This window comes from Neisseria sp. HMSC068C12 (assembly GCF_001814095.1).
Classification (GTDB): domain Bacteria; phylum Pseudomonadota; class Gammaproteobacteria; order Burkholderiales; family Neisseriaceae; genus Neisseria; species Neisseria perflava.
Window position 1 is genome coordinate 34,059 of the sequence record NZ_KV814812.1, and the last position, 56,759, is coordinate 90,817.

At 49.4% G+C, this 56,759-nt stretch carries 54 protein-coding genes (1 of these 54 only partly in view); 33 read left to right on the forward strand and 21 right to left on the reverse strand.

Annotated features, from left to right (window positions below; translation table 11 throughout):
* Window positions 1–171: 171 nt before the first annotated feature.
* Window positions 172–663 carry a hypothetical protein gene (locus HMPREF2952_RS04635; RefSeq protein ID WP_049336771.1) on the reverse strand — a complete coding sequence of 164 codons (492 nt, stop codon included), beginning with the start codon at window positions 661–663 and terminating at the stop codon, window positions 172–174.
* A gap of 180 nt (window positions 664–843) precedes the next feature.
* On the opposite strand from HMPREF2952_RS04635, the gene dapF reads away from it, so the two are divergent.
* From dapF to HMPREF2952_RS04655, 4 genes are all read left to right on the forward strand, one after another.
* Window positions 844–1,695 (forward strand): diaminopimelate epimerase, encoded by an 852-nt coding sequence (dapF, locus tag HMPREF2952_RS04640; protein ID WP_049336770.1) that lies wholly within the window; start codon window positions 844–846, stop codon window positions 1,693–1,695.
* On the forward strand, window positions 1,692–2,294 hold the full coding sequence (locus HMPREF2952_RS04645) for a hypothetical protein (protein ID WP_049336767.1): 603 nt from the start codon (window positions 1,692–1,694) through the stop codon (window positions 2,292–2,294). The genes dapF and HMPREF2952_RS04645 overlap by 4 nt, the downstream gene beginning before the upstream one ends.
* A gap of 106 nt (window positions 2,295–2,400) precedes the next feature.
* The gene (gene cysK / locus HMPREF2952_RS04650; RefSeq protein WP_107723629.1) at window positions 2,401–3,333 is read left to right on the forward strand and encodes a cysteine synthase A; all 933 of its coding nucleotides are present in this window, start codon (window positions 2,401–2,403) and stop codon (window positions 3,331–3,333) included.
* A 145-nt stretch (window positions 3,334–3,478) separates the two neighbouring features.
* Complete coding sequence (locus HMPREF2952_RS04655; protein ID WP_039861947.1) at window positions 3,479–3,988, forward strand: membrane lipoprotein lipid attachment site-containing protein; 510 nt, start codon at window positions 3,479–3,481, stop codon at window positions 3,986–3,988.
* 83 nt (window positions 3,989–4,071) lie between these two features.
* On the opposite strand, the gene HMPREF2952_RS04660 is transcribed toward HMPREF2952_RS04655, so the two are convergent.
* The gene (locus tag HMPREF2952_RS04660) at window positions 4,072–4,455 is read right to left on the reverse strand and encodes a YkvA family protein (protein ID WP_049329785.1); all 384 of its coding nucleotides are present in this window, start codon (window positions 4,453–4,455) and stop codon (window positions 4,072–4,074) included.
* Between the two features lie 460 nt (window positions 4,456–4,915).
* Here HMPREF2952_RS04660 and sdhC point away from each other — a divergent pair, with 460 nt between their 5' ends.
* The 16 genes from sdhC (at window position 4,916) to HMPREF2952_RS04740 (ending at window position 20,803) form a co-directional block, all read left to right on the forward strand.
* Complete coding sequence (gene sdhC, locus HMPREF2952_RS04665; protein ID WP_049336763.1) at window positions 4,916–5,293, forward strand: succinate dehydrogenase, cytochrome b556 subunit; 378 nt, start codon at window positions 4,916–4,918, stop codon at window positions 5,291–5,293.
* Window positions 5,287–5,628, forward strand: a complete 342-nt coding sequence (gene sdhD / locus HMPREF2952_RS04670) for a succinate dehydrogenase, hydrophobic membrane anchor protein (RefSeq protein WP_003678837.1) — start codon at window positions 5,287–5,289, stop codon at window positions 5,626–5,628. The genes sdhC and sdhD overlap by 7 nt, the downstream gene beginning before the upstream one ends.
* Before the next feature lie 2 nt (window positions 5,629–5,630).
* Window positions 5,631–7,394: a succinate dehydrogenase flavoprotein subunit gene (gene sdhA / locus HMPREF2952_RS04675; RefSeq protein WP_049336762.1), complete on the forward strand. Its 1,764-nt coding sequence runs from the start codon at window positions 5,631–5,633 to the stop codon at window positions 7,392–7,394.
* Between the two features lie 119 nt (window positions 7,395–7,513).
* Entirely contained in the window at window positions 7,514–8,221 is a 708-nt protein-coding gene (locus HMPREF2952_RS04680; protein WP_003678833.1) for a succinate dehydrogenase iron-sulfur subunit, read from the forward strand.
* A gap of 3 nt (window positions 8,222–8,224) precedes the next feature.
* A complete protein-coding gene (locus HMPREF2952_RS04685; protein ID WP_003678830.1) occupies window positions 8,225–8,473 on the forward strand; it encodes an FAD assembly factor SdhE in 249 nt (82 codons plus the stop codon).
* 123 nt (window positions 8,474–8,596) lie between these two features.
* Window positions 8,597–9,880, forward strand: a complete 1,284-nt coding sequence (gltA, locus tag HMPREF2952_RS04690; RefSeq protein ID WP_004519267.1) for a citrate synthase — start codon at window positions 8,597–8,599, stop codon at window positions 9,878–9,880.
* Between the two features lie 209 nt (window positions 9,881–10,089).
* Entirely contained in the window at window positions 10,090–12,918 is a 2,829-nt protein-coding gene (locus HMPREF2952_RS04695) for a 2-oxoglutarate dehydrogenase E1 component (protein ID WP_004519268.1), read from the forward strand.
* Window positions 12,919–13,017: 99 nt separating this feature from the next.
* Complete coding sequence (gene odhB / locus HMPREF2952_RS04700) at window positions 13,018–14,199, forward strand: 2-oxoglutarate dehydrogenase complex dihydrolipoyllysine-residue succinyltransferase (RefSeq protein WP_004519270.1); 1,182 nt, start codon at window positions 13,018–13,020, stop codon at window positions 14,197–14,199.
* A gap of 258 nt (window positions 14,200–14,457) precedes the next feature.
* Window positions 14,458–15,891, forward strand: coding sequence for a dihydrolipoyl dehydrogenase (lpdA, locus tag HMPREF2952_RS04705; protein ID WP_002217382.1), 1,434 nt, complete (start codon window positions 14,458–14,460; stop codon window positions 15,889–15,891).
* Window positions 15,892–16,015: 124 nt separating this feature from the next.
* Complete coding sequence (locus HMPREF2952_RS04710) at window positions 16,016–16,303, forward strand: hypothetical protein (protein ID WP_004519272.1); 288 nt, start codon at window positions 16,016–16,018, stop codon at window positions 16,301–16,303.
* Between the two features lie 17 nt (window positions 16,304–16,320).
* The gene (gene sucC / locus HMPREF2952_RS04715) at window positions 16,321–17,541 is read left to right on the forward strand and encodes an ADP-forming succinate--CoA ligase subunit beta (RefSeq protein ID WP_301667771.1); all 1,221 of its coding nucleotides are present in this window, start codon (window positions 16,321–16,323) and stop codon (window positions 17,539–17,541) included.
* Window positions 17,542–17,551: 10 nt separating this feature from the next.
* Window positions 17,552–18,442 carry a succinate--CoA ligase subunit alpha gene (gene sucD / locus HMPREF2952_RS04720; protein WP_002221113.1) on the forward strand — a complete coding sequence of 297 codons (891 nt, stop codon included), beginning with the start codon at window positions 17,552–17,554 and terminating at the stop codon, window positions 18,440–18,442.
* A 189-nt stretch (window positions 18,443–18,631) separates the two neighbouring features.
* Window positions 18,632–19,000, forward strand: coding sequence for an ElaB/YgaM/YqjD family protein (locus HMPREF2952_RS04725; protein ID WP_070608049.1), 369 nt, complete (start codon window positions 18,632–18,634; stop codon window positions 18,998–19,000).
* Window positions 19,001–19,110: 110 nt separating this feature from the next.
* Window positions 19,111–19,518 (forward strand): phage holin family protein, encoded by a 408-nt coding sequence (locus HMPREF2952_RS04730; protein ID WP_070632098.1) that lies wholly within the window; start codon window positions 19,111–19,113, stop codon window positions 19,516–19,518.
* On the forward strand, window positions 19,499–19,765 hold the full coding sequence (locus HMPREF2952_RS04735) for a hypothetical protein (protein ID WP_070645454.1): 267 nt from the start codon (window positions 19,499–19,501) through the stop codon (window positions 19,763–19,765). The genes HMPREF2952_RS04730 and HMPREF2952_RS04735 overlap by 20 nt, the downstream gene beginning before the upstream one ends.
* 225 nt (window positions 19,766–19,990) lie before the next feature.
* Entirely contained in the window at window positions 19,991–20,803 is an 813-nt protein-coding gene (locus HMPREF2952_RS04740; RefSeq protein WP_004519279.1) for a phosphatidylserine decarboxylase, read from the forward strand.
* Between the two features lie 85 nt (window positions 20,804–20,888).
* Here HMPREF2952_RS04740 and znuD read toward each other — a convergent pair whose 3' ends face one another.
* The 3 genes from znuD to HMPREF2952_RS04755 form a co-directional block, all read right to left on the reverse strand.
* Entirely contained in the window at window positions 20,889–23,177 is a 2,289-nt protein-coding gene (znuD, locus tag HMPREF2952_RS04745) for a TonB-dependent zinc receptor ZnuD (protein WP_004519280.1), read from the reverse strand.
* A gap of 218 nt (window positions 23,178–23,395) precedes the next feature.
* Window positions 23,396–23,878 (reverse strand): cupin domain-containing protein, encoded by a 483-nt coding sequence (locus HMPREF2952_RS04750; protein ID WP_070695332.1) that lies wholly within the window; start codon window positions 23,876–23,878, stop codon window positions 23,396–23,398.
* 100 nt (window positions 23,879–23,978) lie between these two features.
* The gene (locus tag HMPREF2952_RS04755; protein ID WP_070695333.1) at window positions 23,979–25,388 is read right to left on the reverse strand and encodes a leucyl aminopeptidase; all 1,410 of its coding nucleotides are present in this window, start codon (window positions 25,386–25,388) and stop codon (window positions 23,979–23,981) included.
* A 158-nt stretch (window positions 25,389–25,546) separates the two neighbouring features.
* On the opposite strand from HMPREF2952_RS04755, the gene lptF reads away from it, so the two are divergent.
* The 4 genes from lptF to hflX all read left to right on the forward strand — a co-directional run bounded on the left by lptF (window position 25,547) and on the right by hflX (window position 30,274).
* Entirely contained in the window at window positions 25,547–26,662 is a 1,116-nt protein-coding gene (lptF, locus tag HMPREF2952_RS04760; RefSeq protein ID WP_004519285.1) for an LPS export ABC transporter permease LptF, read from the forward strand.
* On the forward strand, window positions 26,659–27,729 hold the full coding sequence (lptG, locus tag HMPREF2952_RS04765; protein WP_003745632.1) for an LPS export ABC transporter permease LptG: 1,071 nt from the start codon (window positions 26,659–26,661) through the stop codon (window positions 27,727–27,729). Before lptF ends, lptG begins: the two co-directional genes overlap by 4 nt.
* 119 nt (window positions 27,730–27,848) lie before the next feature.
* Window positions 27,849–29,069, forward strand: a complete 1,221-nt coding sequence (locus HMPREF2952_RS04770; protein WP_224783369.1) for a glycosyltransferase — start codon at window positions 27,849–27,851, stop codon at window positions 29,067–29,069.
* Window positions 29,070–29,113: 44 nt separating this feature from the next.
* Window positions 29,114–30,274: a GTPase HflX gene (hflX, locus tag HMPREF2952_RS04775; protein WP_070625930.1), complete on the forward strand. Its 1,161-nt coding sequence runs from the start codon at window positions 29,114–29,116 to the stop codon at window positions 30,272–30,274.
* 68 nt (window positions 30,275–30,342) lie between these two features.
* Here hflX and HMPREF2952_RS11495 read toward each other — a convergent pair whose 3' ends face one another.
* Window positions 30,343–30,468, reverse strand: a complete 126-nt coding sequence (locus HMPREF2952_RS11495) for a hypothetical protein (RefSeq protein ID WP_003678791.1) — start codon at window positions 30,466–30,468, stop codon at window positions 30,343–30,345.
* 361 nt (window positions 30,469–30,829) lie between these two features.
* Between HMPREF2952_RS11495 and HMPREF2952_RS04780 the strand changes: the two genes are divergently transcribed.
* Both HMPREF2952_RS04780 and HMPREF2952_RS04785 read left to right on the forward strand, forming a co-directional pair.
* The gene (locus tag HMPREF2952_RS04780) at window positions 30,830–33,316 is read left to right on the forward strand and encodes a heavy metal translocating P-type ATPase (protein ID WP_049335597.1); all 2,487 of its coding nucleotides are present in this window, start codon (window positions 30,830–30,832) and stop codon (window positions 33,314–33,316) included.
* 37 nt (window positions 33,317–33,353) lie between these two features.
* Window positions 33,354–33,794, forward strand: a complete 441-nt coding sequence (locus tag HMPREF2952_RS04785) for a DNA polymerase III subunit chi (RefSeq protein WP_004519293.1) — start codon at window positions 33,354–33,356, stop codon at window positions 33,792–33,794.
* Window positions 33,795–33,870: 76 nt separating this feature from the next.
* Here the strand turns inward: HMPREF2952_RS04785 and HMPREF2952_RS11215 are convergent, their stop codons facing one another.
* The 7 genes from HMPREF2952_RS11215 to rph all read right to left on the reverse strand — a co-directional run bounded on the left by HMPREF2952_RS11215 (window position 33,871) and on the right by rph (window position 38,904).
* The gene (locus HMPREF2952_RS11215; RefSeq protein ID WP_141744533.1) at window positions 33,871–34,305 is read right to left on the reverse strand and encodes a hypothetical protein; all 435 of its coding nucleotides are present in this window, start codon (window positions 34,303–34,305) and stop codon (window positions 33,871–33,873) included.
* 187 nt (window positions 34,306–34,492) lie between these two features.
* Entirely contained in the window at window positions 34,493–34,903 is a 411-nt protein-coding gene (locus tag HMPREF2952_RS04790; protein WP_004519295.1) for a hypothetical protein, read from the reverse strand.
* Between the two features lie 94 nt (window positions 34,904–34,997).
* A complete protein-coding gene (locus HMPREF2952_RS04795) occupies window positions 34,998–35,321 on the reverse strand; it encodes a hypothetical protein (protein WP_004519296.1) in 324 nt (107 codons plus the stop codon).
* Between the two features lie 68 nt (window positions 35,322–35,389).
* Complete coding sequence (locus HMPREF2952_RS04800) at window positions 35,390–35,716, reverse strand: purine permease (RefSeq protein ID WP_224783368.1); 327 nt, start codon at window positions 35,714–35,716, stop codon at window positions 35,390–35,392.
* 79 nt (window positions 35,717–35,795) lie between these two features.
* On the reverse strand, window positions 35,796–36,446 hold the full coding sequence (locus HMPREF2952_RS04805) for a hypothetical protein (protein ID WP_004519298.1): 651 nt from the start codon (window positions 36,444–36,446) through the stop codon (window positions 35,796–35,798).
* 337 nt (window positions 36,447–36,783) lie between these two features.
* Window positions 36,784–38,004, reverse strand: a complete 1,221-nt coding sequence (locus HMPREF2952_RS04810; protein WP_004519299.1) for an aspartate kinase — start codon at window positions 38,002–38,004, stop codon at window positions 36,784–36,786.
* A 171-nt stretch (window positions 38,005–38,175) separates the two neighbouring features.
* Entirely contained in the window at window positions 38,176–38,904 is a 729-nt protein-coding gene (gene rph / locus HMPREF2952_RS04815; protein ID WP_039861956.1) for a ribonuclease PH, read from the reverse strand.
* Window positions 38,905–39,042: 138 nt separating this feature from the next.
* Here rph and HMPREF2952_RS04820 point away from each other — a divergent pair, with 138 nt between their 5' ends.
* Window positions 39,043–39,930, forward strand: coding sequence for a YicC/YloC family endoribonuclease (locus HMPREF2952_RS04820; protein WP_283116877.1), 888 nt, complete (start codon window positions 39,043–39,045; stop codon window positions 39,928–39,930).
* Between the two features lie 205 nt (window positions 39,931–40,135).
* Entirely contained in the window at window positions 40,136–41,086 is a 951-nt protein-coding gene (locus tag HMPREF2952_RS04825; protein WP_004519302.1) for a bile acid:sodium symporter family protein, read from the forward strand.
* Window positions 41,087–41,157: 71 nt separating this feature from the next.
* Here the strand turns inward: HMPREF2952_RS04825 and HMPREF2952_RS04830 are convergent, their stop codons facing one another.
* Window positions 41,158–41,703, reverse strand: coding sequence for a TIGR00645 family protein (locus HMPREF2952_RS04830; protein WP_004519303.1), 546 nt, complete (start codon window positions 41,701–41,703; stop codon window positions 41,158–41,160).
* Window positions 41,704–41,899: 196 nt separating this feature from the next.
* On the opposite strand from HMPREF2952_RS04830, the gene HMPREF2952_RS04835 reads away from it, so the two are divergent.
* Window positions 41,900–42,670, forward strand: a complete 771-nt coding sequence (locus HMPREF2952_RS04835; RefSeq protein ID WP_039862025.1) for a sulfite exporter TauE/SafE family protein — start codon at window positions 41,900–41,902, stop codon at window positions 42,668–42,670.
* 49 nt (window positions 42,671–42,719) lie between these two features.
* Here HMPREF2952_RS04835 and HMPREF2952_RS04840 read toward each other — a convergent pair whose 3' ends face one another.
* From HMPREF2952_RS04840 to HMPREF2952_RS04855, 4 genes are all read right to left on the reverse strand, one after another.
* Complete coding sequence (locus HMPREF2952_RS04840; RefSeq protein WP_070588308.1) at window positions 42,720–44,315, reverse strand: peptide chain release factor 3; 1,596 nt, start codon at window positions 44,313–44,315, stop codon at window positions 42,720–42,722.
* Between the two features lie 213 nt (window positions 44,316–44,528).
* Window positions 44,529–45,671 carry an NADH-dependent flavin oxidoreductase gene (locus HMPREF2952_RS04845; protein WP_049335376.1) on the reverse strand — a complete coding sequence of 381 codons (1,143 nt, stop codon included), beginning with the start codon at window positions 45,669–45,671 and terminating at the stop codon, window positions 44,529–44,531.
* 118 nt (window positions 45,672–45,789) lie between these two features.
* Window positions 45,790–46,854, reverse strand: a complete 1,065-nt coding sequence (locus HMPREF2952_RS04850) for a 2,3-butanediol dehydrogenase (RefSeq protein ID WP_003745670.1) — start codon at window positions 46,852–46,854, stop codon at window positions 45,790–45,792.
* A gap of 232 nt (window positions 46,855–47,086) precedes the next feature.
* Window positions 47,087–48,145, reverse strand: a complete 1,059-nt coding sequence (locus tag HMPREF2952_RS04855) for a histone deacetylase family protein (protein ID WP_049335378.1) — start codon at window positions 48,143–48,145, stop codon at window positions 47,087–47,089.
* A gap of 177 nt (window positions 48,146–48,322) precedes the next feature.
* On the opposite strand from HMPREF2952_RS04855, the gene yajC reads away from it, so the two are divergent.
* From yajC to HMPREF2952_RS04875, 4 genes are all read left to right on the forward strand, one after another.
* Window positions 48,323–48,589, forward strand: coding sequence for a preprotein translocase subunit YajC (gene yajC, locus HMPREF2952_RS04860; RefSeq protein WP_003675720.1), 267 nt, complete (start codon window positions 48,323–48,325; stop codon window positions 48,587–48,589).
* A gap of 75 nt (window positions 48,590–48,664) precedes the next feature.
* Complete coding sequence (secD, locus tag HMPREF2952_RS04865; protein ID WP_004519309.1) at window positions 48,665–50,518, forward strand: protein translocase subunit SecD; 1,854 nt, start codon at window positions 48,665–48,667, stop codon at window positions 50,516–50,518.
* Window positions 50,519–50,521: 3 nt separating this feature from the next.
* Window positions 50,522–51,457 (forward strand): protein translocase subunit SecF, encoded by a 936-nt coding sequence (secF, locus tag HMPREF2952_RS04870; protein WP_003686183.1) that lies wholly within the window; start codon window positions 50,522–50,524, stop codon window positions 51,455–51,457.
* A gap of 323 nt (window positions 51,458–51,780) precedes the next feature.
* Complete coding sequence (locus HMPREF2952_RS04875; RefSeq protein WP_049330901.1) at window positions 51,781–52,662, forward strand: carbohydrate kinase family protein; 882 nt, start codon at window positions 51,781–51,783, stop codon at window positions 52,660–52,662.
* 79 nt (window positions 52,663–52,741) lie between these two features.
* Here the strand turns inward: HMPREF2952_RS04875 and HMPREF2952_RS04880 are convergent, their stop codons facing one another.
* The 3 genes from HMPREF2952_RS04880 to infB all read right to left on the reverse strand — a co-directional run.
* Entirely contained in the window at window positions 52,742–53,299 is a 558-nt protein-coding gene (locus HMPREF2952_RS04880) for a nitroreductase family protein (protein WP_049330902.1), read from the reverse strand.
* A 110-nt stretch (window positions 53,300–53,409) separates the two neighbouring features.
* Window positions 53,410–56,148, reverse strand: a complete 2,739-nt coding sequence (locus HMPREF2952_RS04885) for a calcium-binding protein (protein WP_070695334.1) — start codon at window positions 56,146–56,148, stop codon at window positions 53,410–53,412.
* 350 nt (window positions 56,149–56,498) lie between these two features.
* Window positions 56,499–56,759 carry the 3' end of a translation initiation factor IF-2 gene (infB, locus tag HMPREF2952_RS04890; protein ID WP_070695335.1) on the reverse strand. It continues 2,631 nt past the right edge of the window, so the window shows 261 of its 2,892 coding nt (coding positions 2,632–2,892); its start codon lies beyond the right edge, outside the window — the gene reads right to left on this strand; it ends in the stop codon at window positions 56,499–56,501.

Sequence of the window (56,759 nt, forward strand, 5' to 3'; positions counted from 1 at the left end):
GTCCGTCGCTCTACCGACTGAGCTATCGGGGAATGGGGCGTATTATAATGGCTGGAAAAAATGTGTCAATCAATATTTTTAAGGAAATGGTGCAAAATATTTCAAATGTTTGAATGTTAAAAATATTTTGTAATCAAGTTTCACATGCTCCTCAGCCGTTTCAGACGGCCTTTAGTATTTGGCGTTAACCAATTTGCCGTTTTGGAATACTTGTTGCTGCATCACCGTGCCGTTGTAGGCGTAAGTGGTTAACGAGCCATTGCTTGGCGTGGCGCGGAACTGCATCAGTTGGTTACGGCTGAGAACGTAGGGGTCCGTGCGTTTTTGACTGTTGTCGCTGTAAAAGTCTTGGACGACGTATTCGTTGTTACGTTTGCTGATCAGTTGGCGATGGAAGCCACCTTTGACTGCGCTGTTGCTGGGTGTGCCGTGTGCATCAAAATAGGTCACGATTTGTTCTTCTGAGATACGGATGCCGTCTGAATCCGTGCCTTTGGTGGTTTTGGTTTTGTCCAAGCCGACAGGGATGTTGATGGATGTACCCAGGCCGACATGGCGGCCGATGCTGGTGCCGACGCCTAAGCCGACGGAAACACCGGGCGTGCCGACTGTACATGCGCTGAGTGAAGCGGCCAAAAGGGCAGGTAAGAGAATTTTTTTCATAATGTGTATCCTTGTAATAAGAAATATTTGTAATGTGGGAAGTATAGTATTTTTGCGGGGTGGCTGGTGTTAGTATTGGTAAAAGGGCGCAAGGCCGTCTGAGAAACAAGATAGAAACGAATATATCATTCTGGTGTAGAATGTGCCGAAATAATGATTTAATAAGAATGTGAATAAATAATGAAAACTTTGAAATTTACGAAGATGCACGGCTTGGGCAATGATTTTATGGTGGTTAATGCCATCGATCAGGACTTTGATCCGTTGACTGCGCCGCTTGCCCAATGGGCAGACCGCTATCGCGGCGTGGGTTTTGATCAGTTTTTGGTAGTGGAGAAGCCTTCTTCTGATGCGGTCGATTTTCGGTACCGCATTTTCAATGCCGATGGTCGGGAAGTAGAGCAGTGCGGCAATGGAGCGCGTTGTTTTGCGCGTTTTGTCGCGGATAAGGGTTTGACGGATAAAACGGAAATTTTGGTCGAAACGGCCAAAGGGATTATTGTACCGAAGCTGTTGGATAACGGTTTGGTTACCGTCAATATGGGTAAACCGCGTTTCATGCCGTCTGAAATTCCGTTTGTGCCTGCACATGGTGAAAATGAAGATGCGCTGACACATATTGTCTTGGTCGGTTTGGAGTCTGTACCGGTAAGCTGTGTGAATATGGGTAATCCGCATGCGGTGATTTTGGTTGATGATGTTGAGACTGCGCCGGTGGAATATTGGGGCGGCGCTATTGAATCGCACGAGCAGTTTCCTGAACGGGTCAATGTCGGCTTTTTGCAGGTTGAAGATGAATTGTCAGTCCGCCTGCGAGTGTTTGAACGCGGGGTGGGGGAAACTCAGGCTTGCGGCACTGGAGCGTGTGCGGCCGTGGTGGCAGGCGTGCGCAATGGCTTGCTGAAAGCGGGTGCGCCTGTGCGTGTTACTCTGCCTGGAGGTGAATTGTTTATCAGTTGGGAAGAAGGTGGCGATGTGCAAATGACCGGCCCTGCGGAAACTGTTTTTGAAGGCGAGTTGCAGTATTCATGATGGTTTCTTTGGATTTTTGGTTTGCCGTCGCGTATGCTGCGGTATCGTTGGCATTTATTTTTCGCGCGCAGCGGTTTCAATGGCTTTGGGCTACGGTGTTGTTGTGGCTGGGGATTTCGGCACTGGGCGCACGCTTGTTGCCCGGAATATGGGGCTTTACGCATACAGGCCCTTTGTTCATCCCTCATTTTTATCTGACAATCGCCAGTATTTTCTTCTTTATTGATGACTGCAGTAAAACGGAAGACAAAAAGTTTTGGTCGGCAGGCGAATATGCCGGTTTGACCTTATTTGCGGTTTCCAATGTCGTCATGACTTTGGCTTTTGTTTTCTTGGTAGGCGTGGTTTATTTCATCTTGCCGCTGGCGGGCGCGGTTTTTGCGTGGGCGGCCTTGCTGAAAATTTATGCTTTGAAACCCATTTATTGGTTTGCATTGCAGGGCGTCCTGATGCTGGTGTTTTATCTGCACAGAGTGGTTGTTTGCAAGCAGTCTGCCTCTCTTTTCAGTATGCGGCAGATGTGGGCAGGTTGGATGGTTGCCGTCGTGATGCAGGCTGTAGTTGCCGTTACATTGATTTTTGAGCGCAGTGGATATTGACCGCGCTTGAACCAAAAGTTATAAAGAAAGAAATTTTCGATATTGGTTTTTCAGACGGCCTGAGTTTAATATGCAGGCTGTATTACATCTAAATCAGGAGCAGGAAATGAAAATTGCAAATAATATTACCGAGCTGATCGGCAACACACCTCTGGTGAAACTGAACCGCCTGACCGAAGGTTTAAAAGCGCAAATCGCCGTTAAACTTGAATTCTTTAATCCAGGCAGCAGCGTGAAAGACCGTATTGCCGAATCTATGATTGAAGCGGCCGAGCAAGCCGGTAAAATCAATAAAGATACCGTTATCGTCGAGGCAACCAGTGGCAATACCGGTATCGGTTTGGCCATGGTGTGTGCGGCCCGCGGTTATAAATTGGCGATTACTATGCCTGAAAGCATGAGTAAAGAACGCAAAATGCTGCTGCGTGCATTCGGTGCAGAGCTAATTTTGACACCTGCTGCCGAAGGTATGGCGGGCGCTATTGCTAAAGCCCAGTCTTTGGTGGACGAACATCCAGATACTTACTTTATGCCGCGCCAATTTGATAACGAGGCTAATCCTGAAGTTCACCGCAAAACCACTGCCGAAGAAATTTGGCGCGATACAGACGGTAAAGTAGATATTTTCGTGGCCGGTGTAGGTACAGGCGGTACGATTACCGGTGTGGGCGAAGTATTGAAAAAATACAAACCCGAAGTTCAAATCGTGGCTGTCGAGCCTGAAGCTTCCCCAGTATTGAGCGGTGGCGAGAAAGGTCCGCATCCGATTCAAGGTTTGGGTGCAGGCTTTATCCCCAGCGTTTTGAATACGACTGTTTACGACAGCATTTCCAAAGTACCTAACGAGGCAGCGTTTGAAACTGCGCGCGCTATGGCTGAAAAAGAAGGCATTTTGGTAGGTATTTCTTCAGGTGCCGCAGTATGGAGCGCATTGCAACTGGCTAAAAAACCTGAAAACGAAGGTAAGTTGATCGTTGTCTTGTTGCCATCATATGGCGAACGCTATCTTTCTACGCCTCTGTTTGCCGATTTGGCATAATATAGGATTGTTGTTAAAAGGCCGTTTTCAGACGGCCTTTTTTGCGTATGGGCTTGAGATATCGTATGAAATCTGTTGTAATTCAGTTAATGAGCTTTGAATACCATTATTCAAAAGTTGGTTTCTTCAACGAATCATGCTTATAATGCGCATTATGAAAAAATACATTCTTCCTATCTTTGCTGTGGCGGCACTTGCCGGTTGTGAATCGATTTATGTTCCAACATTGAAAGAAGTGCCAGTTCGACCAACCAACGTTAAGAAACCTAAGGCTGATTCACAAGTTTCAGCTACCGGTTATCATTTAGCTCCTTCGCATTGGGCAGATGTTTCCAAGATTCATGATGAAGCACGTCGCTTGAGTACCCAAGTGAGCCAAGGTAGTCTGACCAAAGTTCAGGCTGCACAATATTTGAACCGCTTCCGTATCCAACAAGTGGGACGCAACTCTGTCGATGACAGTATGTACGAAGTTTATCTGCGTTCTGCCGTTGACAGCCAACGTGGTGAAATTACTACCGAGCAATCCAAACAGTACATCCAAGGTGCTTTGCGCGGTTGGCAACAGCGTTGGAAAAACATGGATACCAAACCAAGCAATCCTGCGTTTACCAACTTCCTGATGGAAGTTATGGGTATGCAGCCTTTGAAATAAAAAGTCATAAACTGAGAAGGCCGTCTGAATATTCAGACGACCTTCTTTTTGTATTTATATATGTGTAGTCGGACTTTATCCAATTAAGAACCAAACAGCTTGTCAGCCGCTTGACGGGCTTTTTCTTGAATATCTTCGGTCAGATAGTTTTTCATCTGAGAATAAACCAGCGCAATGACGGCAATGTCATCGCTGAAGCCAAATGGAATCAGAAGGTCGGGAATGCTGTCAATAGGACTGAGGAAGTAAACCAGTGCGCCGACAATAATCATTTTTGCACGTTTGGGTGTATGTTCGGATTCCCAGAGATAATAAAGCGCATAAAGCTGGCGGACGACAGGTTTACCCAAGCGACCGGCAAAGCGTCCGAGTTTTTTCATGAAGCCGGATGTGTCTAAGTTTCGACGGCGGAAGGAGGGGATGTAGTCTTCCGGATCGGGTGTGTTTTGATGAGGGGAGTGTGTCATGATGCAGCTTCCTTTTTAGGTATGGAAACATGGTTGGTGTTACGTCGTATTTTAGTCTATTTTGGGCGGATGAAATGTCTTTGAATGTATAACTATGTAAGAGTAGTGATGATAATGCAATGGTAATAAGTTAAGAATGGCTTATGCCTTTGTAAAGATTAGGTATCAAGAGTGAGAATTTATCTCACAATAGATACAATTCTCAAACAATAATGATGTTATCGTAAGTGCTTTGATGGGGAGATGGCTTAATTGCAGGAAAGTAACAAAAAAGGCTAGCCACACAAAAAAAATCTAAGAATGATTGTTTGATTTTATTAGTCTTTTGGTAAAAATCATTAGAGCATTCATAAATTGCACTGTTCAAAATGAGATAAAACAGGTAAATTATGGTTTATGTAGCTTATTGTAGTGCTGAGCTATAGGTTTTGAGCTGATAATAAATCTAGAGGAACTGACCATGTCCGCCAAATCACGCCCGGTATTTTTGGAAATTCCGAATATCCGATTGCCCATACCGGGGATTGTATCTATTCTTCACCGTATCAGCGGCGTCGGCTTGTTTGTGATGCTGCCTGTTCTCTTGTATTTCTTCTCCGGAACGCTGGATCGCGAAGCGTCGTTTGAAGCATATCGTACTGCTATTTCCAATCCGTTTGTGAAGCTGATCCTTATCGGTCTGTTGTGGGCATATCTGCACCACTTTTTCGCCGGTATCCGCTTTCTGTTTTTGGATGTGCATAAAGGCCTGGAATTAAATACTGCCCGTACTACTGCTAAAGTTGTATTTGCTTCTGCTTTGATTCTGACCGTCGTTTTGGGAGCTTTGTTATGGTAGAACGTAAATTGACAGGTGCGCATTACGGTTTGCGCGATTGGGCAATGCAACGTGCAACTGCGGTCATCATGTTGGTGTACACCGTGGTTCTTTTGGTTGTTTTGTTTACGTTGCCTAAAGAATATTCGGCATGGCAGGCATTTTTTGATCAAACTTGGGTAAAAGTATTTACCCAAGTGAGCTTCTTGGCTGTATTCCTGCATGCATGGGTAGGTATCCGCGATTTGTGGATGGACTACATTAAGCCTTTCGGTCTGCGTTTGTTTTTACAAGTTGCCACCATCGTTTGGTTGGTAGGCTGCTTGGTGTATTCTGTTAAAGTAATTTGGGGGTAAATATGGGTTATCCTGTTCGCAAGTTTGATGCCGTGATTGTTGGCGGTGGTGGTGCAGGTTTACGCGCAGCCCTCCAATTGTCTAAATCCGGCCTGAATTGTGCTGTTTTGTCTAAAGTCTTCCCAACCCGTTCTCATACTGTAGCGGCTCAAGGTGGTATTTCTGCTTCATTGGGTAATGTGCAAGAAGACCGTTGGGATTGGCATATGTACGATACCGTGAAAGGTTCTGACTGGTTGGGCGACCAAGATGCGATTGAGTTTATGTGTCGCGCCGCGCCTGAAGCCGTAATTGAGTTGGAACACATGGGTATGCCTTTTGACCGTGTGGAAAGTGGCAAAATCTACCAACGTCCTTTCGGTGGTCATACTGCCGAACATGGTAAACGTGCGGTAGAACGTGCATGTGCGGTTGCCGACCGTACCGGTCATGCGATGTTGCATACTTTGTACCAACAAAACGTCCGTGCCAATACACAATTCTTTGTGGAATGGACGGCACAAGATTTGATTCGTGATGAAAACGGCGACGTCGTCGGTGTAACCGCCATGGAAATGGAAACCGGCGAAGTTTATATTTTCCACGCTAAAGCCGTGATGTTTGCTACCGGTGGTGGCGGCCGTATTTATGCGTCTTCAACCAATGCTTATATGAATACCGGTGATGGTTTGGGTATTTGTGCCCGTGCAGGTATTCCGTTGGAAGACATGGAATTCTGGCAATTCCACCCGACCGGTGTAGCCGGTGCCGGTGTATTGATTACTGAGGGTGTGCGCGGTGAGGGTGGTATTCTGTTGAATGCCGATGGCGAACGCTTTATGGAACGTTATGCTCCAACCGTAAAAGACTTGGCTTCCCGTGACGTGGTTTCCCGTGCGATGGCGATGGAAATCTACGAAGGTCGCGGCTGTGGTAAAAACAAAGACCACGTTTTGCTGAAAATCGACCATATCGGCGCAGAAAAAATTATGGAAAAACTGCCGGGCATCCGCGAGATTTCCATCCAGTTTGCCGGTATCGACCCGATTAAAGACCCAATTCCTGTTGTGCCGACTACCCACTACATGATGGGCGGTATTCCGACTAACTACCATGGCGAAGTTGTCGTTCCGCAAGGTGAAGATTACGAAGTGCCTGTAAAAGGTCTGTATGCGGCAGGTGAGTGTGCTTGTGCTTCCGTGCACGGTGCGAACCGCTTGGGTACCAACTCCCTGTTGGACTTGGTGGTATTCGGTAAAGCTGCCGGCGACAGCATGATTAAATTCATCAAAGAGCAAAGCGACTGGAAACCTCTGCCTGCTAATGCCGGTGAGTTGACCCGCCAACGTATCGAGCGTTTGGACAACCAAACCGATGGTGAAAACGTTGATGCATTGCGTCGCGAACTGCAACGCTCCGTACAACTGCATGCCGGTGTGTTCCGTACCGATGAGATTCTGAGCAAAGGCGTTCGAGAAATCATGGAGATTGCCGAGCGCGTGAAACGTACTGAAATCAAAGACAAGAGCAAAGTATGGAATACCGCGCGTATCGAAGCTTTGGAGTTGGATAATCTGATTGAAGTAGCGAAAGCGACTTTGGTGTCTGCCGAAGCACGTAAAGAATCGCGTGGCGCACACGCTTCAGACGACCATCCTGAGCGCGATGACGAAAACTGGATGAAACATACCCTGTATCATTCAGATACCAATACTTTGTCTTACAAACCGGTACATACCAAGCCTTTGAGCGTGGAATACATCAAACCGGCTAAACGCGTTTATTGATGAGTTTTCAGACGGCCTTTACCTTAAAGGCCGTCTGAAACCTAACCATACCCACATTGAACTGCTTGAATTCATAATACAAAATCATTGAGCAGTTTATGAGAAAAGGAACACTTCTCATGGAAAAAATGAGTTTTGAAATTTACCGTTACAACCCGGACGTTGATGCCAAACCTTATATGCAACGTTACGAGTTGGAATTGGAACCAACCGACGTTAAGCTTTTGGACGCTTTAGTGCGCCTGAAAGCACAAGACGATACATTGTCTTTCCGCCGTTCTTGCCGCGAAGGTATTTGCGGTTCTGACGGTATGAACATCAACGGTAAAAACGGCTTGGCATGTCTGACCGATCTGCGCAGCCTGAAACAGCCGGTTAAAATCCGCCCTCTGCCAGGTCTGCCTGTTATCCGCGACCTGATTGTGGATATGACCCAGTTCTTCAAACAATATCACTCAATCAAACCTTACGTTGTCAACGACAACCCTATCGATGCGGACAAAGAGCGTCTGCAAACTCAGGAAGAGCGTAAAGAGTTGGACGGTTTGTACGAGTGTATTTTGTGCGCCTGCTGTTCGACTGCCTGCCCGTCATTCTGGTGGAATCCTGATAAATTCGTTGGTCCGTCTGGCTTGCTGAATGCTTACCGTTTCATTGCGGATAGCCGTGATACCATCACTAATGAGCGTTTGGATAATCTGAACGACCCATACCGTTTGTTCCGTTGCCACACCATTATGAACTGCGTAGACGTATGTCCTAAACACTTGAATCCGACCCGAGCCATCGGTAAGATTAAAGAGATTATGTTGAAACGAGCCGTTTAAGAAATGATGGTTTTTGACGATATTGCCAAACGGAAAATCCGTTTTCAAACCCGCCGGGGATTGTTAGAACTAGACTTAATCTTCGGCAGGTTTATGGAAAAAGAATTCGAGCACCTGAGTGATCAGGAGTTGTCCGAATTTTCCGAAATCCTCGAATTTCAAGACCAAGAGTTGCTTGCCTTGATTAACGGACATTCGGCAACGGACAAGAAACACCTGATTCCCATGCTTGAAAAAATCAGACAGGCATGATGTGTTATAGAGCTTGTTTGCGATGCCAATCCGAACAAGCTTTTTCCATACTGAGGCCGTCTGAAAAAAGGACCGTGCCGCTTGGGCGGCAACGAAAGCCCCAACTTACAAAGGAGTTTAAGAATGTCTAAATCAGTCAAGCTCACCACCCCAAATCAAGAGACCTTGGAACTGCCAGTATTGGAAGCAAGTATCGGCCATGATGTGGTTGACATCCGTGCGTTGACAAAAAATACAGGTCTGTTTTCATTCGACCCAGGATTCGTGTCCACTGCAAGTTGCGAATCCAAAATCACTTATATTGACGGCGATAAAGGTCTGTTATATTACCGTGGTTATCCTATCGAGCAGTTGGCCGAAAAATCCGATTACTTGGAAGTTTGTTACCTGTTGATCTACGGCGAGCTGCCTACGCCCGAACAGAAAAAAGAATTTGATGCTACAGTCAGCCACCATACTATGGTGCATGAACAGTTGACTTGGTTCTTCCGCGGTTTCCGTCGCGATGCGCACCCGATGGCGATGATGGTGGGTGTGGTTGGCGCTTTGTCTGCTTTCTATCAAGACAGCTTGGATATTACCAATCCTGAACACCGCAAAATCGCGATTTACCGCTTAATCTCCAAAATTCCGACCATTGCGGCAATGTGTTACCGTTATTCCAACGGTTTGCCGTTCAATTATCCAAAAAATAACCTTTCCTATGCTGAAAACTTCTTGCACATGATGTTTGCCACACCGTGTGAAGAATACAAACCTAATCCAGTCTTGGCCCGCGCGCTCGACCGCATCTTTATTTTGCATGCCGACCACGAGCAAAATGCTTCTACTTCGACCGTACGTTTGGCAGGCTCTTCAGGGGCGAACCCATTTGCCTGTATCGCTGCTGGTATCGCCTGTCTGTGGGGTGCTTCACACGGCGGTGCAAACGAAGCTGTGTTGAAGATGCTGGATGAAATCGGCGATGTGTCTAATGTTGCCGCATACATGGAAGGTGTGAAACAACGCAAATACCGTCTGATGGGCTTCGGTCACCGCGTATACCGCAATATGGACCCACGAGCCAACATCATGCGCGAAACCTGTTATGAAGTCTTAAAAGAATTGGGCTTGGAAGACAGTCCTAAATTCAAGCTGGCGATGGAATTGGAACAAATTGCACTGAAAGACCCATTCTTTGTTGAACGCAAGCTGTATCCAAACGTCGACTTCTACTCTGGTATCGTCTTGTCTGCATTGGGCATTCCAACTGAAATGTTTACCGTTATCTTCGCATTGTCGCGCAGTGTAGGTTGGATTTCTCATTGGCATGAAATGATTAGCGATCCGGCACTGAAAATCGGTCGCCCACGTCAACTTTATACCGGTGCAGAACGTCGCGATTACGTTCCGGTAGATAAACGCTAATAAACAATACATTAATATATTGTTGAAAAGTCGTTTGAAAAAATCGAATTGCCGTTTTCAATGAGGTTGGTCGTAATTAATTAAGTTGATAGCAGGTAATTTGATTTGAAATAGGGTAGAATAAAGTGTCATTTCAGACGGCCTGAATTCCGTTCGGAGAACACGGGATTCTACCCTTTGTTTATATTTTAAAGAAAAGAGCTCACGCCATGATGGACGAAAAACTCAATTTCTCTTATCTGTTTGGTTCTAATGCGCCATACATCGAGGAGTTGTATGAAAAGTTTCTGGATAATCCGGAATCTGTCGATGAAAAATGGAAACAGTACTTTACCGATTTGAGTAAACAGCCGGGCGCAGTCGCTGTCGATGTTGCCCATACACCGATTCGTGAATCATTTGCCACTTTGGCTAAAAAGAAAATTGCCGCAGCCGTCGCAGGCGGTGTGGATGAGGCAATGATGAAAAAGCAAGTCAGCGTTTTGCGACTGATTTCTGCCTATCGTATCCAAGGCGTGGGTGCAGCCCAACTTGATCCGCTCAAACGTATTCCTCCTCAAAATATTGAAGCTCTCGATCCTAAATTCCACGGTCTGTCAGATGCCGATATGGCACTTCAGTTCAATATGGGCGAGGGCGATTTTTCCGGTCAGAGCAAACTGCCTCTGTCCCAAATCATCAGTAACCTCAAACAAACCTACTGCGGCCATATCGCGGTAGAGTACATCTACATTCCAAATACCGAAGAGCGTCGTTGGGTTCGTAATTATTTTGAAAGCGTACTGTCTACACCAAGCTACAACGTTGAACAAAAACGCCGTATCTTGAAAGAAATGACTGCTGCCGAAACTCTGGAACGCTACCTGCATACCAAATATGTCGGTCAAAAACGTTTCGGTGTCGAAGGTGGCGAAAGTGCCATTGCCGGTTTGAACTATTTGATTCAAAACGCCGGTAAAGACGGCGTGGAAGAAGTCATCATCGGTATGGCACACCGTGGCCGTCTGAATGTTTTGGTTAACATTTTGGGCAAAAAACCGGCTGATCTGTTTGCCGAATTTGAAGGCCGTGCCGAAATCAAATTGCCTAGCGGCGACGTGAAATACCACATGGGCTTCAGCTCCGACATTGCTACGCCACACGGCCCGATGCACGTTTCTTTGGCATTCAACCCGTCACACTTGGAAATCGTTAATCCAGTAGTAGAAGGTTCTGCACGCGCCAAACAAAAACGTTTGGGCGAAAACGGCCGCGATAAAGTCTTGCCGGTATTGATTCATGGTGACTCCGCATTTATCGGTTTGGGTGTTAACCAAGCAACATTCAACCTGTCTAAAACACGCGGTTATACCACCGGCGGTACTGTTCACATCGTGATCAACAACCAAATCGGCTTTACGACTTCCGATACCCGCGATACCCGTTCAACCGTACACTGTACCGATATCGCGAAAATGGTTTCCGCTCCGGTTATCCATGTGAATGGCGATGATCCTGAACGCGTTTGCTTTGCCATCCAAGCTGCCTTGGATTACCGCAAAAAATTCCATAAAGACATCGTGGTTGATGTTGTCTGCTACCGTAAATGGGGCCACAACGAGGGCGATGATCCGACCTTGACCCAACCGATGATGTACAAAAAAGTATCGCAACACCCAGGTGCGCGTGCTTTGTACACCGAGCAACTGATTGCCGAAGGCGTGGTAACCCAAGCTGAGGCTGACGGTTACATCCAAGCCTACCGTGATGCTTTGGACAAAGGCGAACATGTTGAACAAACAACGTTGAGCAATTTCCAACGCACACAAATCGACTGGAGCAAATACCAAGGCAAAGATTGGCGCGAAAAAATCGAAACCGGTTTGCCTGCCGCCGACATTGAGCGTCTTACTGAGAAATTCACCGCTGTACCGGAAGGCTTTGCCCTGCATCCGACTGCAAAACGTGTGATCGAAGCGCGTAAAGCCATGGCATCCGGCAAACAAGCCATCGACTGGGGTATGGCCGAAACCCTCGCATACGCAAGCCTGCTGACCAAAGGTCATGGCGTGCGTATCTCTGGTGAGGACTCCGGCCGCGGTACATTCTCACACCGTCATGCCGTTCTGCACGATCAAAAACGCGAAAAATGGGACGACGGTACTTATGTTCCTCTGCGCAACATGGGCGAAGGCTTGGGCGAGTTCCTGGTTATCGACTCTATCTTGAACGAAGAAGCCGTAATGGCGTTCGAGTACGGCTTTGCCTGCTCCGCTCCTGACAAGCTGACCATTTGGGAAGCGCAATTCGGTGACTTCGCTAACGGCGCGCAAGTAACTATCGACCAATTCCTGTCTTCAGGCGAAACCAAATGGGGTCGTTTGTGCGGTCTGACCACCATCCTGCCGCACGGTTACGACGGTCAAGGCCCTGAGCACTCTTCTGCACGTGTAGAACGTTGGTTGCAACTGTGTTCTGAGAACAATATGCAAGTCATCATGCCGTCTGAAGCGTCGCAAATGTTCCACCTCTTGCAACGTCAAGTCTTGGGTTCATACCGCAAACCGCTGGTGATTTTCATGTCCAAACGCCTGTTGCGCTTCAAAGGTGCAATGAGCCCGCTGGAAAACTTCACCGAAGGTTCGACTTTCCGTCCAGTTATCGGAGATACCGCAGAACGTGCAAGCAACGACAGCGTGAAACGCGTGGTATTGTGTGCCGGTCAGGTTTACTATGACTTGGAAGCCGGCCGTACCGAGCGTAAACTGGAAAATGATGTTGCTATCGTCCGCGTTGAGCAGCTGTATCCGTTCCCATACGATGAGGTTAAAGCTGAACTGGCGAAATACCCGAACGCAAAATCTGTGGTTTGGGCGCAAGAAGAGCCGAAAAACCAAGGTGCGTTCTACCAAATCCGCCACCGTATCGAAGACGTTATCAGCGAAGAGCAAAAACTGTCTTATGCCGGTCGTCCAAGCAGTGCATCGCCTGCAGTGGGCTACTCAAGCAAACACATTGCTCAATTGAAACAATTGGTTGAAGACGCTTTGGCGTTGTAAACCTAGTGGCATTCCGTTTGAAATTGTTCAGGCGGAATGCCCATATGCAGAATTAAAAACACACAACAGGCCGTCTGAAAGGGCCATTGGAGACACAAAATGATTATTGATGTAAAAGTACCTATGCTGTCTGAAAGCGTATCTGAGGGCACGCTCTTGGAATGGAAGAAAAAAGTTGGCGAAGCAGTTGCCCGTGACGAAATCCTGATCGATATCGAAACTGACAAAGTGGTTTTGGAAGTCCCTTCTCCACAAGCCGGCGTATTGGTTGAAATCGTAGCTCAAGACGGTGAAACCGTTGTTGCCGACCAAGTTTTGGCTCGCATCGATACAGCTGCTACTGCCGCTGCTGAAGCCCCAGCCGCCGCGCCTGCCGAAGCTACCCCAGCCGCCGCTCCTGCTGCTGCACAAAACAACGCCGCTATGCCTGCTGCCGCCAAACTGGCTGCCGAGACCGGTGTTGACGTGAACGCATTGCAAGGTTCCGGCCGTGACGGTCGCGTATTGAAAGAAGACGTACAAAATGCCGCTGCCAAACCTGCCGCAGCCGCAGCCCCTGCCGTTGCACTTCCTGCCGGCGCACGTCCTGAAGAACGCGTACCAATGAGCCGCCTGCGTGCCCGTGTTGCAGAACGCCTCTTGGCTTCTCAACAAGAAAACGCCATTTTGACTACATTCAACGAAGTCAACATGAAACCAATCATGGACTTGCGTGCGAAGTACAAAGATAAATTCGAGAAAGAACACGGCGTGAAATTGGGCTTTATGTCCTTCTTCGTTAAATCCGCTGTTGCCGCCCTGAAAAAATACCCGGTTGTGAATGCTTCTGTTGACGGCAAAGACATCGTTTACCACGGCTACTTCGACATCGGTATCGCAATTGGCAGCCCACGCGGTTTGGTTGTGCCAATCCTGCGCGATGCCGACCAAATGAGCATTGCCGACATCGAACAAGCAATTGTTGATTACGCGAAAAAAGCAAAAGACGGCAAAATCGCTATCGAAGATCTGACCGGCGGTACATTCAGTATTACCAACGGCGGTACTTTCGGTTCTATGATGTCTACCCCGATCATCAACCCGCCTCAATCTGCGATTTTGGGTATGCACGCCACTAAAGAGCGCGCTGTGGTTGAAAACGGTCAAGTTGTTGTCCGTCCAATGATGTATCTGGCTCTGTCTTACGACCACCGTATCATTGACGGCCGCGAAGCTGTATTGACCTTGGTAGCCATTAAAGACGCGTTGGAAGACCCAGCACGCCTGTTGTTGGATCTGTAATCGTTTCAGACGGCCTTTTATTTGTTAATGAAAAGGCCGTCTGAATTTTTATTTAGATGTAGCGTAATGTAGTATCGTGCTACAATAGGCTCAACGAACGATTGAGGCCGTCTGAAACATTTGATTCGAATGAATCGGCAGATATAGACTTTCAGACGGCCTTTTCTTAAAACCATCAAAACGCAGTCATTCAAAATAAAAAAGAAACAAAAAGTATCGTTTTTATTTTGAGATACTGCAAAAGCAAAGGATGACACGATGTCTCAATATGATGTAGTAGTGATTGGTGCAGGCCCGGGCGGATACGTTGCCGCCATTCGTGCTGCGCAACTGGGTTTCAAAACCGCTTGCGTTGACGCAGGCGTTAACAAAGCAGGCAACGCCCCAGCATTGGGCGGTACTTGCTTGAACGTAGGCTGTATCCCTTCTAAAGCCCTGTTGCAATCCAGCGAACATTTCCACGCTGCGCAACACGATTTTGCAGAACACGGTATCACTGTCGGCGACGTAAAATTCGACGCAGCCAAAATGATTGAGCGCAAAGATGCCATCGTAACCAAGCTGACCGGCGGCGTGAAATTCCTGTTCCAAAAAAACAAAGTAACCAGCCTGTTCGGTACTGCTTCTTTTGCTGGTAAAAATGGCGATGCTTATCAAATCGAAGTCGATAACAAAGGCGAGAAAACCGTTATCGAAGCCAAACACGTCATCGTAGCGACCGGTTCCGTACCGCGTCCGCTGCCACAAGTTGCTATAGACAACGTGAACGTATTAGACAACGAAGGCGCATTGAATCTGACCGAAGTACCTGCCAAACTCGGCGTGATCGGTTCCGGTGTGATTGGTTTGGAAATGGGTTCCGTATGGAACCGCGTGGGTGCAGAAGTTACCATTCTTGAAGCCGCGCCGACCTTCCTGGCTGCCGCCGACCAACAAATCGCCAAGGAAGCCTTCAAATACTTCACCAAAGAGCAAGGTCTGAGCATCGAATTGGGCGTGAAAATCGGCGACATCAAATCTGAAGGCAAAGGCGTTTCCGTTGCTTACGAAACTGCTGCCGGCGAAGCCAAAACCGAAGTATTCGACAAACTGATTGTTGCCATCGGCCGTATTCCAAACACCAAAGGCCTGAACGCCGAAGCCGTAGGCTTGGAAAAAGACGAACGCGGCTTTATCAAAGTAGATGGCGAATGCCGTACCAATCTGCCTAACGTATGGGCAATCGGCGACGTGGTTCGCGGCCCGATGTTGGCACACAAAGCCAGTGACGAAGGTGTTGCCGTTGCAGAGCGCATTGCCGGTCAAAAACCGCATATCGACTTCAACAACGTACCGTTCGTGATTTACACCGACCCTGAAATCGCTTGGGTGGGTAAAACCGAAGAGCAACTCAAAGCCGAAGGCGTGGAGTACAAAAAAGGTACTTCAGGTTTCGGCGCAAACGGTCGCGCATTGGCAATGGGCAAAGCCAAAGGTACGGTCAAAGTATTGGCAGATGCCAAAACCGACCGCATCTTAGGCGTACACATGATTGGTCCGGTTGTCAGCGAATTGGTTACCGAAGGCGTGACTGCGCTCGAATTCTTCGCCAGCAGCGAAGACATCGCCCGCATCATCCATGCCCACCCAACCTTGTCCGAAGTGGTTCACGAAGCTGCATTGGCGGCCGACAAACGCGCTTTGCACGGTTGATAGACATTAAGGCCGTCTGAAATTTTTCAGACGGCCTTAAGACCTCCGACAAATTGAATGTTCCGAGAGCTTCGTTTTCTGATTTATAATTCCGTCAGACAAACAAACAGCATTTACATTCATTATGAACAAAGAAATAGTCGGTATTTTCTTTATACCGATGGGCATCATCAGCATGTGTATGGCCGCATTGTGGCAGATGTATGTGATGATGACCGAAACTTATACGCTCAACCGTTTCAAAGATAAAGAATTGGTTTGGCGCGTGGCATTGTTGTTTATCAGTTTCAGCCTTGCCGTTTATCTGCTCTGCCCGAATTCGCGTAAAAAAGGCATTGTCTTTTTTATTCTCGGAGGAGGAGGCGCAACCATGTATCTGCTGGCGCGGATGTGGTTGCCTTTCAGTAAATAGTAGGGCCGTCTGAAAATATGGGATTGGCCGCAGGGCGATTCCTAAAACCCACTCACCTTAAGGAGAAATCCATGAATTTACACGAGTATCAGGCTAAAGAACTGCTGGCTAGCTACGGTTTGCCCGTACAAGGCGGTATTTTGGCACACAACGGCGAAGAAGCCGCTGCAGCTTACGACAAATTGGGCGGTAAATTCGCTGTTGTCAAAGCACAAGTACACGCCGGCGGCCGCGGTAAAGCGGGTGGCGTAAAAGTCGTTAAAAGCCGCGAAGAAGCTAAAGAAGTGGCTGAAAGCCTGATTGGCACCAACTTGGTAACTTACCAAACCGATGCCAACGGCCAACCTGTCAACAGCGTTTTGGTTTGCGAAGATATGTATCCGGTTCAAACTGAGCTGTACTTGGGCGCAGTGGTTGACCGTTCTACCCGCCGCGTTACATTCATGGCTTCTACCGAAGGTGGCGTGGAAATCGAAAAAGTTGCTGCCGAAACTCCAGAAAAAATCTTCAAAGTAACCGTTGATCCGCTGGTTGGCCTGCAACCTTGCCAAGCTCGCGAAGTTGCCTTCCAACTGGGCTTGAAAGACAAACAAATCAACGAGTTCGTCAAACTGATGACCGGTGCGTACAAAGCGTTTATCGAAAACGACTTCGCACTGTTTGAAGTAAACCCATTGGCAGTCCGTGAAAACGGCGACTTGGCCTGTGTGGACGGCAAAATCGGTATCGACAGCAACGCGCTCTACCGCCTGCCGAAAATTGCCGCTTTGCGCGACAAATCTCAAGAAAACGAACGTGAGCTGAAAGCTTCTGAATTCGACCTGAACTATGTTGCCCTGGAAGGCAACATCGGCTGTATGGTGAACGGTGCCGGTTTGGCGATGGCCACTATGGACATTATCAAACTCAAAGGCGGCCAACCTGCCAACTTCTTGGACGTTGGTGGCGGCGCAACCAAAGACCGCGTGGTTGAAGCGTTCAAACTGATTCTGGAAGACAAATCCGTTAAAGGCGTATTGATCAACATCTTCGGCGGTATCGTACGTTGCGACATGATTGCGGAAGCCATCGTGGCAGCCGTTAAAGAAATCAACGTCAACGTTCCTGTCGTTGTTCGTTTGGAAGGTAACAACGCCGAACTCGGCGCGAAAATCCTGAACGAATCAGGTCTGAAACTGACTTCTGCAGACGGCCTGAATGACGCAGCCGAAAAAATTGTTGCAGCCGTAAACGCCTAAGGAGAAAAGAATGAGCGTATTGATTAATAAAGACACCAAAGTATTGGTTCAAGGTTTCACCGGTAAAAACGGTACTTTCCACTCCGAACAAGCTCTGGCTTACGGCACTAAAGTTGTCGGCGGCGTTACCCCAGGCAAAGGCGGTCAAACCCACCTGAACCTGCCTGTATTCAACACCATGAAAGAAGCCGTTAAAGAAACCGGCGCGGACGCATCTGTAATTTACGTTCCCGCTCCGTTTGTTTTGGATTCTATCGTTGAAGCCGTTGATTCAGGCGTAGGCTTGGTCGTTGTGATTACCGAAGGCGTGCCTACTTTGGACATGCTCAAAGCCAAACGTTACTTGGAAACCAACGGCAACGGTACCCGCTTGGTCGGCCCTAACTGCCCGGGCGTGATTACTCCGGGCGAGTGCAAAATCGGTATTATGCCGGGCCACATCCACACTCCAGGCCGCATCGGTATTATTTCCCGTTCCGGTACATTGACTTACGAAGCTGTGGCACAAACCACCAAACTGGGCTTGGGTCAATCAACCTGTATCGGTATCGGCGGCGACCCGATTCCTGGTATGAACCAAATCGACGCACTGAAACTCTTCCAAGAAGACCCAGATACCGACGCCATCATCATGATTGGTGAAATCGGCGGTACTGCGGAAGAAGAAGCAGCCGAATACATCCAATCCAACGTAACCAAACCTGTTGTAGGTTACATCGCAGGTGTTACCGCTCCTAAAGGCAAACGTATGGGTCACGCCGGTGCGATTATCTCCGGTGGTAAAGGTACTGCCGAAGAAAAATTCGCCGCTTTCGAAAAAGCCGGTATCGCTTACACCCGCAGCCCTGCCGAGTTAGGCACTACCATGCTGGAAGTGTTGAAAGCAAAAGGTTTGGCATAAGACTTAAGTCTTTAAGCTGAATGGAAAAGGCCGTCTGAAGTTTTCAGACGGCCTTTTTTAAATTTCATCGGGTTGTTTTCGTTATAGGAACTTAATTTAATTTAAATTAACGTTTATTTGGAAATAAATGGTTATAATACTATTAACAGATAAACAATCTGTAATCATATCAATCTATAGGAGAGTAGTATGAAAAAACATAATTTTGAAAAACGTCGTGATGCTTTGTTGGAAGATATCCGAGAAGTAATGGATGATGTGGACGAACTGTACCGCAATGGTGTTGAAGCCGGTTCGGAAGAAGGTAGTAAAATTCGCGCTAAATTGGAAGCAAAATTGGCAGAAGCCAAAGAGCGTTTTAGCAGCTTCGAAGAAGAAATTAGCGAACGATTTAAAGATGGTAAAGAGCTTTTTTCCGAATTAGAGTCAGATGCTGGTGCACGCTTGAAACGCGGTGCCAAACAAGCTGATGAAGTGGTGCATGAAAAACCATATTATGCAATGGGTTTTGCCGCATTGGCCGGTTTGGTTGTCGGTGTGTTGTTGAACCGCCGTTAATGCGAATATGTTAAGGCCGTCTGAACAGGCGTGCACATGAAATCATGGATTTCATTGCGCCGTGCAGACGGCCTTAGCCTTATGTTTCCTAAGAAAAAAGGATAATCGAGATGGGAATTCGCCAGCGTTTTGAACATGGCAAGGCTTTGTTGAATCAGGGCGCGGATTTGCTGTTGCTGCGTTTGCAGGTATTGAGCTTGGATTTGACGCGTCAGGCGGAGAATGTGTTCCGTTTGGCGATTTGGCTGGTGTTGTCCGGCGCGCTGTTGATGGTGGGCTTGGTCGGTTTGTTGTTTGGCTTGAACCGCGTGCTGTCGGATGTGGCCGCTTTGTGGGTATTTTTCGGCATTTTCTTTGTAAGCCTGCTGATTATTGCTGTATTGTTCCGCAAAGTGTCGGCGGACTATCGGGAGCAGGGCAGTCGTGTGGCTGAAACCTTGCAGGATATTCGATCGGACATTGCGTATTTGCGCGGTGAGATAGATAAGGATGCGGACGATGAAGCAACAGGAGTATGAAGAAGAGCGCGAGCTGCTGCTTTTAGAAGCTAAGCTGGTGCGGCTGCGGATTGAAGCGGAAAATTTGAAACTGCGTAAAGCGGAAGAAAGCAAAACACGACAGGGCAATCAGTTGATTAAGCTCGCAGATGTGGCGTATCAGTTGAGCCAAACGCGTTTGCTGTCTCAACGTGCTTTGTTTTCTACATCGCGCCGTCGGCATTGGATTTGGCTGGTATTGGCGGTCATACTGGGCTTGTCGAGATAATCGAGGGCTGAGGTTTGGTCAAAATGATATTTGCGGCGTGTTGTTGGAGCGTGTGAACCGCTTGTTGAGGACGCTGCGTCATTGTGTTGCCGAAACTGAAGCTTTATCTATATTGAGTATTTTTTACAAAAGACACCGGCCGTCTGAACATTTCAGACGGCCTCAATGTTTGGAGTTTCAGATATAATGGCGGCAATTTTGAAATTATTAAATGAAGGATAAGTGATGAACCGTTTGTATCCCCACCCGATTATCGCCCGTGAGGGCTGGCCGATTATCGGCGGCGGTTTGGCTTTGAGCCTGCTGGTGTCGATGTGCTGCGGCTGGTGGTCTTTGCCGTTTTGGGTGTTTACCGTATTTGCCCTGCAGTTTTTCCGCGACCCTGCGCGTGAGATTCCGCAAAATCCTGAAGCGGTGTTGAGCCCTGTTGACGGCCGTATCGTGGTGGTTGAGCGCGCACGCGATCCGTATCGTGATGTCGATGCTTTGAAAATCAGTATTTTTATGAACGTGTTCAACGTGCATTCGCAAAAATCGCCTGCCGATTGTACGGTAACGAAAGTGGTCTATAACAAAGGCAAATTCGTGAATGCGGATTTGGACAAAGCCAGCACGGAAAACGAACGTAATGCGGTTTTGGCGACTACGGCTTCAGGTCGTGAAATTACTTTTGTTCAAGTGGCCGGTTTGGTGGCGCGCCGTATTTTATGCTACACCCAAGCAGGTGCGAAACTGTCTCGCGGCGAACGTTATGGCTTTATCCGCTTTGGCTCGCGCGTGGATATGTATCTGCCTGTCGATGCGCAGGCGCAAGTGGCGATTGGTGATAAAGTTACCGGCGTCAGCACTGTATTGGCGCGTTTGCCGCTGACTGCGCCGCAAACTGAATCTGAGCCTAAAGCCGCAGCTCAACAAGCTGCGCCAGCTCCACAAGCGACTCCGGCTGAAACAGTGGCAAGCCAATCTACCGAACAGCAGCAAATCGAAGCAGCAGCGGCTAAAATTCAAGCGGCTGTGCAAGATGTGTTGAAAGATTAATAGTCAGTTTTAAATGATTGGTTAAAACAAGAAAAAAGGTTTTCAGACGGCCGTCTGAAAACCTTTTTTGTTTGCCTATCCGATTTTAAAACTTCACATTTACGCCACCGGTAAAGCTGCGGCCCATTTGCGGCGTATCAGAGAGGAAGCTGCTGTGGGCGTAAACGGATTGGTTGAGCAGGTTGTCGGCTTTGACGTACCAATTCCACTCGCCATAGCGCGTATTGCGGCGGTAGTTTGCGCCGAGGTTGAGCATATGGTGTCCGGGTGTGCGTGTTTCGTAGCGGGCGAGTTTGTTTTGATTGAACACGCGGTAGTAGTCCAAATTGGCATCGATACGGTCGGTCAGCGAGGCTTTCAGGTGGAAGCCGAGGCGCGCAGCCGGAACGCGAGGGGCGTTTTGGTCGTCCTGTGCGATGAAAGGACGGTTACCGTAAGCATCTTCCCTGCCGGGTAGGGAAGGCAGGTTTTTCAGACGGCCTCGTACATAGTCGCCGGAAACGCCGATGCGGTAGCGCGGTGTCGGTTTGAAGTAGATTTCGCCTTCCGCGCCGTAGAAGTCGGCGCCGGATTGGTTGTAGCGCACGAGTTTCATTTCGCTGTCGTCTTCGATGGATTTGGGGCCGCGTCCGTCGTTTAAGGTTTGGGCGTAAATGTAGTTGCCGAAGCGGTTGCGGTAGAGCGCCAGATTGTATTGCCAGCGGTCGCCTTCGTAGCCCAGCGCGATTTCGATGTTGTTGGAACGCTCTTTGTTGAGGTGTTTGTTGCCGACTTCAAAGGTGTTGGTGGCGACGTGTTTGCCGTGTGCGTACAGCTCTTGCGTTGACGGCAGGCGTTCCTGATGGGAGGTGGTCAGGCTGAGTTTGTGTTGTGGCGTGAAATACCAGTTTCCCGAAAGTGCGAACGAGCGGGCGGTTTGGCGGTGCGCGCCGAGGTCGGGCAGGGGCTGGTTGTAGTAGTTTTCCCGATCAATCAATGCTTTGTCGTACTGGATGGAAGCTTTTTGTTTTTCCACGCGTACGCCACCTTCTAGCGTGAAATTGTCCCAGTTTGCCTGTTCTACACCGAAAAAGCTGTAATGGCGCACATTGTTGTCAATCAACATCGGTTGTTGGACGGTTTCGGGAATGGCGGAAAGCGCGCTGGATTTTTGTCCCAAATATTGCACGCCCCAGCTGCCTTTCAGACGGCCTATGGGTTGGTGGCGCAACTCGATACGGGCGTTGTGTGTTTTGTTGTTGAAGAAGTTTTCTACTGCATCGCCTGCTTTTTCGTCGTGGTGGTAGTCATTGTGGTTTAGGTGTACGCGCAGGGCTTCAAAACCGGGGAATGGCTGCTTCCATTCGGCGCGGAGTTCGTAGCGTTTGTTGCGCAGGTCTATCCACGGTTTGCCGTTGTGGGCATGGGTGTGTGCATTATCGTCGTCGTGAAAGCCGCAGCTCAAGCCCGGATTATCGTAATCAACATCTTCTTCGGTCAATAGGTGCGGATAAAGCTGCAAATAGCGTTTGTTAATCAAACTTTTCTGCCAGATGATGTCGGCGTGGCAGTCGTCGTAGAGATGGCTGTGGGCAGGCAGGCCGTAGCGGTCGCGACGGTCGCTGTACGCCACGCCGAGGAACCCTTTATCGCCAACCCAAGACAGACCGATGCTGCCGGTTTTTGAATCGGCATGGCTATCGGGCAGTCGTTTCAGACGGCCTTCTTCTTTTTGATAGCGCGGTACGGCGTAATCGCCCGATTTGCGGTACAGCCCTTCGGTATGCAGCACGAAGTTTTTGTCCAATCCGACGTTGATGCCGCCGGACGTGAGTTTTTCCAGATTGCCGCTGCTCAAACGTAATCCGGCTTCGCCCGATACTCCGTTTTCAGGCATTTTTTCGGGGATTTTGCCATCGGCAACATCGACCAAACCGGCTACATTGCCCGAGCTGTACAAGAGCGTAACTGGGCCGCGCAGGATTTCGACCTGTTGCGACAAGGCGCTGTCCACCATCAAGGCATGGTCGGGAGAGAAATCCGCCATGTCGCCCGTTTCGCCGTGATGGTTCAATACTTTAATCCGTCTGCCTGTTTGACCGCGAATAACGGGAGCAGATGCGCCGCCGCCGTATTGCGAGGCATGAATGCCCGGTACGCCGTCTAAAGCATCGCCTAAGTTGACGGCTTTTTGGCGTAAGGTATCGCCGGAGATGATTTTGTCGGAGGCGGTCGAAGTATGCAGCAGCCCCGAAGTGGCGCGCGGACGGCTTTTGCCGACGACGGTAACCTCGTCCAAGTCAACCGACTGATCGGTTTCATGCGCTTGGGAGAGGATGGGGGTGCTGATTAAAAGAATAGATAAAACAATGGGTTTGAGTGTGGTTTGTGTCATTTTAGTTTCTCATCATATTTCGAAAGGCTGTTATTATATAACATTGCGTCATTTATATGATAAGATTTTTGAGAAAAAAGGCCGTCTGAAAACGAAGCGTGGTTTTCAGACGGCCTTTAGCTTGTATGTAGGTTTAAATGAAAACGGAACAATCTCTCTGCAGCCTGGTTTGGGTAAGGCAGAAAGTCATGGCAGATTGTTTGCTTTCATTGAAAGCATTACTTGGTTTCGGCGGCTTTAGCGCCAGTGGTCTCTGCAATCAGATCAAGGAATACCAACGGTTTTTTGTCGATATTTTTGAGTGCGTGGGACTGTCCAGGGCGGGCGATGGTAATGTCGCCGGCACCGACTTCGGTTTGTTTGCCTTCGCTGTCGGTAAACAGGCCTTTGCCGGATACGATGATGTAAACGTCTTCATTGCCGGTATGTTTGTGCTGACCGATGGAAGCACCCGGCGGTAATGTGAGCCAGCCGATTTCTTTGAATGCGTCTTGGTCGGCGGTTTGATGGCGCGTGAAGGCAAAGTTGCCGAGCAATGGGCCTTGGCCTCCGGCTGCGTTTTCGCGGTTCCATTCTGCTAAGTCGGCTTTTTTGTACACTTGGATGCTGCGGTCGGTGGGGGTGGTTTGTTCGGCAGCTTGGGCGCTTATGGATGTGCCGAGCAGAAGGGCGACAGATAATGCGGCAAATAGTGGTTTCATGGTGGTTCTCCGTTTGTCAGGTTGAGTCAGATAATGCGGATTCCGTTTTCAGACGGCCTGCGGGGTTGAAATGTGTAACCCTGCAGGCTTCCCCCAAGTTTTATTTCACATTGCGCAGATAGTTCAACAATAAAGGAACAGGGCGGCCGGTCGCGCCTTTTTCACCGCCGGATTTCCATGCGGTACCTGCGATGTCGAGGTGTGCCCATGGATAGTCTTCGGTGAAGTAAGACAGGAATGTTGCGGCGGTAATCGTGCCTGCACCCGGCGTACCGATGTTTGGAATGTCGGCAAAGTTGGATTTGAGTTGGTCTTTGTAGGTTTCAAAGAGCGGCAGTTGCCATGCTTTGTCGTCCACGTTGCGGGAAGCGGTCAGCAGGCTGTCGACCAAATCTTGATTGTTGCCCATCACGCCGCTGACGTCATGACCCAAAGCGATGATGCACGCGCCGGTCAGGGTGGCGACGTCGATAACGGCTTTGGGTTTGAATTGTTCGGCGTAAGTGAGTGCGTCGCATAAAATCAGACGGCCTTCGGCATCGGTGTTCAATACTTCGATGGTCAAGCCTTTCATGCTTTTCACGACGTCCCCCGGTTTGTTGGCCGCGCCGGAAGGCATGTTTTCGCAGGTGGCGACGACGGCAATCAGGTTGATCGGCAGTTGCAGTTTGACGGCGGCGCAGAAGGTACTGATGACGGTTGCCGCGCCGCACATGTCGAACTTCATTTCGTCCATGTTCAGGCCGGGTTTGAGGGAAATGCCGCCTGTGTCGAAGGTAATGCCTTTGCCGACCAAGACGACGGGGGCGGCTTCTTTGTCGGCCGCACCGAAATAGCTCAGTTCGACCAAATATGGGTCTTCGACGCTGCCTTTGGCGACAGACCAGAACGAACCCATGTTTTCTTTAATGTAGTCTTTTTCAATGATTTTAGCGTGTGCGCCCAATTTTTCGGCTTCGGCTTTCGCGGTACGCGCGAGGAATTCAGGCGTGCATTCGTTGGGTGCGGCATTGCCCAAGTCGCGGCAGAGGCTTTGTCCGTAAACCTGCGCTTCGGCAACGCGCAGGGCTTCTTTGACGGCGGCTTCGTGTGCGCTGTGGAACACGGCTTCTGCAAATTTGGCCGGTTTGGCTTCTTTTTTGTAGCGGTCGAAACGGTAGGCGGCATTGCCGAACGCAATCGCAAACGCTTCGGCAACGGCTGCTGCTTGCGCTTCTTCAAAGGCGTGAACGTCCACATTGACCGTTTCTTGATTTTGCGCCCATTTGGCGGCTTCGGCTGCGGCTTTGTTCAGCGCGGCGCGGTCGGTTTTTTCGAGGCGGGAGACGGCAATGGCTTGCAAACCGTTGTCCGTCGGGATTTTGGTGTCGGCGAAATTTTGACCTTCTTCAAGGGAAGCGAAGAGGGCGAGGGCAGTCGGGTTGCTCAGTTGCGATGCTTCGGCGCAGACAAATAATTGCGCACCTGCCTGTTGAGCCTGCAAAGTTTCGGCTTTTGTGCTAAATTTCACGTTTATTCTCCTGATTGGAACGGTTGTCGGTTGTTCAGACGGCCTGTTGACCAACCGTCCGAACAGATGAAAATCATTGTACTCCATTTGTGTCATGCCGTCTGAAGCCTTATTAATAAATATAGGTTTCCCATAAACCGTATACCACGCTCAATCTTATGATTTACCAAAGAAACTTTATTAAAGAACTTTCCTTTACCGCCGTCGGCATCTTTGTCGTCCTCTTGGCGGTATTGGTGTCCACGCAGGCCATCAACCTGCTTGGCCGCGCAGCCGACGGGCGTGTCGCCATCGATGCCGTGCTGGCCTTAGTCGGCTTCTGGGTAATCGGCATGACACCGCTTTTGCTGGTGTTGACCGCATTTATCAGTACGTTGACTGTATTGACCCGCTACTGGCGCGACAGCGAAATGTCGGTTTGGCTCTCTTGCGGATTGGCATTGAAACAATGGATACGCCCGGTCATGCAGTTTGCCGTGCCGTTTGCCATTTTGATTGCCGTCATGCAGCTTTGGGTAATGCCGTGGGCAGAGTTGCGTAGCCGCGAATATGCCGAAATTTTGAAGCAGAAGCAGGAATTATCTTTGGTGGAAGCCGGCGAGTTTAATAGCTTGGGCAAGCGCAACGGCAGGGTTTATTTTGTCGAAACCTTCGATACCGAATCCGGCATCATGAAAAACCTGTTCCTGCGCGAGCAGGATAAAAATGGCAACGACAACATCGTTTTTGCCAAAGAGGGCAATTTTTCGCTGACCGACAACAAACGTACGCTTGAATTGCGCGACGGCTACCGTTACAGCGGTACGCCCGGCAAAGCCGATTACAACCGCGTTTCTTTCCAACACCTCAGCCTGATTATCAGCACCACGCCCAAACTCATCGACCCTGTTTCACACCGCCGTACCATCCCGACCGCCCAACTGATTGGCAGCAGCAACCCCCAACACCAGGCGGAATTGATGTGGCGTATTTCCTTGACCGTCAGCGTTTTGTTGCTGTGCCTGCTTGCCGTGCCGCTTTCCTATTTCAATCCGCGCAGCGGCCATACCTACAATATCCTGATTGCCATCGGCTTGTTTTTGGTTTACCAAAACGGGCTGACCTTTCTGCGCAATGCCGTGGAAGACGGCAAAATCCATTTCTGGCTCGGACTGCTGCCCATGCACATCATCATGTTTGTGATTGCCGTCGTCCTGCTGCGCGTGCGCAGTATGCCTAGCCAACCCTTCTGGCAGGCGGTTGCCAAAAGTCTGACATTGAAAGGCGGAAAATGAACCTGATTTCACGTTACATCATCCGTCAAATGGCGGTTATGGCGGTTTACGCCCTTCTTGCCTTCCTCGCTTTGTACAGCTTTTTTGAAATCATCAACGAAGTCGGCGATCTTGGAAAAGGCAGCTATAACGGCGCAAAATTGGGGCAGTATGTTTTAATGCAGATGCCTGCGCGCGCCTATGAACTGATGCCGCTTGCCGTTTTGATCGGCGGCCTGATTTCCCTCAGCCAACTGGCTTCCGGCAGCGAGCTGACCGTCATCAAAGCCAGCGGCATGAGCACCAAAAAGCTGCTGTTGATTCTGTCGCAGTTCGGTTTGATTTTCGCCATTGCCACCGTCGCGCTTGGCGAATGGGTTGCACCCACGCTGAGTCAAAAAGCCGAAAACATCAAAGCCGCCGCCATCAACGGCAAAATCAGTACCGGCAATACCGGCCTTTGGCTCAAAGAAAAAAACAGCATCATCAACGTGCGCGAAATGCTGCCCGACCATACCCTGCTGGGCATCAAAATTTGGCAGCGCAACGATAAAAACGAACTGACCCAAGCGGCAGAAGCCGAATCAGCGGTTTTGAATCCCGACGGCAGCTGGCAGCTGAAAAACATCCGCCGCAGCATATTGGGCGAAGATAAAGTCGAGGTTTCTACCGCCGCCGAAGAAAACTGGCCGATTTCCGTCAAACGCAACCTGATGGACGTATTGCTCGTCAAGCCCGACCAAATGTCTGTCGGCGAATTGACCACCTACATCGACCATCTGGAAAAAAACAACCAAAATACCCAAGTCTATGCCATCGCATGGTGGCGCAAGCTGGTGTATCCCGTTGCCGCATGGGTGATGGCGCTTGTTGCCTTTGCCTTTACCCCGCAAACCACGCGCCACGGCAATATGGGCTTGAAACTTTTCGGCGGTATCTGCCTTGGTTTGCTGTTCCACTTTGCCGGACGGCTCTTCGGCTTTACCAGTCAGTTGTACGGCGTGCCGCCGTTTTTGGCGGGCGCATTGCCGACGGTTTTGTTTGCACTGTTGGCGGTGTATCTGATACGCCGTCAAGAAAAAAGATAAGGCAAAATAAACTTCAGGCCGTCTGAAAGGCAATCTTCAGACGGCCTGAGTATTTTGTGTGCAAAAAACAAAATGCTAAAGTAAAATAATACCTTTCCAAACCAATGCGGCTATTGAAAATGTCCCAAACCATCTGCTTGAATATGATTGTCAAAAACGAAGCGGCAATTATCGAAGAAACACTGGCCAACATCACCGACCACATCAAACTTGACTACTACGTCATCAGTGACACCGGCTCGACCGATGATACCGCCGGCGTGATCCGCCGCTTTTTCGATGCAAAGGGCATCGCAGGCGAGATTCATCATGATGGTTGGCAAAATTTTGCATACAACCGCAATCAGGCGTTGAAACACGCAAAAAACAAAACCGATTACGTGTTGATTTTTGATGCGGACGACCGCTTTGAAGGCAAATTGGAATTGCCCGAGTTGACCGCCGACCGTTACCGCCTCCGCATGAGAAATGCCATGGGCAGCGTGGTTTATTACCGTCCGCTGTTGTTGCGCAATGACGGAACATTCTACTGGCGCGGCGTGTTGCACGAATTTATTGAAACCGACAAACAAGATACCAGCGAAGCCACGCTTCATGGCGACTATACGGTTCTCAGCGGCCGTTTCGGCGCGCGCAGCAATATGGCGAACAAATACCTGCTTGACGCGGTTTCTTTGGAAAAAGCGTTTTACAGCCCTGAAGATGAAGACCTGAAACCGCGTTACGCCTTTTACGCGGCGCGCTCTTATTGGGATTCTGATATGCCCGAGCGTGCGAGCGAATGGTTTAAAAAACGCATCGAGTTGGGCGGTTGGATAGAGGAAGTGACGGTTTCTTACCAACAGCTGGGCGAGTGCTACAAATTAATGGGCAAACGCGATGAAGCCTTGGCAACTTGGTTGGCAGGCTACGATTACAACCCGCGCCGTGCCGAGTGTCTCTACCTTGCGCAAACCATGCTGCGTCAGGAAGGGAAATACCGCATTTCCCATGCAATCGGCCTGATGGCGAAACGTATCCCGTTCCCAAAAGACGATATTCTTTTTGTCCAAAGCAATGTTTATCAGTTGGACATCGATTATGAATTGTCGGTTACCGCCTATGCGGCCGGCGATTTGCGCCAAGGCTATGAGTCTTGCCGCCACTTGCTCTTGCTTAATGTACGCGAGGTATTGACCACAGTGACCATGCAAAATATGTGGCTCTACCGCGAACATGCGCAAACCGAAACGCGCGAAGTATTAGAGCAGCTGGTAGCCGTCATGCAGCCTTATGCCGAGCAGGGTGGACGTTTGGCAGAAGTGACCGAATATTTTGCTGATATTTTGAAAAACCGTTAATCAGGACTTTGCCCCGACCATAAGGCCGTCTGAAAGGAAATTTTTTGAGCAAGCGCAATCTGTTTTCCGTCGATAAATCTTTGGAAAAGCCCGAACGCGTCCTCTTGGTCGGCGTGATGTTGACGGCGGACTATTCCGGCGCAAACGAAACGCGCGAGCGCGGCTTTCAGACGGCCTTGACCGAAGCGGCAGAATTGGTGGGCGCGGCCGGCGGCGATTTGGTTTCTATCGAAACTTCACGCCGCGATAAACCGCATCCGGCTTCGTTTGTCGGTACGGGCAAGGCGGAAGAGTTGGCGGCAGTGGTCAAGCAGCATGATGTCGGGCTGGTTGTGTTCAACCACGAACTCACGCCGACACAAGAGCGTAATCTGGAAAAAGAGCTTCAATGCCGCGTCCTAGACAGAGTGGGTTTGATTTTGGCGATTTTTGCCAAACGCGCCCAATCGCAGGAAGGTAAGTTGCAGGTGGAGCTGGCTCAGTTGAACCATTTGAGCGGACGGCTGGTGCGCGGTTATGGACACCTGCAAAGTCAGAAGGGCGGCATCGGCTTGAAAGGGCCGGGCGAAACCCAGCTGGAAACCGACCGCCGTTTAATCGGACAAAAAATCACGGCATTGAAAAAACAGCTTGCCGATGTCCGCAAACAACGCGCCACGCGCCGCAAATCGCGCATGAGCGGCCGTCTGAAAACCTTTGCCATTGTCGGCTATACCAATGCCGGAAAATCCAGCCTGTTCAACCGCTTGACCAAAGCAGACGTATTGGCGAAAGACCAGTTGTTCGCTACTTTGGATACCACTGCGCGCCGGCTTTTCCTGTCGCATGAGGCGAGCGTGATTTTGACCGATACCGTCGGCTTCGTCCGCGATTTGCCGCACAAGCTGGTGTCGGCGTTTTCCGCCACCTTGGAAGAGACGGCGATGGCGGATGTGCTACTGCACGTCGTTGATGCGTCCAATCCTGATTTTGAACGGCAGATGGACGATGTCAACGAAGTCTTGGAAGAAATCGGCGCGCATGAAATTCCGCAGTTGGTGGTGTACAACAAAATCGATTTGCTGCCGCCGGGTATGCGTGAAGCAGGCATTTTGCGCGACAATTCCGGGCATGCCGTCGGCGTGAATGTTTCCGTTGCCGAAAGTTTGGGCTTGGACGGTTTGCGTGAAGCGATGATTGAATTGACCGTACAGAAAAGTGCTTGATGGTATGGAATGAAACAAGGCCGTCTGAATGTTCAGACGGCCTTACCGTAAAATTTTAAATCTGAGGATTATGCCGACAGAGGGCTTTTCTTTTTAAACACGCTTTCGTAAAGCATCCAAGCGGCGAGGCTCAGGTATACGGTGCTGGACAAAATGCCGATAACGGCAAAGATAGGCATAAGGCGATCAATCATGGTGAGGTTTCCCAATAAGTTAGTTTTATAAGTAAATGTGTGTTTTTTGATTTCCGTCTTCGCGGAATGCCTAAAGTATGCTGCTTAAGTGGGCTGAGGTCAACAAAGAATGTATCGGAATTTTTAAAAAAGTTCCATTTTTACATTAAAATAATCGGAAGTTTTTAAAGATAAACGGTATTTATATGTTACCGTTCATCGTTTTATGAACGGTCAATACTTTGTTTTCCATATTTTTTACAAAGTCCGACAGTCTATTGATTCAAAAGTAAATGAAATGAAGCAGAAAAACGCTTTTTGCTAAAATGTAACACCCTGGGACGGTTGTTTCAGGCCGTCTGAAAAATAAATCGAACACATGATGACATCTTCCACACATCCCCAAAAAAACTGTTTCCATTGCGGACTTGAAGTCCCGGAGCATCTGCATCTGACGGTTCGTTTTGAAGACGAAGAACACGAAACCTGCTGTGCCGGTTGTCAAGCAGTGGCGCAGAGTATCATCGATGCAGGTTTGGGCAATTATTACAAACAGCGTACCGCAGACGCGGAAAAATCCGAATTGCCGCCACCGGAAGTGTTGTCGCAATTAAAGCTATACGATTTGCCCGAAGTGCAGGCGGATTTTGTCGAGGTCGGCGCAGGGGATGAACGCGAGGCGGTGTTGATGCTGGGCGGCATTACCTGCGCCGCGTGCGTGTGGCTGATTGAGCAGCAGTTGTTGCGCATGAAGGGCGTAGTGCGCGTGGATTTGAATTACAGCACCCACCGCTGCCGCGTGGTGTGGGACAGCGCCCACATCGAATTGTCGGACATTTTGCTGAAAATCCGCCAAACCGGTTATACCGCTGCGCCTTATGATGCGCAAAAAATCGAAGTGCAGGCGCAGAAGGAACGCAAACAGTTTATCGTCAGATTGGCCGTGGCCGGTCTGGGTATGATGCAGACGATGATGTTTGCCCTGCCGACTTATTTTTACGGCGGCGACATCGAGCCGCTTTATTTGGAAATCCTGCATTGGGGCGGCTTTTTGATGGTGTTGCCCGTTGTGTTTTATAGCGCGTTGCCGTTTTACCGCGGCGCGTGGCGCGACTGGAAAAACCGCCGTGTCGGCATGGATACGCCGATTGCCATTGCCATTGTGATGACCTTTATTGCGGGTATTTACAGTTTGGCCACCAACGCAGGGCAGGGCATGTATTTTGAATCCATCGCCATGTTGCTGTTTTTCCTATTGGGCGGGCGTTTTATGGAACAGATTGCCCGACGCAAAGCAGGCGATGCGGCGGAGCGGTTGGTCAAACTGGTTCCGGCATTCTGCCACCGTTTGCCGTCTTATCCGGAAAGCGAAGTCATCGAGGAAGCCGCAGTCGTCCGCCTCAATATCGGCGATACGATTGTTGTGAAGCCTGGCGAAGTCATTCCGGTGGACGGTACGGTTTTGTCCGGCGAAAGCGAAGTTAACGAAGCCATGTTGACCGGCGAAAGTTTGCCGATTGTCAAAAGGCCGTCTGAAAAAGTAACCGCCGGCACGCTTAACACCAGCAGCCCTTTAATCATCCGCACCGACCATACCGGTGGCAACACGCGCCTGTCCCATATCGTCAAACTGCTCGACCGTGCGCTGGCGCAAAAACCGCGTGCCGCCGAGTTGGCCGAAAAATACGCGTCCAGTTTTGTGTTTGGCGAACTTTTGCTTGCGATTCCTGTTTTTATCGGCTGGGCTTGGTATGCAGATGCGCACACCGCCTTGTGGATTACCGTTGCCTTGCTGGTCATTACCTGCCCATGTGCCTTGTCGCTTGCGACTCCGACTGCGCTGGCTGCTTCTACCGGTGCGCTTGCCAAAGACGGGATTCTCATCAGCGGCAAACAAAGCCTGGAAACGCTTGCTCAAATTGACGACGTCGTGTTCGATAAAACAGGTACGCTGACCAAAGGGCAGCTTTCCGTCAGCCGTATGTTGTCAGCAGGCCGTCTGAACGAAGTCCAAGCCCTTGCCGTTGCCCAAGCATTGGAACAGCAATCCGAACACCCCATCGCCCGTGCCATTTTGAACCATACGCTTTTAGACGGACCTGTATCCGCGCTTGATGTGAAAGTGCAGCAACGGGTCAACCGTATCGGACACGGTGTCAGCGCACAAATCGAATTGGATGGCAAAACCCAAGTTTGGGCTTTGGGCAAAGCGGCGTTTGTTTCGGAAATCGCCGGTAATCTGCCTGAAACATTTGCCCATATCGACCACACAGGCGGCATTATTTTCTTGGGCAATCAAAGCGGTTTTCAGACGGCCTTTTTGCTGGAAGACCAAATCAAAGACAGCGCCGCTGAAATGTTGCAAAACCTGAAACAACACGGCATCCGTCTGCACCTTTTAAGCGGTGACCGTCAAGCTGCCGTAGCCCAAGTCGCGCAAGAGCTGGGATTGGATGCCTATCGTGCCGAAGCCACGCCTGAAGACAAACTTGCTTATGTGGAAAATCTGCAAAAACAAGGGCGTAAAGTCATGATGATCGGCGACGGGATCAACGATGCCCCCGTCCTTGCCCAAGCCGACGTGTCGGCCGCCGTGGCCACGAGTGCCGATGTGGCGCGAGACGGTGCGGATGTGGTTTTGCTCAATGATGATTTGAACGTTTTGCCCGTGATGATGGAACAGGCACGCCGCACCCATCAAATTATCCGCCAAAACCTGACTTGGGCTAGCGCATACAATCTGGTTGCCGTTCCGCTGGCCGTGTTTGGTTACGTTACCCCGTGGATCGCCGCGCTCGGCATGAGTTTCAGCTCGCTGCTGGTGTTGGGCAATGCCTTGAGATTGTTGAAAACCAAAAAGGCCGTCTGAAACCGGCCAATCCATTGCCTAAACGAAAGAATACGCCATGCCTAAAGCCACTTTTTATACACACGTCGCCCGCCCGGCCGCCTTTGCCTGCCGCCTGATTGCGCGCGCCATACGCGATGGCGGGCAGATTTTGGTGTGGTCGGATTCTGCCGCGGCAGTGCAGCAACTAGACGTTGATTTTTGGCAGCAAATTCCCGAAAGCTTTATTCCGCATGAAGTCTGGCTGCCTACCGACCCCATGCCGTCTGAAACGCCGGTATTGCTTGCGTTTGGAAACGCATTGCCGAATATTTCGCAAGATTGCACGGTTTTGAACCTGTCTGCTGATTTCTGGAGCCAAGCCCCGGCCATTCCAAACCGTATCCTTGAAATTGTGGGCAACAGCTTAGAAGATTTGGCCGAAGCCCGAGACCGTTTTCGAGCTTATCGTCAGAGCGGATTTGAGATTGAGCATTTTTCGAGAGGAGGGAAGGATTGAGTGTTGGAGATATTCAAGGCCGTCTGAATATAAACAAAGGGACATTTTGATGATGTCCCTTTGTTTTTTAGATTGATTATCGGAAGGCTTCGTGCCATATACCATAAAACATGAGGCAACAGCAGAAAGAGTAGAAATAGTGGAAAAAGCGTTCAAAAAGGGAAGTATTGGCAAGATACCATTGAACAGACTGATGGTGGTGTTGGGGATTTTTGAGGATTAAGTTGGGGAAACGGACAATCGAAGGTACGGCAAGCAAGTCAAACAGATTGAGGAAGACTGTAACCGATAATGAAAAACCGATTGTCTCATGAAATACGTCGAATGGCTGTAATGACAGGGTGTGTGCAAATAGGGAGGTTAGGGCAGATTTGTTGGACATCCATAAATAAAACAGTCCACCGATAGACAAGTAAAGTGCCAAACGAATCCATATAGATAGCTTGCGTCGCAAATAGAGGATGAAGAATAAGTTGAGCAGGATAAAGAAAATAGGAAAAACTGATTTCATGGGTTTGTTTGCTTACAGTTTGGTATTTAAAGCTGCTAAGGGAAACGCATTATTGCTTGTATGAAGGGCTGCCTTAGGAAAAGACAGTCTGAAAAGGCCATTCTATTTTAGGCCGTCTGAAAAAGATTTGCGTAAGGGCAAGGGTTTCAGACGGCCTTAAGTTTTTTTGAAGTCAAAATCCGATGGTTTAGGATTCGGTTTTTGAGGCCGCATTGGCGAAATAGCGGTTGGATACCGGATTGAAGATGAGGAGCAGCAAAACAGGGTGGAGAATGGATTGAATAATGATTTGTTGAGAACTATAGCTCGCCATATCGCTATACACCATGATTAGCGAAGAGGCCGCTAGCACAATAGCCAGCCAACGGGCAGAACGGTTGCCTGAAAGCAGGCCGACAGCAATAAATACCGGTAAGGAAAGGAGGATGAAGTATAGGGGCATAGACAGCCACCAAGGCAGGAAAGGGAATGCCAAGGCTGCAACCTCTATCAGTAAATCGCCCGAATAAATCGCAAGAGCAACCGTAGTAAAGCAAGTAAGGGCAGTTATGATGAAATAGAGAACGGTGGCGATGGTAACAGGGACTGGACGTTTCATGTAATAAAAGCCTTGGAGGGGATATCGGGGATAAGGATTAAAATCGGTATTGGCCAAACCTTGTTATCGAAGGCGATGGCCGTCTGAAAGCAGGCTATTCGTCTTTCTCAAATGAAGAATGCTTGATAATGGCAGGCTGGAAGACTGCAACCAAATAGAGCATGATAGGAAGGATGAGATACGTAAAAGGAATATCTGCGCGAAATAGTGCAATCAGAAAGGCAAGGTATAAGGTCAGCAGGGCAAGGAAAATAATGCTCTTTTTCCATGTCGCTTGGCGGATTTCTTTTGCAGTTGGCTGCTTATAGCGGACTTTTTTGTGGCAGGTCGGGCATTCTTTAATGCTTTTCAGTCCTTTGAATGCACTACCTCGAATCGGATTGGAGCAATGCGGACAAAAAAATGGGGACGATTTCATTATTTTTTATTGGGCCGTATAAAGTATTGCCCATCCGGAAAAGTGGGTTGGATGGGCAAAGTATATGTTTATTCGTCTTTTTCAAAAGATGAAAGTTTGTTTTGAATCGGGATAATGTAGTAGACGAAAAAGCCGATAACTAATGCCATACTGATATATTGGGGGAATGTACCAAACAGGCTGATCAGTATTGCCGCTACGATGCAGACAACTACTACAAAAATAGCGAAAGGTTTCAGCAAAGCTTTGAAATATTCGCCAACAGGCGGTTTTTTGAATTTGACTTTTTTATGGCAGGAAGGACATTCTTTGACTGCGGCCAAACCTTTAACCAATCCGCCTTGGATCGGGGCATGGCAGTGTGGGCAGGGGAGTGAAGGGTTTAGATTATTCATTGTGTTCAACCTGACTTAGGGTTTGGAAAGGTGGTATCGATGTTGCCGATACCACCGATATTTATCGGAAACAATAGGCTTATTGGGAGTATTTTTTGCCTAAAGCTTCGGCAGCTTTTTGTACTTCTTGATTGGCTGCACGTAGGGTTTCTTGCAATTTTTGAGATTTTTCTTGGAAATCATTGGCAAATTTGAGCGAATCTTTATCTTTGCCGTTGATAGTCAGCTCAGAAGCATGTTTGCCTGCATAAATCATCATGTTGTTGGCAGCACTGCTGACTTGTAATGCACGATCCAGAACTGCTTTGATTTCAGGATCTTTGATGTCGAGGGCAGCTGCGCTCTGATGGAATTGTTCCAGTGCGGCAGTCAGTTTGTTCATCTGCTCCAAAGCTTCTTTTTCTTTATTTTGGTTAGCCAAGTTTTGCAATTCTAGGCCTAGCTGAGTAATTTTTTGAGCTTCTTCACCAGTGGTGAAGTGAATGAATTTTTGCAATTCGGCAAGACCGTCTGGAGATTTTTTATCGGAAATGACGATAGGTTCGGCCAGTTTAGGATCTGCTTCCGGGAATTCGCTCAGAGCTTTTTCGTATTTGTTGGCAGAGCTAGATTCGCTTTGAGCAACTTGTTCTGCCGGTTTGTCGCTGCTGCCTTTATTACCGGAGTCGCCGCAGGCTGCCAGCAGGGAAGCGGTCAAGATCAGCATACCGAATTTGTTTAATACGTTCATATTAGGATTCCTTCTTAAGTTAGGAGAAAATTGGGGGAAATTTGTTTTTATTGATGAGCGTAGATAATTGTTTGTACTTTTGTCCTATTTTATTACAGATTTGTTTATTTTTCTCAAATTAGGTTAAGTGGTATGTTTTTGGAATTAAACGGCGAAGGTGGATGGTTGTAAAATATTGAATATATAATGAAATTAACAAGGGTAATAATAAGCCAGGCTACACTGTTTTGAGCTAAAGTTGATTTTTTTTATTAAGATGTTGTTGATTTATGTAATGGAAATAAAAAAGGCCTTCTGAAACAATAAAGTTTCAGAAGGCCTTTTTGACTGGTTGGAATTAGTTGCCTAAGTCGAATGCTTTGTGCAGAACGCGGGTAGCCAGTTCCATGTATTTTTCGTCAATCAGGACGGATACTTTGATTTCGGAAGTTGAAATCATTTGGATGTTGATGCCTTCTTCTGCGAGGGTGCGGAAGATTTTGGCGGCTACGCCGACGTGTGAACGCATGCCCAAGCCGACTGCGGAGACTTTGCATACGGTGTCGTCGCCGTCGATGTAGGCGGCGCCGATGCTGTCTTGGCGTTGTTGCAGGAGTTCGATGGTTTGTTTGTAGTCTCCGCGTGGAACGGTGAAGGAGAAGTCTGTTGTGCCTTCGCTGCCAACATTTTGGATGATCATGTCGACTTCGATGTTGGCATCGGCAACTGCGCCGAGGATTTGGTAGGCAACGCCGGGTTTGTCAGGTACGCCGCGTACGTTGATGCGTGCTTGGTTTTTGTCGAATGCGATACCGGTTACGGCTGCTCTTTCCATGTTGTCGTCCTCTTCAAAGGTAATCAGGGTGCCGTTGCCGCCATCTTGCAGGCTGCTGAGTACGCGCAGGCGCACTTTGTATTTTCCGGCGAATTCTACGGAGCGGATTTGTAAAACTTTTGAGCCGAGGCTGGCCAATTCGATCATTTCTTCGAATGTGATCGTGTCCATGCGGCGTGCTTCGGGTACGACGCGCGGGTCGGTGGTGTAAACGCCGTCTACGTCGGTATAAATTTGGCATTCGTCGGCTTTGAGGGCTGCGGCGATGGCAACGGCGGAGGTATCCGAACCGCCACGGCCGAGGGTTGAGATATTGCCTTCGCTGCTGATGCCTTGGAAACCGGCTACGATAACGACTTTACCGGCAGCCAAATCGGCACGCATTCTTTCGTCGTCGATGTTTTCGATGCGGGCTTTGGTGTGGGAAGTGTCGGTTTGGAGGGCGACTTGCCAGCCGGTGTAGCTCTTGGCGTCAACGCCGATGTCTTTCAGGGCCATGGCCAGCAGGCCGATGGTCACTTGTTCGCCGGTAGCGAGAACGACGTCGAGTTCGCGCGGATCGGGATGCTCTTGCATTTCGTGCGCCAGTGCGACCAGTCGGTTGGTTTCGCCGCTCATGGCGGATACGACGACTACGATGTCGTGTCCTTCGGCGCGGGCTTTGGCGACACGTTTGGCTACGTTTTTGATGCGTTCGGGCGAGCCTACTGATGTGCCGCCGTATTTATGTACGATTAACGCCATGTTTCGTGCTTTCTTGTGGGGGTTGTCGGGCAGCTTGGTTTGCTGGAAAAAGGGTTATTATTACTATTTTTTACATGGAATTCAAGGATAGAACGCGCTTTTTTGAGTAAATACGCATAAAGGGGTTTGGTTAAAAAAGGCCGTCTGAAAGTTTTCAGACGGCCTTGCTGATTATCGGGCCAAAAGAGCGGCCTGCTGGTGTTGAACCAATTCAGCAATGCCTTTATGCGCGAGGGCAATGAGTTTGCCCAATTCTTCGATGCTGAAGGGTGCGCCTTCGGCTGTGCCTTGGATTTCGATGATTTTGCCGGATGCGGTCATGATGATGTTAACGTCGCTGTCGCAGCCTGAATCTTCTGGATAGTCCAAGTCCAAAAGCGGTACACCGCCCACCACGCCGGCGGAAACGGCGGCAACGGCTTCACGGATGGGGTTTTCGCTGATAAGGCCGTTTGAAAGGAGTTTGTCTACGGCGATTTGCAGGGCAACGTAGGCACCAGTAATGGAGGCGGTACGCGTGCCGCCGTCGGCTTGGATGACGTCGCAGTCAATCAGGATTTGGCGTTCGCCGAGTTTTTCCATATCGACGACGGCGCGTAGAGAGCGGCCAATCAAGCGTTGGATTTCTTGTGTGCGTCCGGATTGTTTGCCCGCGGCGGCCTCGCGGCGCATACGGGAGGCGGTGGAAGCCGGCAACATACCGTATTCGGCCGTTACCCAGCCTTGTTCTTTACCGCGCAGGAACGGTGGGACATTTTCGTCGATGGAGGCAGTGCAAATCACTTTGGTGTTGCCGCACTCAATAAGGCAGGAGCCATCGGCATGGGGGAGGAAATTGGGGGTAATTTTGATGTCGCGCAGGCTGTCGGCGGCGCGGCCGGTGCGGGTGTAGTTACTCATGATGAACCTTTGGGGGGAATAAAAAATAGGTTGCCTTGAATTATAGAGGAATTTGGCACCAAAGGCCGTCTGAAAATCGTCGGTCGGGTGTGTTATAGTGTCCATACTTTCACTCGTATTTGGAAACGGAGTAAAACCATGGCTACAAGACGAACTATTCAAATCCACAGCATGACCGGCTTTGCCAATGCCGCAGGCGAATGCGGAGGCAAGCGGATTAATTTGGAAATCCGCGCGGTCAACCATCGTTATTTGGATGTTCAATTCCGTATGCCGGAAGAATTGCGTTATTTGGAAGGCGCGTTGCGCGAGCAGATTGCCGCGGCTGTGGCGCGCGGTAAATTGGAATGCCGCATCCAGCTGCAGGATGCCTCCTCGGGCGGACAGACTTTGGAGGTCAATCAGGATTTGGTTGCCCAACTGGCGCATTTGAACAAAGAATGGCGCAAGGAACACAATTTCGGCAAGCTGAGCGTGGCAGACGTTTTGCGTTTCCCCGGCGTTTTGGCAGGCCAGGGCGAAGATGCCGAGGCTTTGGCCAAAGGCGTTAAAGATTTATTGACCAGCGCTTTGAAAGAGTTTACAGCCGCCCGCAAACGCGAAGGCAAAAAACTGGGTGAGCACCTGCTGCAACGCCTGGATGGCATGGAAGAGATTGTGGACGCTTTGAACGAATTGTTCCCCAGCCTTCTGCAAGCGCATATGGATAAAGTCAAAACCCGTTTGGCAGAAGCCGTCGGCAATATCGACAACGACCGCTTGCAACAGGAATTTGCTTTATTCATCCAAAAATCCGATGTGGATGAGGAATTCAGCCGTTTGCGCACCCATATCGCCGAAGTACGCCGTATCGTTACCGAAGGCAAGGGCAGCGTAGGCAAACGTTTGGATTTCCTGATGCAGGAGTTGAACCGCGAAGCCAACACTTTGGGCAGCAAAGCCATCGCCGCCGAATGCACGCAAGCGTCGGTTGAACTGAAAGTCTTAATCGAACAAATGCGCGAACAGGTTCAAAATATCGAATAAATCGATAATGAACGGATAAAACAAGGCCGTCTGAAAAGGTTTCAGATGGCCTTTGTGTTGATATTGGGTGGAGTTAGTGTGGTTTGTTTTTAAACATTATTGGATGATGGATTTCCTGTTTCGTTACTGTCATTGCGCACAAGAGTTAATATGTGTTAAATTATGGCAATTATTGTCATGATAAAAACATACAAAGGAGTAAAATATGAACTTTCTGACCGCTATCAGTCGGCAAATGACCCGCTTCACCGCCTTGATTATCGTCCTTGCCTCCATTATCGCCTTTATCGAACCTGCTACGTTTTCATGGGTAAAAGGCGATACTCAAGTCGTTGTACTCGGTATCATCATGCTCGGTATGGGCATGACTTTAGGCAAAGAAGATTATCAAATTCTGGCGCAACGTCCGCTCGATATTTTTATCGGCGCCATCGCCCAATACACGATTATGCCCCTGCTCGCTATCGGTATTGCCAGAGCCTTTGACCTCTCGCCTGGATTAACGCTGGGTCTGGTTTTGGTCGGCACCTGCCCGGGCGGTGTTTCGTCCAATATCATGAGTTTTTTGGCTAAAGGCGATGTCGCCTTTTCAGTCGGTATGACCACCGTCTCCACCGTCCTTGCGCCTGTGATGACGCCGCTGTGGATGACTTATTTGGTCGGACAAACCGTCGAAATGGACGGCTGGGGTATGTTCAAATTTATGTTGCTCGTTACCTTGTTGCCTGTGGTTATCGGTTCTGCCGCCAATATATTGCTGCATAAAAAACACTGGTTTGAAGACGTGCGCGCGATTATGCCTGCTGTTGCCGTTGTCGCGTTTGCCTGCATCGTCGGCGGCGTTGCTGCCGTTCACGGCCACCGCTTTGCTGAATCCGCCTTCGTTATGGTACTCGCCATCGCTGCCCACAACATCGGTGGCTACATCCTCGGCTATTACAGCGGCGCACTGACCGGCATGAACACCGCCAAAAAACGCACTCTTGCCATCGAAGTCGGCGTACAAAATGCCGGACTTGCCACCGGTTTGAGTGCTAAATTTTTCCCCGGTAATGCCGAATCTGCCGTTGCCGCCGCCGTTGCCTGCGTTTGGCACTCTGTGTCAGGAACGGTTTTGGGCAATTTGTTTGCCTGGTGGGACAAGCGTAAGCAATAAGCTGTAAACATTGCCAGATAGCAAAAGGCCGTCTGAAATATTTCAGACGGCCTTTTGATTGCCTTTTATTATCAATGCGCTTTATGCGTCGTGCTGTACACGATTTTGTCCGTTAAAGCCATGGCGAGGGCGGAAATCAGGAAGCAGATGTGGGTAATACATTGCCACATGATTTGTTTTTCCGACAGATTGGCGGCGTTGAGGAAGGTTTGCAGCAGATGGATGGAGGAAATGCTGATGATGGACATCGACAGCTTAACCTTCAAAACCGAAGCATTGACATGGCTGAGCCATTCGGGCTGGTCGGGATGTTCGTCAACGTGAAGGCGGGAGACGAAGGTCTCGTAGCCGCCGACAATGACCATGGTCAGCAGGTTGGCAATCATCACAACATCAATCAGGTTCAATACGGCGATCATGATGGTGTTTTCATCCATGATGCTGAAATTGGATACCAAGTGCCACAAGGATTTGAGGAACTTACAGGCATAAATGACTTGGGCGATAATCAAGCCTATATAAATCGGCAGTTGCAGCCAGCGGCTGGCAAAAATGAAATGCGCGAAGATGCCCATTCGGTCGTGGGCTGTGCGTTTGGTCGGGGTGGAATGTTCCATAAAATGTGTTGTGTGTAGGAAAGATAAGGGGCGGCATTTTAATGGAAAAATTTTTAAGCCGCAATTTGAGCGGTTGAATTTAAAAAGAAAGGCCGTCTGAAAACAGGATATCGTTCCTTGTTTTTCAGACGGCCTTGTAGGTTGTCAGGACAGGCAAATACGCGCAAAATCGCTTTGCTTTTTAGAGATGGACATTATGCTTGCAGATTCGTTTTTTTATTATCTGGTGTTGGTCGGCTTTGCCGCAGGGCTGATGGATGCGGCGGTTGGCGGAGGCGGGCTATTGCAGATTCCCGGATTATTCAACCTATTGCCAAACGCTACACCTGTGGCCTCGGTAATGGGTGTCAATAAATTTGCTTCCTGCTGCGGCACGCTGACTGCGACGGGGCAATACCTGCGCCGAATCCCCGTGCCGTGGAAAATGCTGCTGCCTGCCGCGGTGTTGGCATTTGTCGCTTCATATTTGGGCGCGAAAACGGTGGTGTATTTCCCCGTGCAATACATGAAACCGACGATGTTGGTCATCATGATTGCCATGTGTCTGTACACTTTTTTGAAAAAAGACTTGGGACAGACGGTGCGCACTGAAAAGCTGACGCGCCGCGAAACTTTATGGGGCTTATTTTTCGGCGCGTTAATCGGGTTTTACGACGGCGTGTTCGGGCCGGGAACGGGCAGCCTGCTGGCTTTTGTGTTCGTCCGCTTTTACGGCTATGATTTTTTAGCGGCTAACGCCTCGGCAAAGGTCATCAATTCGACCACCAATCTTGCTGCGCTGACGTTTTTTATTCCGCAAGGCCATGTTGTGTGGGCATGGGCGATACCGTTGGCGGTGGCGAATTTGTGCGGCGGCGTGGTCGGCGCGCGCTTGGCAATGCGCGGCGGAACCAGGCTGCTGCGTTATGGGTTTATGTTGCTGCTGTGCCTGACCATCGGAAAGTTTGCTTGGGATTTATTGGGTTGATATCGAATGAAAAAAAGGCCGTCTGAAAGTTTCAGACGGCCTTTGCGTTTTACAGTTTAACCGAATGCTCGCGCGTTTCGTGGAACACGATGTCCGGCCAGCGTTCCTGCGTCAGGTTTAAGTTGACGCGGTTAGGCGCAAGGTAGGCGAGGTTGCCGCCTGCGTCTATCGCCAGATTGCCTGCGTTAGCTTTTTCAAATTCCGCCAGCTTTTTCTTGTCTTCGCACGATACCCAGCGCGCCGACCAGATGGATGCGCTGTCGAACACGGCTTCTACGCCGTATTCGTTGGCCAGCCGCGAGGTAACGACTTCAAACTGCAACACGCCGACCGCGCCCAAAATCAAATCTGCGCCGCTCATCGGTTTGAAGACTTGTACCGCGCCTTCTTCGCCGAGTTGCTGCAAACCTTTTTGCAGTTGCTTGATTTTCAGCGGATTTTTGATGCGGACGCTGCGGAACAGTTCGGGTGCGAAGAAGGGAATGCCGGTAAATGCCAGTTGTTCGCCTTCGGAGAAGCTGTCGCCGATTTGGATGTTGCCGTGGTTCGGGATGCCGATGATGTCGCCGGCGTAGGCTTCTTCCACCAGCTCGCGGTCGTGCGACATGAAGGTTACCACGCTGGAGGCGGCGATTTCGCGGTTGATGCGCAGATGTTTCATCTTCATGCCGCGCTCGAATTTACCGGAGCAGACGCGCAAGAAGGCGATGCGGTCGCGGTGTTTCGGGTCCATATTGGCTTGGATTTTAAAGATAAATCCGGAAAACTTCGGCTCATCTGGCTCGACCATGCGTACGGTCGCATCGCGCGGTTTCGGCGCAGGCGCCCATTCAATCAATGAATTGAGGATTTCCTGAATACCGAAGTTGTTAATTGCCGAACCGAAGAACACGGGCGTGAGTTCGCCGGCGAGGAATTCGTCGAGATTGAACTCGTTGGAAGCCGCCTGCACCAATTCGATTTCGTCGCGCAACTGTTGGATTTCCAACGGAAAGCGTTGTTCCAATTCGGGATTGTCGATGCCTTTGATGATGTCGAACTCGTGCGGCAGGCGTTCACCGCCCGCTTCAAAGAGATAGATTTCGTCGTTCAGGATGTGGTACACGCCTTTGAAGTTTTTGCCCATGCCGATTGGCCAAGTTACGGGCGCGCAGCGGATTTGCAGGATGTTTTCTACTTCGTCCAAGAGTTCCAGCGAATCGCGCACTTCGCGGTCGTATTTGTTCATGAACGTAACAATCGGCGTATTGCGCAGGCGGCAGACGTTCAAGAGTTTGATGGTTTGCGCTTCCACGCCTTTTGCCGCGTCGATGACCATCAAGGCGCTGTCGACGGCGGTCAATACGCGGTAGGTATCTTCGGAGAAATCTTGGTGTCCCGGCGTGTCCAAGAGGTTGACGGTATGGTCTTTGTAGTCGAACTGCATCACGCTTGATGCCACGGAAATGCCACGCTGCTTCTCGATTTCCATCCAGTCGGAGGTGGCGAATTTGCCGGTTTTCTTGCCTTTTACCGTACCCGCGCTCTGAATCGCGCCTGAAAACAGCAACAGTTTTTCGGTCAGCGTGGTTTTACCCGCGTCAGGGTGGGAGATGATGGCAAACGTGCGGCGGCGGCGCACTTGGTCGAGGATTTCTTGGGACATGGTTTTCTTTGCAAAAAGTTTCAGGCCGCTTTTTCAGACGGCCTGAAGGGTATGGGTGTTGGAAAACAGGCTAAAATAAGGGCGTGTGCGACACGCCCTGCAATAGATTGAAAGATGCGGAATTGTACAAAAAAATGCTTGATAATTCAATGTTTGCACCAAACCAAAGGCCGTCTGAAAAGTTTCAGACGGCCTTGTGCTATGAATCGATGATTAAATATCCATCGGTTTCCATTCCGCGCCTTTTACCGGCGGCAGCCATGATTGCGTACCGCTGGAGGCAAATCCCCACAAGGTGTCGGGGAGGCCGTAATGGTCGGCGCGTGTCGGGTCGAGTTGCGTTTCGATTTCAGCTTCGCGGCCTTCGCGGATTTGCGTGGCGATGTGCGGATTAATCATCACGGTTTTGCCCAAGGCGATAAATTCTGCCCAGCCGGTTTCATAGGCGGCCAAAATTTGGTCGGCGGTAAACAGGTTGCCCACGCCGATAAGCGGCAGTTTGCCGTTGATGCGTTCGTGGATAAACTGCATACGGGTTTGGGCGGTATCGCCGCCGCGACGGATTTTTTTATCAAATTCCCACAGGGAAACGTGCAGATATTGCAGCGGTTTTTGTACCAATGCGTCAATCAGTGCGCCGGTTTCGGTCATGGTTAAGCCGTCTTCGCCCGGCTCTTCGGGGGAGAAGCGGTAGCCGATAATGAAATCGTCGCGCTGGTGTTTTTCTCGGACGGCAACCACGGCATCGACAACGGCCAGCGGGAAGCGCATTCTGTTTTCCAAGCTGCCGCCCCATTGGTCGTTGCGGCGGTTGCTTTGGGCAGAGTAAAACTGTTGGATTAAATAGCCGTTCGCACCGTGGATTTCCACGCCGTCAAAACCGGCACGAAGCGCCAAATCGGCGGCTTGCGCATAAGAGGCGATGAGTGCTTCGACTTCTTCTGCGGTCGCTTCGCGTGCGTGTTCGGCTTCGTTGGCGGAAGCGCTGATTTTGTCGAGACCGTCCAAAAGGTCATCAATGGCTTTGGAACCGCCGTGATGGATTTGCAAAATCGCTTTTGTGCCTTGTTGTCGCAGGATTTGTGCGGTTTCTTTCAGGCTGTCGAGGCAGTGTTCGCCTGTGGCTTCAGGTTGGCCGTGAAAGGCTTTGCCGTCTTTTTGAACCAAAGTGGCGGCCGTGATAAACAGGCCCATATCGCCTGCGCGGTTGCTGAGGAAGGTACGCTCTTGGTCGCTGATTAAACCGTCGGTTTGTGAACCGAAATGGGTCATGGGGGCGACGGCAAGGCGGTTTTTGATGGTTACGCCGTTATTGAGGGTGTATGTTTGAAAGAGTGGGGCGTATTTTGGATTCATGAGATTTTGCTCTTGATAAGTGAATGGTTGGCAGAGGATTGGGCCATTCGGGAATTTATCAAGTAAACAGGCCGTCTGAAAAGTTTCAGACGGCCTGTTTATTCTTTAAGCCTTAGGATTAAAGATTAGGATTAACAATGATTTTTACTGCGGATTCATTGTTGTGGATCAAGCGCTCGAAGCCTTCGGAAATCAATTCGTCCAGTTTGATGCGTTGGGTGATGAAAGGCTCAAGGTTGATTTTGCCTTCTTCAACCAATTTGATGGTTTCGGCGTGGTCGTTGCAGTAGGCGATGGTGCCGCGCACGTCCAGCTCTTTCATCACAACGCTGTGGACGTTGATGGTAGCGGGGTGGCTCCAAATGGATACGATGACGACTTTCGCAGTCGGACGGCATGCTTCGACCATGGTGTCCAGCACTTTGTTGACGCTGGTGCATTCGAATGCAACGTCTACGCCTTCGCCGTTGGTCAGTTTTTTCACTTCTTCAACGACATCGACTTCGGATGGGTCGAGGATGTAGTCGGCCACGCCGGCTTCGCGTGCTTTGTCTTTACGCGCTTTGCTCAATTCGGTGATGATGACTTTGATGCCTTTGGCTTTCAGTACGGCAGCCAACAGCAAACCGATTGGGCCTGCGCCGCCGACCAATGCGACGTCGCCTTCTTTCGCGCCACTGCGTACATAAGCATGGTGGCCGACAGACAGAGGCTCAATCAAAGCAGCTTGGTCCAATGGGATTTTGTCGGAAATAGGGTGTACCCAACGGCGTTTAACGGCAATTTTTTCAGACAAGCCGCCACCGCAGCCGCCCAAGCCGATGAAGTTCATGTCTTTGGAGAGGTGGTAGTTGCTGCCTTCGCCGGTCGGTACGTCGTCGCGGATGATGTAGGGTTCGACAACAACGTGTTGACCGACTTTGATGTCGTCCACGCCTTCGCCTACGGCATAAACCACGCCGGAGAACTCGTGACCCATGGTGACTGGCGCAGACTCGCCGGAGATTGGGTGCGGATGGCCGCAAGGCGGAATGAAAATCGGGCCTTCCATGAATTCATGCAGGTCTGTACCGCAGATACCGCACCAAGCAACATTGATGCCGACAGTACCCGGAGCTACGGTTGGCTCGGGAATGTCTTCGATGCGGATGTCGCCTTTGTTATAAAAACGTGCTGCTTTCATTGTAACGCTCCTTTTTTAAAGTGGAGGCCGTCTGAAAAAGACGGTCAATTGGGGAAAGGGAAGCAGTGTGGCGTGTGAAATGTTTTTATTGATATGTTTTATGTTTGTTATTTTACTACTGATAATATGGAAATGGTTTGTCTTTGCTCAAATTAAAGTTTGTAAATGAAAAAAAAGGCCTTCTGAAATGGATAATCTGTTTTCAGACGGCCTGGGCAATAGTTTGAATGCGTTATGGTGTAGGATTGTTACTTTTGCCGCGCTTCAGATGCTTTTGGTAGGCGATGACGTAATCGGCCTTGCTTAAGCCCGCCAATACGCGGATGTGGGCGGCGGCGGATTTGGACATGGATTCCAAGGTATAGCCGCCTTCCAGCACGGAAACAACACGTCCTTGGCAGCTTGCCGTTGCTTGGACGATTTTGTGCGTCAGCCAGGCAAAATCGGCTTCATGCAGGTTCAGACGGCCTGTTTCGTCTTGTTTATGCCCGTCAAAACCTGCCGAAAGCAACACCAACTCGGGGCGGAAGGCCGTGAGCTTGGGCAGCCATTGTTCGCGGATGGTCGTGCGGAAGATACGGCTGCCTGTGCCTGGTTTGAGGGGCGTATGCAGCATATTTTTATTGCCGGCGTATTGTTCCGCCTGAGGGAAGGGAAAGATATCGGTTTCAAACAGGTTGAAAAACATCACGCGCGGATCGTCTTGGAGAATCTCCGCCGTTCCATCGCCGAAGTGGACGTCGAAATCGATGACGGCGATGCGTTGCAAGCGGTATTGGGCAATGGCGTGCATCACGCCGGTGGCGGTGTTGTTGATCAGGCAAAATCCGCCGGCGCTGTTGCTGTGGGCATGGTGGCCTGGCGGGCGGATGGCGCAAAAAGCATGCCAGGCTTTTTTATTCATCACCATATCGACTGCCTTGACAACGGCTCCGGCCGCAAAACGGGCGGCTTGAAGGGAGTCGTGGCAGATGACCGTATCGTCATCGATGCGGTGGATTTTGCCGGGGAGCGGCTGGGCGGCTTCCAACTCGTGCAGATAGTTGCGCGAGTGGACCAATGCCAGCTGCGCATCTTTGATTTCCGGTGCTTCGGTGGTTTGCAGGCGACGCCAAATGCCTTCTTGTTTTAAGGCAGTTTGAATGGAGCTGATGCGTTCGGGCCTGTCGGGATGGTTAGGCCCCGGCTGGTGCTGTAGGAATATCGGATGCGAAATCCATACGGTGCGGGCGTTTTTGCCAAACAAACGGCGTAGGCGGGTGCTGATGCGCCAAAGGATTTTTTTGAACATGGAACAGTATGTGTCGGACAAGTCGTAAAGACTGCTAAATATGGTTAATAAATACGGAAATACTTGGAAATTTTTCAGACGACCTTTAGAATAGCTCAATTTTACAGTCCAACCAATGTATTTGATTGCAGTGTGCAGTTTTTTACTTAATCTAAAACTTGAAAGAACGGATATATTATGAATCAAGCAGTGGCTCAATTTGCCCCTTTAGTGCTGATCATGGTGGTGTTCTACTTCCTGATTATGCGTCCTCAACAAAAGAAATTCAAAGCGCACCAAGCGATGTTGGCCGCTTTGAAAGTCGGCGATAAAGTCGTTTTGGCGGCAGGCTTCAAAGGCCGCGTGACCAAAGTCGGCGAGCAATTCTACACTGTCGACATCGGTCAAGGTGCGAAAATCGAAGTGGAAGTTGAGCGCAACGCGATTGCCGCGAAAGCCGAATAATCCGTTTTTTTGCAAAAAGCCGCCTCATTTTCCGAGCGCGGCTGTTTGCCTTTATAAATAAAGCAAAGGTTTACCATGAACCGTTATCCTTTATGGAAATACCTGCTGATTGCGTTCACGATTGTGGTTGCGGCTGTTTACTCGCTGCCCAACCTTTTCGGTGAAACGCCTGCCGTACAGGTATCGACCAACCGACAAGCCATCGTTATCAATGAGCAAACCCAGTCTAAAGTGGATGCCGCGCTGAAACAGGCAGGTATTCAGACTGATGGTATGTTCATCGTCGACAACTCGCTGAAAGTGCGTTTCAAAGATACCGAAACGCAACTGAAAGCGCGCGACGTCATCGAAAATACTTTGGGCGAGGGCTATATTACCGCGCTCAACCTGTTGGCAGACAGCCCTGAGTGGATGGCGAAAATCAAAGCCAATCCGATGTTCCTGGGTCTGGACTTGCGCGGCGGCGTGCATTTCACCATGCAGGTGGACATGAAAGCCGCGATGCAGAAAACGTTTGAACGTTATTCCGGCGATATCCGCCGCGAATTGCGCCGCGAAAAAATCCGTACCGGCACGGTGCATCAGACTGAAAACGGTCTGACCGTGCCTTTGCAAGATGCTGCCGATGTACAAAAAGCCTTGCCTCAGTTGCAAAAATTGTTCCCTGAAGCCACGCTGCTGCCGGACGGTAACAATATCGTGCTGACTTTGTCTGAAGAGGCAATCAATAAAGTACGTTCTGATGCAGTTAAACAAAATATCAATACGTTGCACAACCGTGTGAACGAATTGGGCGTAGCCGAACCGGTTATCCAACAATCCGGCCTTGACCGCATTGTCGTACAGCTGCCGGGCGTGCAAGATACTGCCAAAGCAAAAGATATTATCGGTCGTACTGCGACTTTGGAAGTGCGTATGGTGGAAGACGATCCGATCAAACTGCAAGAAGCTTTGAACGGCAATGTGCCGACCGGTTACGAATTGCTGTCAAGCGGTGGCGATCATCCGGAAACTATCTTGGTCAACAAACAAGTTGAACTAACCGGCGACAACATCAACGATGCGCAACCTAGCTTTGACCAAATGGGCGCGCCTGCCGTGAGCCTGAGCCTGGATAGTGCGGGCGGCAGCATTTTTGGCGAATTGACTTCGGCCAATGTGGGTAAACGTATGGCTATGGTGTTGATCGACCAAGGTAAATCCGAAGTCGTGACCGCGCCTGTCATCCGAGCCGCCATTACCGGTGGCCGCGTGGAGATTTCCGGCAGCATGACGACAGCCGAAGCCAACGATACTTCATTGTTGCTGCGCGCCGGTTCGCTGGCCGCGCCGATGCAGATTGTCGAAGAACGTACCATCGGCCCGTCTTTGGGTAAAGAAAACATTGAAAAAGGTTTCCACTCTACCTTGTGGGGCTTTGCCGCTGTTGCTGCATTCATGGTGATTTACTATCGCTTGATGGGTTTCTTCTCTACCATTGCCTTGAGTACCAATATCTTGTTTTTGGTGGGTATTTTGTCTGCCATGCAGGCAACGCTGACCTTGCCGGGTATTGCCGCCTTGGCTTTGACCTTGGGTATGGCGATTGACTCCAACGTGTTGATTAATGAACGTATCCGTGAGGAACTGCGTGCCGGTGTCGTACCACAGCAGGCCATCAACCTCGGTTTCCAACACGCTTGGGCAACCATTGTCGATTCCAACTTGACCTCCCTGATTGCCGGTATCGCTTTGTTGGTATTCGGTTCCGGCCCGGTACGCGGTTTTGCGGTTGTACACTGTATCGGTATTCTGACTTCGATGTATTCATCCGTGGTCGTGTTCCGTGCTTTGGTCAACCTGTGGTACGGCCGTCGCCGCAAATTGCAAAATATTTCCATCGGTTCGGTATGGAAGCCGAAAGCTGAAATGGCAGAAGGCAAGGAGTAAAACATGGAATTATTTAAAATCAAACGTGATATTCCGTTTATGAGCTACGGCAAACTGACGACTTTTATTTCGTTGGTTACGTTTATCGCCGCCGTGTTCTTTTTGGTAACCAAAGGCCTGAATTTCTCCGTCGAATTTACAGGCGGTACGGTGATGGAAGTCCAATATCAGCAGGGCGTGGATGTGAATAAAACGCGCGAACGCCTCGATACGCTGAAAATGGGTGATGTACAGGTTCAGGCCTTGGGTACGAATAAACACATTATGATTCGCCTGCCGAACAAAGAAGGCGTAACGTCTGCACAGCTGTCCAACCAAGTGATGGATTTGCTGAAAAAAGACAACCCTGACGTTACCTTGCGCCAAGTCGAATTCATCGGCCCTCAGGTTGGTGAAGAATTGGTTACCAATGGTTTGATGGCATTGGGCTTCGTGGTGGCAGGTATTATTATTTACTTGTCCATGCGTTTTGAGTGGCGTTTTGCAGTATCCGCGATTATTGCGAATATGCACGATATCGTGATTATTCTCGGCTGTTTCGCCTTCTTCCAATGGGAATTCTCATTGACTGTCTTGGCAGGTATCTTGGCTGTTTTGGGTTATTCCGTAAACGAATCTGTGGTGGTATTTGACCGTATTCGCGAAAACTTCCGCAAGCCGCATATGCGCGGCCACACTGTGCCGGAAGTCATCGACAACGCGATTACTGCAACCATGAGCCGTACCATCATTACCCACGGTTCGACCGAGGCAATGGTTGTTTCTATGCTGGTGTTTGGCGGTGCAGCCTTGCACGGTTTCTCTATGGCGCTGACTATCGGTATCGTGTTCGGTATTTACTCTTCCGTATTGGTTGCCAGCCCGCTCTTGCTGATGTTTGGCTTGAGTCGTGAGAACATTGCCAAAGAAGTGAAGAAAAAAGAAGAAGTTGTAGTTTAATCGCTGCAATGCTGCGATAAAGGCCGTCTGAAAATTGATTGAATCAGTTTTCAGACGGCCTTTTGTATTTAAATTTCAGAATATTTTGTTTTAATGAAACAGGAGGGGATAAATGTGAAAGAAAAAGAAAAAATAGGAACAATATAATTTTGTGATGAATCAAGTTTATTGTCTGATATTCCCTTAATTGCTTGTCAGTCCCAATATTTTAAAACATAATACTTTTGCCCCCGATGCTGGAGTTTTACTACAAGTACATGATTTGCAAAAATCTGTCGGGTGTGCAGACCCTGCCAATCAACCTCAAAAAAGGAAGGCCAAGAATGAAAGTAACCAGTTTCGGCGAAGTGCTGTGGGACGATTTTCCAAACGGAAAGGTATTGGGTGGTGCACCCCTAAATGTTGCTGTCCGTTTGCAGTCTTTGGGTATCGATGCTGTCATCATCAGTCGTCGCGGCGATGATGCCGATGGCGAGGAATTGCTACGTCAAATTCAAAGTAAAAACGTCAATACTGATTATTTGCAGGTTTGTCACGAATGTGCGACCAGCTTGGTGAAAGTACACTTGGACAAGTCTGGCAGTGCGTCTTATGAGATTGTTTATCCTTGCGCGTGGGACAGGATTGCGGTTGATGATGCGGCAATCAAACGTGTGGCAGAATCAGATGCTTTCGTTTTTGGCAGCTTGGCAACCCGCGATGAAGTTTCGCGTAAAAGCTTGGCGGTTTTGCTGAAAGAAGCCAAATTCAAAATTTTTGACGTTAATCTGCGTAAGCCTCATTACGATATTGACCGCTTGCTTGAGACCATGAAACAGTCCGATATGGTCAAACTCAATGATGATGAGCTGTATGAGTTGGCTGCGGCTTACGGTTCTCCTTATCACAGTATCGAACAAAATATCGGCTACCTCGTTGAGCTGACCGGCGTCAAAATCTTGTGTGTGACTTTGGGTAGTCATGGCGCGGTTTTGTATAAGGACGGCGAGTTGTACCGTCATTGCGGTTTCCGCGTCAAAGTGGTGGATACTGTCGGCTCCGGCGACAGCTTTCTTGGTGGTTTGACTTACAAGCTGCTCAATAATGCGCCTCCTCAAGAAGCCATTGCTTTTGCTTGTGCGCTGGGTGCATTGGTGGCTTCACGTCATGGCGCGACGGCGGATATTTCTTTGGAAGAAGTTGAAGCGTTTATGAATCCTGCTTGATATTTTGACAAGAGACATAAAAAGGCCGTCTGAAAACCATTAAATCAGGTTTTTCAGACGGCCTTAGTATTTTCAGGCTTTACCAATAAGTTGTAAAACATTCTAAGTTGGTATTTTTCGGGCCGCTTCCTTCTTCGGTCGGCGAACCAATCATCATCAGGCCGATGATTTTGTCTTTGTCGGCACACTCAAATGCTTCGCGCAACAATGGGCTGTTGACCCACATGCCCGTAATCCAAACATTGTCGAAGCCTTGAGCAGAAGCAGCCAGTTGTAAAGCATAGGCGGCGCAGCCTGCAGTCAGCATTTGCTCCCATTCAGGTTTGGGTTTCGCCACTTCACGGTTTGGCGCAAATGTAACGCCAATAATCATAGGCGCCATGTTGCCGACGCGTTCGGCCTTTTTCATGGCATCATCACCGAAGTTGAGTTCGGTAACGGTCTTGCCCAAAAGCTCGCGGAAACGTTGTAAGCCGGCCTCGCTTTGAATTACAGTAAAGCGGTAAGGGCGCATATTGCCGTGATCAGGTACTTGTGTTGCCGCTTGCAGCATTTGTTCCAGTTGCTCGGCATTGGGTGCAGGAGCAGTCAGTTTTTTGGAAGAGCGACGAGTGGTGAGGAGATTTAAGGCATCCATTTTTATTCTTTCTTGTGAATTCGAATGAGAATAATTATATAGCAGAACGATAAATAAATCAGCAAAGGACTAAGGCCGTCTGAATTAAGGTTTCAGACGGCCTTTGAGTTTTACAGGATACCGTTGTTTTGTGTATTTTCAGTAATCAGTGCTTTGCTGATTTCATCGGCGGTGTAGCTCTTACCGTTTCCGAATACAAAGCTGTCGACATTATTGTTGGCAATGTCATGGATGGTCAGGGTGTCGCCTGTATCTTTGATGGTTAAGACCCAATCATCGCCGGTTTTCAACTGTAAATCTTTCAGCGTCAGCCCTTCTTTGAAAAGGACTTGGGTATCGCTGCCACCATACGGATTAAAGGTGTCGTTGCCGCTGTTTCTGCCAAACATGATAACGGTGTTGTCGGCACCCGGGTCGGTAATGGTATCGTTGCCGCCGGCCGTATCAACGATGTTGATGCCTCGGCCCAAAGTAATGGTTTCATCGCTTCGGTTGCCCCTGTATTCGACAACAGAAGTGTAATGCGACAAATCTAAATCGCTGTTGTCGCTATCGGCGTGGATGGCGTGATTGAAGTTGTTGTACACATCACGGTTGAGTTCTTCAACGGGTTGGCCTGTGTATTGGACGATGTTTTTGTTGCCGATCATGTGCGGGATAGACAGTTTGAAGTGGTTGATCAGCTCGCCTGTGCTGTATGAGGTATTGCCGTCAAACTGAAACTCGGAAATCGCACCATAAATACCGCTTTGGTTTTTGATGGTTAAAACATCGTCCGTGCCTTTAATGCGGATATGCCAAGTATCGCCATCCAACAGGGGGGGGGATACAAATTGGTTGCTGTCGGGTATGTCGGCAATCCCGGTTTTGTCGTAACCTTTTTCAACGGTAATTTCGAGGTCGTCAAGGGTAATGCCGCCGGTAAATTTAACGACATTAGCGTTGAGTCTGTGTAGGCTTGCCTCGCTATCAAAACCGAAGTTGTAGTCGAAAATGGTGTCGTGGCCGTAACCTTTTCCGAAAACATAGGTGTCGTTGTGTTCTCCGCCTTCCAGATAATCATTGCCTGCGCCGCCGTCGAGTAAGTCGGTGCCTACATGGGCATAGAGTTTGTCGTTACCGTTGCCGCCGTAGAGTTTATCGTCGGAAGCGGGTTCGTTGCCGTAATAGGTTTCGCTGTGTTCGCGCAAGATGTCATCGCCGTCGTGGCCATAGAGGATGTCGCGGCCGTCGTTGCCGCCGTCGATTTCATTGTTGCCTGCATTGCCATGCAAAGTGTCGTCGCCGTTTGTGCCGACAAAGTTAATGTTTTTGGCTTTCAGCGCTTGGAAGGCTTGTTGGAACTGTGCGGCAGTGTAAGTTTGGTCGCTGAACTGGAAACGGTCGATGGAAATGCTGCCATCAGCACCGATTTGGTTTTGAATCAAGGCTGAACCTTGATCCGAAGTAATTTCCCAGCTTTGGCTGCCATCATCGTTATGAATGGTCTTCAGGTTGAGCTTGGCATTGTTCAGGCCGTCTGAAAACTTGAGGGTATTGATGCCTTGGTTGTCGATAATGGTATCGTTGTCGCCGTAGATATAGGTATCGTTTCCGGCGCCGCCTTTCAGAATGTCTTTGCCGTTGCCGCCCATCAAAATATCGTTGCCAGCATCACCGTTGATGAGATCGTTACCGTCGCCGCCATCCAGATAATCGTTGCCGTCGCCGCCGTTGAGGTTGTCGTTGCCGCCCATGCCGTAAACGGTATCATCACCGCGTCCGCTGTTGAGGCGGTTGCGGCCTTCGTTACCGGTCAGGATGTTATTGCTGTTGTTGCCGGCGGCAAAAATATTGGCCGAGCCGGTCAAGGTAACATTTTCGACGTGGGTGGCGGCAGTATGGGAAATGCTGCTGAATACGGTGTCTTCGCCGCCGCCAGCCTGTTCGATAACCACGTCTTTTGTGTTATCAACATAGTAAGTGTCATTGCCGTCCCTGCCTTCCATAATGTCGGCACCGGCCTTGCCGTCGATAATATCATCGCCGGATGTGCCAATCAGGTGGTCATTGCCGTCGCTACCATCGATGGTCTTACCGCTTTCGGTATATTCAGTCAGGGAAATATCGAAATATTTGGCAAAGCTGTTTACATCCAGTTTTTGTGTGCCGATGATGAATTGGGAGACTGCCGGTGTTGTACCGTTTTGAGTGTATTGGTTTTTGATGGTTAAAACGGCGTTGCTGTTTTTCACGGCAATCAGCCAGTCTTGACCGCCGGTTTCGTTGTTTCGGGCTTCAACGGTTAAATCGTTAAGGCTTAGGTCGGTATGAAAGCGGATGCTGTTGTGGCCTTGATTGTCGATGATGGTGTCTTGCTCGCTTTTGGCAGAGAAAAGGTAGGTGTCGTCACCTTCGCCACCTTCAAGCACATCGTTGCCTGCTTCGCCATTTAGGGTGTCATTGCCTGTTTCGCCGAAAAGACAGTCGTTGCCTTCGCCGCCATTGATGAAATCGTTGCCGCCGCCGCCGTAAACGATGTCGTCACCGCGACCGCTGTTGAGGCGGTTGCGGCCTTCATTGCCGATGAGGATGTTGTTACTGTTGTTGCCTGCGCCGAAGATGTTGGCTGTACCGGTCAAAACAAGGTTTTCAACGTGGTTTGGAAGGGTATAGCTGACGTTGCTGTAAACCGTATCATCGCCTCCATTTGGGTTTTCAATGATTTTATCGTCGCTGCGGGTTACATAATAAACGTCATCTCTCGAAGTACCTGTTGTTGCTTGTGCAAGGGCGGAAGGTTGTAATTGCTCTAAATGTCGTAATTCAAATTGCGCATTGCGAATGCGCATTGCTTTTTCGATTGTCATGATATTTTCTTTAGATATTGATGAGAGTAACAAGGAAGTAAACGTATCCGGCATATGGCCGGTATTGCTTAATTTGTATTGTGTTTAGGCTGTATATACTAGTGCCGAAATTTGAGAAAAACAACTGAAACGTTAAGATATGACAATATATAGAGAGCCTTATCAGGCTTAGTTTGCCGTCTATTCTTTTGCCAAATGGCTTTGCCTTGTGCGGCTGTTTTGTTTCTTATATACCACACATCAATTTCCATAGTTTCAAACTATGAATGGTTGTAAAAAGGCCGTCTGAAAAAAAGAAGCAGGTTTCGCATTGCAAAACCTGCTTCTGATTTTTCAGACGGCCTGTCTGATTACAGAGTACGGGCAACTTCGACGATGTCGAAACATTCGAGTTGGTCGCCTTCCATAATCTCGTTGTAGCCTTTGAGCATCAGACCACACTCGAAGCCCATGCGGACTTCTTTGACGTCGTCTTTGTAGCGTTTCAAAGAAGACAGTTCGCCGGTATGGATAACCACGTTGTTGCGGATGAGGCGGACATGGGAATCGCGTTTGACCACGCCGTCGGTAACCATACAGCCTGCAATATTGCCGACTTTGGATACGCTGAT

Excerpts from the sequence above, each read along its gene's own strand:
- sucD (WP_002221113.1), top strand. The coding sequence starts at position 17,552 with ATGAGCGTATTGATTAATAAAGACACCAAAGTATTGGTTCAAGGTTTC.
- HMPREF2952_RS04660 (WP_049329785.1), bottom strand. The coding sequence starts at position 4,455 with ATGACACACTCCCCTCATCAAAACACACCCGATCCGGAAGACTACATC.
- HMPREF2952_RS04655 (WP_039861947.1), top strand. The coding sequence starts at position 3,479 with ATGCGCATTATGAAAAAATACATTCTTCCTATCTTTGCTGTGGCGGCA.
- lptG (WP_003745632.1), top strand. The coding sequence starts at position 26,659 with ATGAACCTGATTTCACGTTACATCATCCGTCAAATGGCGGTTATGGCG.
- HMPREF2952_RS04730 (WP_070632098.1), top strand. The coding sequence starts at position 19,111 with ATGGGAATTCGCCAGCGTTTTGAACATGGCAAGGCTTTGTTGAATCAG.
- HMPREF2952_RS04710 (WP_004519272.1), top strand. The coding sequence starts at position 16,016 with ATGAACAAAGAAATAGTCGGTATTTTCTTTATACCGATGGGCATCATC.
- HMPREF2952_RS04725 (WP_070608049.1), top strand. The coding sequence starts at position 18,632 with ATGAAAAAACATAATTTTGAAAAACGTCGTGATGCTTTGTTGGAAGAT.
- HMPREF2952_RS04790 (WP_004519295.1), bottom strand. The coding sequence starts at position 34,903 with ATGAAACGTCCAGTCCCTGTTACCATCGCCACCGTTCTCTATTTCATC.
- sucC (WP_301667771.1), top strand. The coding sequence starts at position 16,321 with ATGGGATTGGCCGCAGGGCGATTCCTAAAACCCACTCACCTTAAGGAG.
- odhB (WP_004519270.1), top strand. The coding sequence starts at position 13,018 with ATGATTATTGATGTAAAAGTACCTATGCTGTCTGAAAGCGTATCTGAG.
- yajC (WP_003675720.1), top strand. The coding sequence starts at position 48,323 with ATGAATCAAGCAGTGGCTCAATTTGCCCCTTTAGTGCTGATCATGGTG.
- HMPREF2952_RS04825 (WP_004519302.1), top strand. The coding sequence starts at position 40,136 with ATGAACTTTCTGACCGCTATCAGTCGGCAAATGACCCGCTTCACCGCC.
- sdhC (WP_049336763.1), top strand. The coding sequence starts at position 4,916 with ATGTCCGCCAAATCACGCCCGGTATTTTTGGAAATTCCGAATATCCGA.
- HMPREF2952_RS04850 (WP_003745670.1), bottom strand. The coding sequence starts at position 46,854 with ATGAAAGCAGCACGTTTTTATAACAAAGGCGACATCCGCATCGAAGAC.
- HMPREF2952_RS04810 (WP_004519299.1), bottom strand. The coding sequence starts at position 38,004 with ATGGCGTTAATCGTACATAAATACGGCGGCACATCAGTAGGCTCGCCC.
- HMPREF2952_RS04785 (WP_004519293.1), top strand. The coding sequence starts at position 33,354 with ATGCCTAAAGCCACTTTTTATACACACGTCGCCCGCCCGGCCGCCTTT.
- HMPREF2952_RS04740 (WP_004519279.1), top strand. The coding sequence starts at position 19,991 with ATGAACCGTTTGTATCCCCACCCGATTATCGCCCGTGAGGGCTGGCCG.
- HMPREF2952_RS04840 (WP_070588308.1), bottom strand. The coding sequence starts at position 44,315 with ATGTCCCAAGAAATCCTCGACCAAGTGCGCCGCCGCCGCACGTTTGCC.
- znuD (WP_004519280.1), bottom strand. The coding sequence starts at position 23,177 with ATGACACAAACCACACTCAAACCCATTGTTTTATCTATTCTTTTAATC.
- secD (WP_004519309.1), top strand. The coding sequence starts at position 48,665 with ATGAACCGTTATCCTTTATGGAAATACCTGCTGATTGCGTTCACGATT.
- cysK (WP_107723629.1), top strand. The coding sequence starts at position 2,401 with ATGAAAATTGCAAATAATATTACCGAGCTGATCGGCAACACACCTCTG.
- gltA (WP_004519267.1), top strand. The coding sequence starts at position 8,597 with ATGTCTAAATCAGTCAAGCTCACCACCCCAAATCAAGAGACCTTGGAA.
- HMPREF2952_RS04885 (WP_070695334.1), bottom strand. The coding sequence starts at position 56,148 with ATGACAATCGAAAAAGCAATGCGCATTCGCAATGCGCAATTTGAATTA.
- sdhD (WP_003678837.1), top strand. The coding sequence starts at position 5,287 with ATGGTAGAACGTAAATTGACAGGTGCGCATTACGGTTTGCGCGATTGG.
- HMPREF2952_RS04805 (WP_004519298.1), bottom strand. The coding sequence starts at position 36,446 with ATGAACGTATTAAACAAATTCGGTATGCTGATCTTGACCGCTTCCCTG.
- HMPREF2952_RS11495 (WP_003678791.1), bottom strand. The coding sequence starts at position 30,468 with ATGATTGATCGCCTTATGCCTATCTTTGCCGTTATCGGCATTTTGTCC.
- HMPREF2952_RS04875 (WP_049330901.1), top strand. The coding sequence starts at position 51,781 with ATGAAAGTAACCAGTTTCGGCGAAGTGCTGTGGGACGATTTTCCAAAC.
- HMPREF2952_RS04695 (WP_004519268.1), top strand. The coding sequence starts at position 10,090 with ATGATGGACGAAAAACTCAATTTCTCTTATCTGTTTGGTTCTAATGCG.
- HMPREF2952_RS04780 (WP_049335597.1), top strand. The coding sequence starts at position 30,830 with ATGACATCTTCCACACATCCCCAAAAAAACTGTTTCCATTGCGGACTT.
- lpdA (WP_002217382.1), top strand. The coding sequence starts at position 14,458 with ATGTCTCAATATGATGTAGTAGTGATTGGTGCAGGCCCGGGCGGATAC.
- HMPREF2952_RS04800 (WP_224783368.1), bottom strand. The coding sequence starts at position 35,716 with ATGAATAATCTAAACCCTTCACTCCCCTGCCCACACTGCCATGCCCCG.
- sdhA (WP_049336762.1), top strand. The coding sequence starts at position 5,631 with ATGGGTTATCCTGTTCGCAAGTTTGATGCCGTGATTGTTGGCGGTGGT.
- HMPREF2952_RS11215 (WP_141744533.1), bottom strand. The coding sequence starts at position 34,305 with ATGAAATCAGTTTTTCCTATTTTCTTTATCCTGCTCAACTTATTCTTC.
- HMPREF2952_RS04750 (WP_070695332.1), bottom strand. The coding sequence starts at position 23,878 with ATGAAACCACTATTTGCCGCATTATCTGTCGCCCTTCTGCTCGGCACA.
- HMPREF2952_RS04735 (WP_070645454.1), top strand. The coding sequence starts at position 19,499 with ATGAAGCAACAGGAGTATGAAGAAGAGCGCGAGCTGCTGCTTTTAGAA.
- secF (WP_003686183.1), top strand. The coding sequence starts at position 50,522 with ATGGAATTATTTAAAATCAAACGTGATATTCCGTTTATGAGCTACGGC.
- HMPREF2952_RS04835 (WP_039862025.1), top strand. The coding sequence starts at position 41,900 with ATGCTTGCAGATTCGTTTTTTTATTATCTGGTGTTGGTCGGCTTTGCC.
- HMPREF2952_RS04680 (WP_003678833.1), top strand. The coding sequence starts at position 7,514 with ATGGAAAAAATGAGTTTTGAAATTTACCGTTACAACCCGGACGTTGAT.
- dapF (WP_049336770.1), top strand. The coding sequence starts at position 844 with ATGAAAACTTTGAAATTTACGAAGATGCACGGCTTGGGCAATGATTTT.
- HMPREF2952_RS04795 (WP_004519296.1), bottom strand. The coding sequence starts at position 35,321 with ATGAAATCGTCCCCATTTTTTTGTCCGCATTGCTCCAATCCGATTCGA.
- HMPREF2952_RS04645 (WP_049336767.1), top strand. The coding sequence starts at position 1,692 with ATGATGGTTTCTTTGGATTTTTGGTTTGCCGTCGCGTATGCTGCGGTA.
- HMPREF2952_RS04770 (WP_224783369.1), top strand. The coding sequence starts at position 27,849 with ATGTCCCAAACCATCTGCTTGAATATGATTGTCAAAAACGAAGCGGCA.
- HMPREF2952_RS04830 (WP_004519303.1), bottom strand. The coding sequence starts at position 41,703 with ATGGAACATTCCACCCCGACCAAACGCACAGCCCACGACCGAATGGGC.
- HMPREF2952_RS04820 (WP_283116877.1), top strand. The coding sequence starts at position 39,043 with ATGGCTACAAGACGAACTATTCAAATCCACAGCATGACCGGCTTTGCC.
- lptF (WP_004519285.1), top strand. The coding sequence starts at position 25,547 with ATGATTTACCAAAGAAACTTTATTAAAGAACTTTCCTTTACCGCCGTC.
- HMPREF2952_RS04855 (WP_049335378.1), bottom strand. The coding sequence starts at position 48,145 with ATGTTCAAAAAAATCCTTTGGCGCATCAGCACCCGCCTACGCCGTTTG.
- HMPREF2952_RS04685 (WP_003678830.1), top strand. The coding sequence starts at position 8,225 with ATGATGGTTTTTGACGATATTGCCAAACGGAAAATCCGTTTTCAAACC.
- rph (WP_039861956.1), bottom strand. The coding sequence starts at position 38,904 with ATGAGTAACTACACCCGCACCGGCCGCGCCGCCGACAGCCTGCGCGAC.
- HMPREF2952_RS04880 (WP_049330902.1), bottom strand. The coding sequence starts at position 53,299 with ATGGATGCCTTAAATCTCCTCACCACTCGTCGCTCTTCCAAAAAACTG.
- HMPREF2952_RS04845 (WP_049335376.1), bottom strand. The coding sequence starts at position 45,671 with ATGAATCCAAAATACGCCCCACTCTTTCAAACATACACCCTCAATAAC.
- HMPREF2952_RS04635 (WP_049336771.1), bottom strand. The coding sequence starts at position 663 with ATGAAAAAAATTCTCTTACCTGCCCTTTTGGCCGCTTCACTCAGCGCA.